52 protein-coding genes and 8 pseudogenes (1 of these 60 cut by a window edge) are annotated in these 56,002 nt (G+C 58.9%); 39 read left to right on the forward strand and 21 right to left on the reverse strand.

Translation table 11 applies throughout. The features are described 5' to 3' along the window. Window positions 1–151: 151 nt before the first annotated feature. From nahK to FQ187_RS18585, 4 genes are all read right to left on the reverse strand, one after another. On the reverse strand, window positions 152–2,746 hold the full coding sequence (gene nahK, locus FQ187_RS18570) for a hybrid sensor histidine kinase/response regulator NahK/ErcS' (protein WP_149630661.1): 2,595 nt from the start codon (window positions 2,744–2,746) through the stop codon (window positions 152–154). Further along, complete coding sequence (gene nosP, locus FQ187_RS18575; protein WP_149630591.1) at window positions 2,715–3,878, reverse strand: nitric oxide-sensing protein NosP; 1,164 nt, start codon at window positions 3,876–3,878, stop codon at window positions 2,715–2,717. Before nosP ends, nahK begins: the two co-directional genes overlap by 32 nt. A 155-nt stretch (window positions 3,879–4,033) precedes the next feature. Beyond that, window positions 4,034–5,218 (reverse strand): porin, encoded by a 1,185-nt coding sequence (locus FQ187_RS18580; RefSeq protein ID WP_149630592.1) that lies wholly within the window; start codon window positions 5,216–5,218, stop codon window positions 4,034–4,036. A gap of 209 nt (window positions 5,219–5,427) precedes the next feature. After that, a complete protein-coding gene (locus FQ187_RS18585; RefSeq protein ID WP_149630593.1) occupies window positions 5,428–6,234 on the reverse strand; it encodes a sulfite exporter TauE/SafE family protein in 807 nt (268 codons plus the stop codon). A gap of 160 nt (window positions 6,235–6,394) precedes the next feature. Between FQ187_RS18585 and FQ187_RS18590 the strand changes: the two genes are divergently transcribed. Beyond that, window positions 6,395–7,258: an MBL fold metallo-hydrolase gene (locus FQ187_RS18590; RefSeq protein ID WP_149630594.1), complete on the forward strand. Its 864-nt coding sequence runs from the start codon at window positions 6,395–6,397 to the stop codon at window positions 7,256–7,258. A 110-nt stretch (window positions 7,259–7,368) separates the two neighbouring features. Here the strand turns inward: FQ187_RS18590 and bkdR are convergent, their stop codons facing one another. Continuing rightward, the gene (gene bkdR, locus FQ187_RS18595; RefSeq protein WP_008005367.1) at window positions 7,369–7,857 is read right to left on the reverse strand and encodes a Bkd operon transcriptional regulator BkdR; all 489 of its coding nucleotides are present in this window, start codon (window positions 7,855–7,857) and stop codon (window positions 7,369–7,371) included. A 185-nt stretch (window positions 7,858–8,042) separates the two neighbouring features. Between bkdR and FQ187_RS18600 the strand changes: the two genes are divergently transcribed. From FQ187_RS18600 to FQ187_RS18625, 6 genes are all read left to right on the forward strand, one after another. Continuing rightward, entirely contained in the window at window positions 8,043–9,278 is a 1,236-nt protein-coding gene (locus FQ187_RS18600; RefSeq protein WP_149630595.1) for a 3-methyl-2-oxobutanoate dehydrogenase (2-methylpropanoyl-transferring) subunit alpha, read from the forward strand. Between the two features lies 1 nt (window position 9,279). Beyond that, window positions 9,280–10,338, forward strand: a complete 1,059-nt coding sequence (locus FQ187_RS18605; protein WP_033054499.1) for an alpha-ketoacid dehydrogenase subunit beta — start codon at window positions 9,280–9,282, stop codon at window positions 10,336–10,338. Then, window positions 10,339–11,610 carry a dihydrolipoamide acetyltransferase family protein gene (locus FQ187_RS18610; RefSeq protein WP_149630596.1) on the forward strand — a complete coding sequence of 424 codons (1,272 nt, stop codon included), beginning with the start codon at window positions 10,339–10,341 and terminating at the stop codon, window positions 11,608–11,610. It begins immediately after the preceding gene. 17 nt (window positions 11,611–11,627) lie between these two features. Then, window positions 11,628–13,010, forward strand: coding sequence for a dihydrolipoyl dehydrogenase (gene lpdA, locus FQ187_RS18615; RefSeq protein ID WP_149630597.1), 1,383 nt, complete (start codon window positions 11,628–11,630; stop codon window positions 13,008–13,010). A 159-nt stretch (window positions 13,011–13,169) separates the two neighbouring features. Then, entirely contained in the window at window positions 13,170–14,189 is a 1,020-nt protein-coding gene (locus FQ187_RS18620) for a branched-chain amino acid aminotransferase (protein ID WP_149630598.1), read from the forward strand. Between the two features lie 163 nt (window positions 14,190–14,352). Next, window positions 14,353–14,880: a serine acetyltransferase gene (locus tag FQ187_RS18625; protein ID WP_149630599.1), complete on the forward strand. Its 528-nt coding sequence runs from the start codon at window positions 14,353–14,355 to the stop codon at window positions 14,878–14,880. On the opposite strand, the gene FQ187_RS18630 is transcribed toward FQ187_RS18625, so the two are convergent. Then, window positions 14,865–15,809, reverse strand: coding sequence for a LysR substrate-binding domain-containing protein (locus tag FQ187_RS18630; protein WP_149630600.1), 945 nt, complete (start codon window positions 15,807–15,809; stop codon window positions 14,865–14,867). The genes FQ187_RS18625 and FQ187_RS18630 overlap by 16 nt on opposite strands. 105 nt (window positions 15,810–15,914) lie before the next feature. Between FQ187_RS18630 and FQ187_RS18635 the strand changes: the two genes are divergently transcribed. Further along, on the forward strand, window positions 15,915–16,523 hold the full coding sequence (locus tag FQ187_RS18635) for a LysE family translocator (RefSeq protein ID WP_149630601.1): 609 nt from the start codon (window positions 15,915–15,917) through the stop codon (window positions 16,521–16,523). Here FQ187_RS18635 and FQ187_RS18640 read toward each other — a convergent pair. Further along, entirely contained in the window at window positions 16,520–17,284 is a 765-nt protein-coding gene (locus FQ187_RS18640; RefSeq protein ID WP_149630602.1) for a helix-turn-helix transcriptional regulator, read from the reverse strand. The genes FQ187_RS18635 and FQ187_RS18640 overlap by 4 nt on opposite strands. Before the next feature lie 82 nt (window positions 17,285–17,366). Between FQ187_RS18640 and FQ187_RS18645 the strand changes: the two genes are divergently transcribed. After that, a complete protein-coding gene (locus FQ187_RS18645) occupies window positions 17,367–18,488 on the forward strand; it encodes a cytochrome P450 (protein ID WP_149630603.1) in 1,122 nt (373 codons plus the stop codon). A 135-nt stretch (window positions 18,489–18,623) separates the two neighbouring features. On the opposite strand, the pseudogene FQ187_RS18650 reads toward FQ187_RS18645, so the two are convergent. Then, a pseudogene (locus FQ187_RS18650) lies at window positions 18,624–18,995 on the reverse strand (MEKHLA domain-containing protein); the annotation flags it as partial. A 349-nt stretch (window positions 18,996–19,344) separates the two neighbouring features. On the opposite strand from FQ187_RS18650, the gene FQ187_RS29995 reads away from it, so the two are divergent. After that, on the forward strand, window positions 19,345–19,515 hold the full coding sequence (locus FQ187_RS29995; RefSeq protein WP_178122735.1) for a hypothetical protein: 171 nt from the start codon (window positions 19,345–19,347) through the stop codon (window positions 19,513–19,515). A 92-nt stretch (window positions 19,516–19,607) separates the two neighbouring features. On the opposite strand, the gene FQ187_RS18655 is transcribed toward FQ187_RS29995, so the two are convergent. Beyond that, the gene (locus FQ187_RS18655; protein ID WP_149630605.1) at window positions 19,608–19,946 is read right to left on the reverse strand and encodes an FKBP-type peptidyl-prolyl cis-trans isomerase; all 339 of its coding nucleotides are present in this window, start codon (window positions 19,944–19,946) and stop codon (window positions 19,608–19,610) included. Between the two features lie 185 nt (window positions 19,947–20,131). Here FQ187_RS18655 and FQ187_RS18660 point away from each other — a divergent pair, with 185 nt between their 5' ends. Continuing rightward, window positions 20,132–21,205: a sensor domain-containing diguanylate cyclase gene (locus FQ187_RS18660; RefSeq protein ID WP_149630606.1), complete on the forward strand. Its 1,074-nt coding sequence runs from the start codon at window positions 20,132–20,134 to the stop codon at window positions 21,203–21,205. A gap of 12 nt (window positions 21,206–21,217) precedes the next feature. Here FQ187_RS18660 and FQ187_RS30435 read toward each other — a convergent pair. Next, window positions 21,218–21,400: pseudogene (locus FQ187_RS30435) on the reverse strand (RcnB family protein); the annotation flags it as partial. Window positions 21,401–21,572: 172 nt separating this feature from the next. Between FQ187_RS30435 and FQ187_RS18670 the strand changes: the two are divergent. Beyond that, window positions 21,573–23,380, forward strand: a pseudogene (locus FQ187_RS18670) (monovalent cation:proton antiporter-2 (CPA2) family protein). 161 nt (window positions 23,381–23,541) lie between these two features. Beyond that, window positions 23,542–24,636, forward strand: a complete 1,095-nt coding sequence (locus tag FQ187_RS18675) for a DNA alkylation repair protein (protein WP_149630608.1) — start codon at window positions 23,542–23,544, stop codon at window positions 24,634–24,636. A 50-nt stretch (window positions 24,637–24,686) separates the two neighbouring features. On the opposite strand, the pseudogene FQ187_RS18680 reads toward FQ187_RS18675, so the two are convergent. Then, window positions 24,687–24,764: pseudogene (locus tag FQ187_RS18680) on the reverse strand (DUF4287 domain-containing protein); the annotation flags it as partial. Window positions 24,765–24,876: 112 nt separating this feature from the next. On the opposite strand from FQ187_RS18680, the gene FQ187_RS18685 reads away from it, so the two are divergent. Further along, entirely contained in the window at window positions 24,877–25,281 is a 405-nt protein-coding gene (locus FQ187_RS18685; protein ID WP_256667352.1) for a carbohydrate-binding module family 20 domain-containing protein, read from the forward strand. A gap of 39 nt (window positions 25,282–25,320) precedes the next feature. Here the strand turns inward: FQ187_RS18685 and FQ187_RS18690 are convergent, their stop codons facing one another. Further along, window positions 25,321–26,205: a LysR family transcriptional regulator gene (locus FQ187_RS18690; RefSeq protein WP_149630610.1), complete on the reverse strand. Its 885-nt coding sequence runs from the start codon at window positions 26,203–26,205 to the stop codon at window positions 25,321–25,323. A gap of 121 nt (window positions 26,206–26,326) precedes the next feature. On the opposite strand from FQ187_RS18690, the gene FQ187_RS18695 reads away from it, so the two are divergent. From FQ187_RS18695 to lldD, 3 genes are all read left to right on the forward strand, one after another. After that, the gene (locus FQ187_RS18695; protein WP_149630611.1) at window positions 26,327–27,976 is read left to right on the forward strand and encodes a GMC family oxidoreductase; all 1,650 of its coding nucleotides are present in this window, start codon (window positions 26,327–26,329) and stop codon (window positions 27,974–27,976) included. A gap of 155 nt (window positions 27,977–28,131) precedes the next feature. Further along, window positions 28,132–29,754: an MFS transporter gene (locus FQ187_RS18700; protein ID WP_149630612.1), complete on the forward strand. Its 1,623-nt coding sequence runs from the start codon at window positions 28,132–28,134 to the stop codon at window positions 29,752–29,754. Window positions 29,755–29,855: 101 nt separating this feature from the next. Beyond that, window positions 29,856–30,998, forward strand: coding sequence for an FMN-dependent L-lactate dehydrogenase LldD (lldD, locus tag FQ187_RS18705; RefSeq protein ID WP_149630613.1), 1,143 nt, complete (start codon window positions 29,856–29,858; stop codon window positions 30,996–30,998). A 518-nt stretch (window positions 30,999–31,516) separates the two neighbouring features. Here lldD and FQ187_RS18710 read toward each other — a convergent pair. Beyond that, window positions 31,517–31,885 (reverse strand): DUF427 domain-containing protein, encoded by a 369-nt coding sequence (locus FQ187_RS18710; protein WP_149630614.1) that lies wholly within the window; start codon window positions 31,883–31,885, stop codon window positions 31,517–31,519. Between the two features lie 347 nt (window positions 31,886–32,232). Here FQ187_RS18710 and FQ187_RS18715 point away from each other — a divergent pair, with 347 nt between their 5' ends. The 6 genes from FQ187_RS18715 to FQ187_RS18740 all read left to right on the forward strand — a co-directional run bounded on the left by FQ187_RS18715 (window position 32,233) and on the right by FQ187_RS18740 (window position 39,068). Beyond that, entirely contained in the window at window positions 32,233–34,464 is a 2,232-nt protein-coding gene (locus FQ187_RS18715; protein ID WP_149630615.1) for a C1 family peptidase, read from the forward strand. Window positions 34,465–34,582: 118 nt separating this feature from the next. Beyond that, a complete protein-coding gene (locus FQ187_RS18720) occupies window positions 34,583–36,532 on the forward strand; it encodes a DNA topoisomerase III (protein WP_149630616.1) in 1,950 nt (649 codons plus the stop codon). 78 nt (window positions 36,533–36,610) lie between these two features. Further along, window positions 36,611–37,240, forward strand: coding sequence for a glutathione S-transferase family protein (locus tag FQ187_RS18725; protein WP_149630617.1), 630 nt, complete (start codon window positions 36,611–36,613; stop codon window positions 37,238–37,240). Between the two features lie 48 nt (window positions 37,241–37,288). After that, entirely contained in the window at window positions 37,289–37,792 is a 504-nt protein-coding gene (locus tag FQ187_RS18730; protein WP_149630618.1) for a GNAT family N-acetyltransferase, read from the forward strand. A gap of 519 nt (window positions 37,793–38,311) precedes the next feature. Beyond that, a complete protein-coding gene (locus FQ187_RS18735) occupies window positions 38,312–38,641 on the forward strand; it encodes a hypothetical protein (RefSeq protein WP_149630619.1) in 330 nt (109 codons plus the stop codon). Between the two features lie 124 nt (window positions 38,642–38,765). After that, window positions 38,766–39,068 (forward strand): hypothetical protein, encoded by a 303-nt coding sequence (locus tag FQ187_RS18740; RefSeq protein ID WP_149630620.1) that lies wholly within the window; start codon window positions 38,766–38,768, stop codon window positions 39,066–39,068. Here FQ187_RS18740 and cynR read toward each other — a convergent pair. Next, window positions 39,054–39,959, reverse strand: a complete 906-nt coding sequence (gene cynR, locus FQ187_RS18745; protein ID WP_149630621.1) for a transcriptional regulator CynR — start codon at window positions 39,957–39,959, stop codon at window positions 39,054–39,056. The genes FQ187_RS18740 and cynR overlap by 15 nt on opposite strands. A 123-nt stretch (window positions 39,960–40,082) precedes the next feature. Between cynR and cynS the strand changes: the two genes are divergently transcribed. Both cynS and FQ187_RS18755 read left to right on the forward strand, forming a co-directional pair. Further along, window positions 40,083–40,550 carry a cyanase gene (gene cynS / locus FQ187_RS18750; protein WP_008043963.1) on the forward strand — a complete coding sequence of 156 codons (468 nt, stop codon included), beginning with the start codon at window positions 40,083–40,085 and terminating at the stop codon, window positions 40,548–40,550. Between the two features lie 60 nt (window positions 40,551–40,610). After that, window positions 40,611–41,273: a carbonic anhydrase gene (locus tag FQ187_RS18755; protein WP_149630622.1), complete on the forward strand. Its 663-nt coding sequence runs from the start codon at window positions 40,611–40,613 to the stop codon at window positions 41,271–41,273. A gap of 78 nt (window positions 41,274–41,351) precedes the next feature. On the opposite strand, the gene FQ187_RS18760 is transcribed toward FQ187_RS18755, so the two are convergent. From FQ187_RS18760 to glsB, 3 genes are all read right to left on the reverse strand, one after another. Next, window positions 41,352–41,702 (reverse strand): BON domain-containing protein, encoded by a 351-nt coding sequence (locus FQ187_RS18760; protein ID WP_149630623.1) that lies wholly within the window; start codon window positions 41,700–41,702, stop codon window positions 41,352–41,354. A gap of 167 nt (window positions 41,703–41,869) precedes the next feature. Continuing rightward, entirely contained in the window at window positions 41,870–43,372 is a 1,503-nt protein-coding gene (locus FQ187_RS18765; protein ID WP_149630624.1) for an aldehyde dehydrogenase family protein, read from the reverse strand. A 317-nt stretch (window positions 43,373–43,689) separates the two neighbouring features. Further along, window positions 43,690–44,598 (reverse strand): glutaminase B, encoded by a 909-nt coding sequence (glsB, locus tag FQ187_RS18775; RefSeq protein ID WP_149630625.1) that lies wholly within the window; start codon window positions 44,596–44,598, stop codon window positions 43,690–43,692. Window positions 44,599–44,884: 286 nt separating this feature from the next. On the opposite strand from glsB, the gene FQ187_RS18780 reads away from it, so the two are divergent. The 5 genes and pseudogenes from FQ187_RS18780 to FQ187_RS18795 all read left to right on the forward strand — a co-directional run bounded on the left by FQ187_RS18780 (window position 44,885) and on the right by FQ187_RS18795 (window position 46,804). Further along, window positions 44,885–45,088 (forward strand): hypothetical protein, encoded by a 204-nt coding sequence (locus FQ187_RS18780; RefSeq protein WP_149630626.1) that lies wholly within the window; start codon window positions 44,885–44,887, stop codon window positions 45,086–45,088. 53 nt (window positions 45,089–45,141) lie between these two features. Further along, window positions 45,142–45,444: pseudogene (locus FQ187_RS18785) on the forward strand (DoxX family protein); the annotation flags it as partial. Window positions 45,445–45,494: 50 nt separating this feature from the next. Continuing rightward, a complete protein-coding gene (locus tag FQ187_RS18790; protein WP_256667353.1) occupies window positions 45,495–45,878 on the forward strand; it encodes a glutathione S-transferase family protein in 384 nt (127 codons plus the stop codon). Continuing rightward, a complete protein-coding gene (locus FQ187_RS30440) occupies window positions 45,878–46,069 on the forward strand; it encodes a hypothetical protein (protein ID WP_256667354.1) in 192 nt (63 codons plus the stop codon). Before FQ187_RS18790 ends, FQ187_RS30440 begins: the two co-directional genes overlap by 1 nt. A 36-nt stretch (window positions 46,070–46,105) precedes the next feature. After that, the gene (locus FQ187_RS18795) at window positions 46,106–46,804 is read left to right on the forward strand and encodes a dienelactone hydrolase family protein (RefSeq protein ID WP_149630627.1); all 699 of its coding nucleotides are present in this window, start codon (window positions 46,106–46,108) and stop codon (window positions 46,802–46,804) included. 50 nt (window positions 46,805–46,854) lie between these two features. On the opposite strand, the pseudogene FQ187_RS18800 reads toward FQ187_RS18795, so the two are convergent. Further along, window positions 46,855–47,217: pseudogene (locus FQ187_RS18800) on the reverse strand (aliphatic nitrilase); the annotation flags it as partial. Between the two features lie 93 nt (window positions 47,218–47,310). Here FQ187_RS18800 and FQ187_RS18805 point away from each other — a divergent pair. Next, entirely contained in the window at window positions 47,311–47,796 is a 486-nt protein-coding gene (locus FQ187_RS18805; RefSeq protein ID WP_149630628.1) for an adenosine-specific kinase, read from the forward strand. A gap of 10 nt (window positions 47,797–47,806) precedes the next feature. Here the strand turns inward: FQ187_RS18805 and FQ187_RS18810 are convergent. Next, window positions 47,807–48,627, reverse strand: a pseudogene (locus FQ187_RS18810) (cation:dicarboxylate symporter family transporter). A gap of 2 nt (window positions 48,628–48,629) precedes the next feature. Between FQ187_RS18810 and FQ187_RS18815 the strand changes: the two are divergent. From FQ187_RS18815 to gfa, 3 genes and pseudogenes are all read left to right on the forward strand, one after another. Further along, window positions 48,630–48,788: pseudogene (locus FQ187_RS18815) on the forward strand (LysR family transcriptional regulator); the annotation flags it as partial. A 141-nt stretch (window positions 48,789–48,929) separates the two neighbouring features. Then, window positions 48,930–49,358: a hypothetical protein gene (locus tag FQ187_RS18820; RefSeq protein ID WP_149630629.1), complete on the forward strand. Its 429-nt coding sequence runs from the start codon at window positions 48,930–48,932 to the stop codon at window positions 49,356–49,358. 995 nt (window positions 49,359–50,353) lie between these two features. Then, the gene (gfa, locus tag FQ187_RS18835) at window positions 50,354–50,932 is read left to right on the forward strand and encodes an S-(hydroxymethyl)glutathione synthase (RefSeq protein WP_149630631.1); all 579 of its coding nucleotides are present in this window, start codon (window positions 50,354–50,356) and stop codon (window positions 50,930–50,932) included. Between the two features lie 281 nt (window positions 50,933–51,213). Here gfa and FQ187_RS18840 read toward each other — a convergent pair whose 3' ends face one another. Next, window positions 51,214–51,855 carry a DUF1109 domain-containing protein gene (locus FQ187_RS18840; protein WP_149630632.1) on the reverse strand — a complete coding sequence of 214 codons (642 nt, stop codon included), beginning with the start codon at window positions 51,853–51,855 and terminating at the stop codon, window positions 51,214–51,216. Next, the gene (locus FQ187_RS18845; protein WP_149630633.1) at window positions 51,852–52,424 is read right to left on the reverse strand and encodes a sigma-70 family RNA polymerase sigma factor; all 573 of its coding nucleotides are present in this window, start codon (window positions 52,422–52,424) and stop codon (window positions 51,852–51,854) included. The genes FQ187_RS18840 and FQ187_RS18845 overlap by 4 nt, the downstream gene beginning before the upstream one ends. 251 nt (window positions 52,425–52,675) lie before the next feature. Between FQ187_RS18845 and FQ187_RS18850 the strand changes: the two genes are divergently transcribed. The 5 genes from FQ187_RS18850 to FQ187_RS18870 all read left to right on the forward strand — a co-directional run. Beyond that, the gene (locus FQ187_RS18850) at window positions 52,676–52,948 is read left to right on the forward strand and encodes a DUF2282 domain-containing protein (RefSeq protein ID WP_149630634.1); all 273 of its coding nucleotides are present in this window, start codon (window positions 52,676–52,678) and stop codon (window positions 52,946–52,948) included. 28 nt (window positions 52,949–52,976) lie between these two features. Then, window positions 52,977–53,831 carry a DUF692 domain-containing protein gene (locus FQ187_RS18855; RefSeq protein WP_149630635.1) on the forward strand — a complete coding sequence of 285 codons (855 nt, stop codon included), beginning with the start codon at window positions 52,977–52,979 and terminating at the stop codon, window positions 53,829–53,831. Next, window positions 53,828–54,595: a DNA-binding domain-containing protein gene (locus FQ187_RS18860; protein WP_149630636.1), complete on the forward strand. Its 768-nt coding sequence runs from the start codon at window positions 53,828–53,830 to the stop codon at window positions 54,593–54,595. The genes FQ187_RS18855 and FQ187_RS18860 overlap by 4 nt, the downstream gene beginning before the upstream one ends. A gap of 20 nt (window positions 54,596–54,615) precedes the next feature. Beyond that, entirely contained in the window at window positions 54,616–55,089 is a 474-nt protein-coding gene (locus FQ187_RS18865; protein WP_149630637.1) for a DoxX family protein, read from the forward strand. Between the two features lie 309 nt (window positions 55,090–55,398). Further along, on the forward strand, window positions 55,399–56,002 hold the 5' portion of the coding sequence (locus tag FQ187_RS18870) for a YkgJ family cysteine cluster protein (RefSeq protein WP_149630638.1). 143 nt of this gene lie beyond the right edge of the window; the window shows 604 of its 747 coding nt (coding positions 1–604); the start codon lies at window positions 55,399–55,401; its stop codon lies off the right edge, out of view.

The following is a 56,002-nucleotide window of genomic DNA, read 5'->3' on the forward strand; positions in this document are numbered from 1 at the left end:
CATCGAGGCGCGGGGCTACAACCCCACTCAGACGCCGGATAGATGAAAGCAAGCCAAACACGACATCAAAAACAGTATTGCAGAAAAGGGGGTAACCATAGATGTGGGAGCGGGCTTGCTCGCGAAGGGGCCAGCACTGACACCAGTAGAATCAAGGTCTGCCGAGCAAATGGCTCATCGCCGTCTTGAGCTTCATCGGCCGCACCGGTTTGTGCATCAGTGTGTGCCCCAATTCACGAATCTGTTGCTTGAGTTCATTGCTGTAATTAGCGGTGATCATCATCGCCGGAATCGCCGAACCGCGACGGGCGTTGATCCGGGCCACGGCATCGACGCCGTTCTGATCGTCATTCAGGTGATAGTCGGCAATCAGCAAGTCTGCTTCTTCGTGATAATTGTCCACTTGCCGCGCAAGGTCCTGCTCCGACAGCGCGGTGACCACCAGACACCCCCACCCTTCGAGCAACGTGCGCATGCCGGCGCAAATGGCCGCGTCGTTGTCCAGCACCCACACCCTCGCCCCACGCAGACGTTCAAGCATCGGTTCACTCATCAGCAGACTCGGCAGCGTCTTGGGTGCCGTGGCGCTGAGCGGCACTTCGACCGAGAACATCGAGCCCTTGCCCGGCCACGAACGCACATGAATGCGGTGACCGAGAATCCCGGCAATCTTTTCCACGATCGCCAGACCCAGGCCTAACCCGCGATCCTGATCTGGACGCTGCACATCACCGCGTTTGAACTCCTGAAAAATCTCCTCGAGGCGGTTTTCGGCGATGCCCATGCCACTGTCCCAGACCTCGATCGACAGGCGCTGGTGATGACGCCGGCAACCGAGCACCACACGACCGGTGTAGGTGTAGCGAATGGCGTTACTCAACAGATTTCGAAGAATCCGCGCCAGCAACTGAATGTCGCTGCGCACCAGTGCGGAACAGGGAATGAAATGCAGCTCCAGACCTTCGCTGCGAGCCACTTGGGTGTACTCGGCAGCAAGGTTTTCCAGCAATTCGCTCAGGGCAAACGGCGCAATGTCGGCCTTGATCACCCCGGCATCCAGCTTGGAGATGTCGACCAGCGTACCCAGCAGGTTCTCCACGTCTTCCAGGGAGTTGCTGACATTGCGCACCAAAATCGCATTGGCCACCGGCTCCCGCCGTTCGAGCAACGCGCTGGTAAACAGCCGCGCGGCGTTGAGCGGTTGCAGCAGGTCATGACTGACGGCAGCAAGAAACTTGGTCTTCGACAGGTTGGCCTGTTCGGCTTCGAGCTTGGCTTCACGCAGGCGAGATTCCGCCCGCCGACGCTCGTCGATCTCGCGCAGCAACTGGTCATTGAGCGTGGTCAGCTCCGCCGTCCGTTCGCGCACCCGCAATTCTAGATTCTGATAGGCCTGGTGCAGCGCTTCGGCGGTGCGACGGCGTTCGGTGATGTCGCGGATCAACACGAAAATCCCCACCACTTCCCCGGTGGCCAGGCGATTGGGTACGTAGGAGCGCAGCATGTAGCGCTCCTGGTTGTTGATGTTGGTTTCGGCGAACTCGAACGTCACGCTCTCACCGGCCAAAGCCCGAGCCACATAGGCTTCCAGGCGCTGGTAATGCTGTTCGCTGTGGACTTCGCGCAGGCTCTGACCAAGCATCACGCCCCGAGGCCAGCAGTACCATTCTTCATACACCTTGTTGGTGAACTCGTAGACCAGATCGGCATTCAGGTAGGCAATCAGCGCTGGCACATGGTCGGTGATCAGGCGAATCCAGCGCTCGCTTTCGCTCAGCGCTTCGGCGTGTTGGTAGCGTTCGGTAATGTCGGTGAAGGTGTTGACGAAACCGCCGGTGGGCAATGGATGGGTGCGGATTTCCAGAACCCGGCCATCGTAGAGGCGCTGCTCGCATTCCTGCACGTGCCGCCCGTTTAGATCCCGACTGGCCGGGGTCAGCAGGTTCAACTCACTGTCGCCGATCACTTCGGCAAACGGTCGATGAGCCGCCACCGGCGCCAAGCCACTCAGTTCGAGGAAACGCCGGTTCCACAGCTCCAGAATGCCCTCGGCGTTAACCATGGCCACCCCTTGGGACAGGTTGTCGACCGCCCGTTGCAACAAATGGGATTTCTGTGCCACCGCTTGCTCGCGGCGCACGGTTTCGCTGAGTTTGACGTCGGTAATGTCGGTGAACAGGATCACCCGTCCGCCTTCTTGGGTGGGCCTTTCGCTGACTTGCAACCAGCGGCCGTCCTGCAGGCGATAGAGCAGGTTTTCGTCGGCATGCCCGCGCGGCTCTTCAGTGAACAGCCCGGTGGCGGACATCAGCCGCTTGACCTCGGCCAGGCGCATGCCGGCATTAATCCGCACCCGGCTGTTGCCCCAGAACGCCTTGAAACGGCTGTTGAACAAGACGATCCGCTGGTCCGCATCGAACAGCACAAACGCATCGGAAATGCTCTCGATCGCATCGATCAAATGCTGATGCGCGGTTTCCGCCCGCAGCCGTGCCTCGCTGAGCAAGTGATTGCCCGACTTGAGTTCGGCCATGGCCTGGTTCAAGGCATCGGTGCGCTCACGTACCTGCTCGGCCAGCACCACCGAATGCTGGAACGCCGCGTACGGGTCGTTGCCGCGGGTGATGCCGGACTCGATCCGCTCGATCAGCGCGCCATTGATGCGCTGCAGTTTGTGGTTGTCGCACTGCAGGCTGGCGATCTGTGCTTGAAGCTCAGCGGTGCCCAGGGGACCGGCCTCGGGCAATGGCAACCCCGGTGAAGGTCTGGTTGATGTGCATGCCATTGAACTGTTCTCCGTAGGTGTTGAAACCCATCACCCGTTGGTCACGCAAAAACGTTCCGATCTGCTCCAGACTGCCGCCGTCTTCCAGTTCCAGACGCCTGAGAAAGCAGTCGCAGCCGATGGTCAGCAACAGATCGCCGAGGCGCTCCTGCAAGCCTTCGAACAGGGTTTGCAGGTTCGGCAGCATCGGGCCGGGCGTCATGACCGTGAGGACGATGCCGTTTTCCACCGCGCAGTAGAAACTCAGGCTCAGGTCGGGATGAACCTGCTGGATCGCCCGTACGTAATACTGATCGTTGATCCGCACGGCCAAAGGGTGCGCGGCGAAGATCCGATGATCGAGCTCGGCCACCGGCACGCCGATGTGCCGGGCGTACTCCTCGGCGGCGGGTTCGGCGTTGAGTTCGAATACCCGGCGCGAGGCGCTATCGGCCCCGGTGACCACCAGTTTTTCCGCCCGAGGCAGGACGTGGTGGGTGGTGAAGACTTCGAAGTCGAGCCAGGTGTTGACCAGCACCACCACCGCCGCGCCGCTGTGGAACTCGCCATTAAAATAGACGTGGGTGTGGGTCAGGTAATTGTCGTCGCCGGCCGAACCGCCAAAATGCGGAATGTCGCCCAACGCCGCGCTCAGGGCCGCGAGGACCATTTCTTCACGACTGGACAAGCCATCGAGCAAGGTCAGGGCAAAACTGTTGCCTTTGATCGGCGCCAGGGTGTTGCTGCGACAGCCACCGACCAGTCGCTCGACCATTTGCTGGGCGTCGATCAGGCTGAAACGCTCCATTTCGGAGATCAGTTCGGCGTCGATGGAAAAATGCCGATGGTCGAAGCCCACCGCGGTCACGCAATTACGGCCGTAGCCCAAGGGCGTGATTTCCCCGGCGCTGGTGCAACCCACCAGGCGAATTCCGCCGAAGCTTTGTTGCAAGGCCTGGCCCAGCGCCTGCAAGTCGTACTCGGCGGAACAGAAGAACAGCACGAAGCCCAAGTGCGGGTGCAACAGTTGTCGCGCCAGCTCCTGGGCCACCTGCTGGGCATCGGTGGCCTGGGACATTGCACTGACCACACCTTCATTCTGGACCTGCTGCATCGTCACCTCCCGCAGGTGCGCATGTATGAGGCACGAGTGTACGAAGCCTGTGAGCTGCGACGTATGCTACTTGGGTAGCGGGTAGCCGCTTCGATGGGATGAGAGTGGTGGCGAATCTCGCCGCGATGCGCGCAGCCAGACTCGCCACCCAAGAGTTACCAGGTCAGTACCGCCCCCACCGCAAAGGTGTCGGTGTCTTCGTCCTGGGCATTGGTGTCGTGGCCGTTGATTGCGAACTGGTTGTACTCGGCCACCAGCTTGAGGTTGTCGTTGACATCATGGAACAGCGCAATGCCGCGTGTTTCGTAGTCCGCGCCGCTGCCGACCACGCCATTGCCGTCGTCGTTGGTCTTGCCGTAAGACAAGGCCAGCCGGTTCTTGCCCAGTTTGTAGGAGCCCTGCAGCAGGTAACCGTCACTGTCGACGTTGCGCAGGGTCGGTTCGCCGGCGTTGTTGGTGAAGAACGGGTTGATGCCCTTGGCCTGGAAGCCGGAGCCGGTGAGAGACAGCCCACCCATCTTCGCTTGCACACCGTAGCCGACGCCTTTGGAGGTGACGGACTGGACGGTGGAATCGGTATTGTCGGAGGTCTGGTAGCTGCCGTTGACCCAGCTGTAAATCTTCGCCCCGGCAACGTCGAACTGATAGGTGATCTCGCTCTCGGTACGCGGGTTCTCCTGGTAGGCCTTGCCTGTCGGACTGCTGTCGTTGGTGTCCACCGGGTCCATGATCCCCACGGCCACCCGCAAACCCTCCATCACCGGCGTGCGGTAGGTGATCTGCGACGTCGGGAACGGGTACGGATAACCCGTGCCGATGTTGCCGAGCGACACCCCGCCACCGTCCACCAGCCCCAGGGAATCGCTGACCTGGCCGTAACCGGCGAGCATTTCATCCAGCAGAATGTTGGAACGGGCGAACAGACCGAAGTCCTTGCCGATCAGCACTTCGCCCCACTCCGGGTTCGCCACGGTGCCGTAGAACTGCCGCACGTCGATGGCGGTATCGGTGCCGTTGGTTTCGCTGTCGTTGATGGTCACCCAGAAGGAGGACCGGGCGCCGAGCTTGAGGTCATCGACCTGCTTGCTCATGTTGAAGCCCAGGTAGTTGGGCAGAAAACCCATTTTGACTCGCGCTTGTTTCCGGTCGAATTGGTCACCGGCTCGGTCCACATCGCTGTTCACATAGAAGGCATTGATGTAGCCGTCAGTGGAGAACGTGGTCTGGTCCTTGTCGTACAGCACGATCTCGGCTTCGGCCATTGAGCTCAAACCGAGGGTCGACAGGCTGGCGATGAAGGCAGGCAAGAAACGATGCTTGATGTTCTTATTGTTGTGCATGACGCGCTCCGCAGCGGGGGACTGGATGTCGGAGGCGATTATCGAAAGCTGACCGGCGGCGTCATACGCTGCCTTGGAGGCGGTTTTAGAGTGCTTTGGAGTGGCAGGTGATGGGCGGCAAGTTCGGTGTAAGACCGTCCGTCGACGAGGCCCGGACCTTAGGGTGTACGCCTGTGGAACGGACTGGCATCCACAGGAACCGGTACTTGCTAGACGCCCGCTCTGAACAGCATGTAAGCGGCGACCACGACACAGATGCTGGCGAAGCCGATCTGCAATCCCCGGGCCGGTACTCGCGCGCAAAGTCTTCGGCCAATGATCATGCCCACAATGCTCGCAACGATAAACGCCACGCCCAAACCGTCGATTCGCACCCCGGCCTGAAACGCGCCGATCACGCCGATGGCGGAAATCAGGCTGATGACCATCAAGGAAGTGGCGACGATTCCGCGCATCTGCACATCGGTCAGCTGCTTGAACGCCGGAACGATCAGGAAGCCGCCGCCCACCCCGAGCAGCCCGGAGACCACACCGGTCACCGCGCCCAGTGCCGCGAGGGTCGCGGTGCACTTGGCGGTCCAGGAAAAGCGCCCGGTCTGCTGATCGAGCATGCAGTTCTTCTGGCCCCAGTTGGCGTGGCCGTGGTCGCTTGGACCTTCGTCCTGGCGCTCACGACGCAGCATCCGCCAAGCCACCATGACCATCAGCAGACTGAACAGGATCATCAGAATTTTTTCCGGCAACTGATGGGCGAAGTAGATGCCGATCGGCGAAAAAATCGCCCCCAGCAGGGCGATCAGCAACGCTGCGCGGTAGCGCACCAGGCCATGGCGCAACCCGTCAATGGCGCCGACAGCCGCCGCACTGCCCACCGCAAAAAGTGCGACCGGGGCAGCCTGGGTCATGGTCAAACCCAGCCCCAGCACCAAGGCCGGCACCGCAAGAATCCCGCCACCGGCCCCGGTCAAACCGAGGACCAACCCCATCACCACGCCAAAAAAACTCGCCAGCAACATAAAACACTCGTGATCTGCAAAAAAAGCCGGGAGCGCCCGGTATCGATGACTGACAGGATAGAGCCCGCGCAGCTTTTTTCATTAATTGAATTGATGCGGGCTGGTCAGCGCGGGGGAAATGAAACTACCCTCATGACTTGTCCAGAAAGAAACGGCCACCATGCCCGCCTTGATTGAAGCTTTTTTAGACCCTGCCTCGTCGACCTACAGCTACGTGATCTACGAACACGATGGCGGGCACTGCGCGATCGTCGACCCGGTGCTCGACTACGACCCCGCCGCCGGGCGAACCGGCACCACCCAGGCCGACAAGATCATCGCCTTCGTTCGCCAACATCAGTTGCAGGTGCAATGGCTGCTGGAAACCCACGCCCATGCCGATCACCTGTCCGCCGCACCGTATCTGCGTCGGGAACTGGGCGGGAAGATTGCTATCGGCAAATCCATCAGCAAGGTTCAGGACGTGTTCAAGTCCCTGTTCAATCTTGAGCCGGGATTTCGCAGTGACGGTTCGCAGTTCGACCATCTGTTCGCGCCGGACGAATCGTTCAGGATCGGCAACCTCAAGGCCACGGCCCTGCATGTTCCCGGCCACACGCCCGCGGACATGGCCTATCTGATCGACAGCGATGTGATTCTGGTGGGCGATACGCTGTTCATGCCGGACGTGGGCACTGCTCGCTGCGACTTTCCCGGCGGCAACGCCAACCAGATGTTTGCTTCGATTCGCAAGCTGCTTGCCTTCCCTGCCAGCGTTCGACTTTATGTCTGCCACGATTACCCGCCCGCAGACCGCGAACCTCAGTGCATGAGCACGGTGGGCGAGCAGCGCAAATGCAACATTCACATTCATGACGGCATCGACGAAGCCGCGTTCGTCGCCATGCGCACCCAGCGCGATGCGGGGCTGGGCATGCCGACGCTGTTGCTGCCGGCGATCCAGGTGAATGTGCGGGCGGGGAATTTGCCGCCGGCCGAGGGCAATGGCGTGACCTACCTCAAAATCCCCATTAACAAGCTGTAAACGCAAAACCTGTGGGAGCGAGCTTGCTCGCGATGACGGTGTGTCAGGTAACATCTATGTCGACTGGCCCGGCCCCATCGCGAGCAAGCTCGCTCCCACAGGGGTTTCGCTTAGTTGTTGAGGGTTAACCCATTCGCCGGCAACGGCAGCGCGGTTTTATAGCGCACCTGCTTGAGTGCAAAGCTCGAACGGATGTTGGCGACGCCGGGGACTTTGGTGAGGAAGTCCATCATGAAGCGCTCCAGCGACTGAATGGTCGGCACCAGCACCCGAATCAAATAGTCCGGGTCGCCGGCCATCAAATAGCACTCCATCACTTCCGGGCGATCCGAGATCGCCTCTTCAAAATGCTGCAGCGCTTCTTCCACCTGTTTCTCCAGGCTCACATGAATGAACACATTCACGTGCAGCCCCAACAGGTCGGCATCCAACAGCGTCACTTGCTCACGAATCAGGCCCAATTCTTCCATCGCCTTGACCCGGTTGAAGCACGGAGTTGGCGACAGATTGACCGAGCGTGCCAGGTCGGCGTTGGTGATGCGCGCGTTCTCCTGAAGGCTGTTCAAAATGCCGATATCGGTACGGTCCAGTTTGCGCATGAGACAAAACCACCTGTTTTTTATGTTTATGCAGATTTTTTATCCTCAAATGATCGCCAACGCAACGAAACAGAGAGAAATATTCTTCTTGGCCCGGCCTATGATTGTTGTAGGACAAGAATTCTTTTATCGAAGAATGACGGTCAGCTCACTACAAGAAATTCACAAGATCGAGCGTAGAAGCCATGAACCAAGCGTACGAACCGCTGCAACTGCACGTTCCCGAACCATCGGGCCGTCCTGGCTGCAAAACCGACTTCTCCTACCTGCGTCTGACCGACGCCGGCACGGTGCGCAAACCCCCAATCGACGTTGAACCGGCCGACACCGCCGACCTGGCCAAAGGCCTGATTCGCGTGCTCGATGACCAGGGCAATGCCCTCGGTCCATGGGCTGAAGGCGTGCCGGCCGAGATCCTGCGTAAAGGCATGCGCGCCATGCTCAAGACGCGGATCTATGACAACCGCATGGTGGTCGCCCAGCGTCAGAAAAAAATGTCGTTCTACATGCAGAGCCTTGGCGAAGAAGCCATCGGCAGCGGCCAGGCCCTGGCGCTGAACGTCGATGACATGTGCTTCCCGACGTACCGCCAGCAAAGCATCCTGATGGCGCGCGAAGTGCCGCTGGTGGACCTGATCTGCCAACTGCTGTCCAACGAGCGTGATCCGCTCAAGGGCCGCCAGTTGCCGATCATGTATTCGGTCAAAGACTTCGGCTTCTTCACTATTTCCGGCAACCTCGCCACCCAATTCGTACAAGGCGTGGGCTGGGGCATGGCCTCGGCGATCAAGGGCGACACCAAAATCGCCTCGGCCTGGATCGGCGACGGCGCTACTGCTGAATCCGACTTCCACACCGCCCTCACCTTCGCCCACGTTTACCGTGCGCCGGTGATCCTCAACGTGGTCAACAACCAGTGGGCGATCTCCACCTTCCAGGCAATTGCTGGCGGCGAAGCCACCACGTTTGCCGGTCGTGGCGTCGGCTGCGGCATTGCCTCCCTGCGGGTTGATGGCAACGATTTCGTCGCGGTCTACGCCGCCTCTGCCTGGGCCGCCGAACGCGCGCGCCGCAACCTCGGCCCGACCATGATCGAATGGGTCACCTACCGCGCCGGTCCGCACTCCACCTCCGATGATCCGTCCAAGTACCGTCCTGCCGATGACTGGAGCTACTTCCCGCTGGGCGACCCGATTGCGCGCCTCAAGCAGCACCTGATCAAGATCGGTCACTGGTCCGAAGAGGAACACACCGCCGTCAGCGCTGAACTGGAAGCCGAAGTCATCGCCGCGCAGAAAGAAGCCGAACAGTACGGCACCCTCGCCGGCGGCCAGATTCCGAGCGCCGCGACCATGTTCGAAGACGTCTACAAAGAGATGCCGGAGCACTTGAAGCGCCAGCGTCAAGAGTTGGGGATCTGACATGAACGACCACAACAACAAAATCGAGCTGGAAACCGCCATGACCACGACCACCATGACCATGATCCAGGCCCTGCGCTCGGCCATGGATGTGATGCTTGAGCGTGACGACAACGTCGTGGTGTTCGGCCAGGACGTCGGCTACTTCGGCGGCGTGTTCCGTTGCACCGAAGGCCTGCAGAACAAGTACGGCACCTCCCGGGTGTTCGATGCGCCGATCTCCGAAAGCGGCATCGTCGGCGTCGCCGTGGGCATGGGCGCTTACGGTCTGCGGCCGGTTGCCGAGATCCAGTTCGCCGATTACGTTTACCCGGCGTCGGACCAGATCATTTCCGAAGCCGCCCGCCTGCGTTATCGCTCGGCTGGCGAGTTCACCGCGCCGATGACCCTGCGCATGCCTTGCGGCGGCGGCATCTACGGCGGCCAGACCCACAGCCAGAGCATCGAAGCGATGTTCACCCAGGTCTGCGGTTTGCGCACGGTCATGCCGTCCAACCCTTACGACGCCAAAGGCTTGCTGATCGCCTCCATCGAAAACGATGACCCGGTGATCTTCCTCGAGCCAAAACGCCTGTACAACGGCCCGTTCGACGGTCACCACGAACGCCCGGTTACCCCGTGGTCGAAACACCCGGCCGCGCAAGTGCCGGACGGTTACTACACCGTGCCGCTGGACGTCGCCGCCATTACCCGTCCGGGCAAGGATGTGACCATCCTGACGTACGGCACCACCGTTTACGTGTCGCAAGTGGCGGCTGAAGAAACCGGCATCGACGCTGAAGTCATCGACCTGCGCAGCCTGTGGCCGCTGGACCTGGACACCATCGTCAAGTCGGTGAAGAAAACCGGCCGTTGCGTGATCGTTCACGAAGCGACCCGCACCTGCGGTTTCGGCGCTGAACTGGTCGCCCTGGTGCAAGAGCATTGCTTCCACTACCTGGAAGCGCCTATCGAACGCGTCACCGGTTGGGACACTCCCTACCCGCACGCACAAGAGTGGGCGTATTTCCCTGGTCCGTCCCGAGTGGGCGCGGCTTTGCATCGGGTTATGGAGGTCTGAATGGGCACGCACGTTATTAAAATGCCGGACATTGGTGAAGGCATTGCAGAAGTTGAATTGTCGGTATGGCACGTCAAAGTCGGCGACATGGTCGTCGAAGATCAGGTACTGGCCGATGTCATGACCGACAAGGCGATGGTCGACATCCCTTCGCCGGTGAACGGCAAGGTGATTGCGCTGGGCGGTGTGCCCGGCGAAGTCATGGCGGTTGGCAGCATCCTGATCAGCATTGAAGTCGAAGGCGCGGGCAACGTTAAAGAGTCGGCTCAGCCTGCACCTGTTAAAGAAGCGCCGGTTGCGGCACCGAAAGTTGCAGCCGCTGTTGAAAGCAAACCGGTTCCCGCTGCAGCGCCGCGAGCTGCCGTATGCCAAGGTCCGATGGTCGCTCGCGAAGCTGATGAGCGTCCGCTGGCCTCCCCGGCTGTACGCAAACATGCGTTGGACCTCGGCATCCAGTTGCGTCTGGTCCGTGGCTCCGGTCCTGCCGGTCGGGTGCTGCACGAAGACCTCGACGCCTATCTGGCCCAGGGTCAGCAGCCGCAATCCACCGCTGCCGCCGCTTACGCCCAGCGTAACGACGAAGAACAAATCCCGGTCATCGGCATGCGCCGCAAGATTGCCCAGCGCATGCAGGATGCCACTCAGCGCGCCGCTCACTTCAGTTACGTCGAAGAAATCGATGTCACCGCCGTGGAAGAACTGCGCGCTCATCTGAACGAAAAACACGGCGCGACCCGCGGCAAGCTGACCTTGCTGCCGTTTCTGGTCCGCGCTCTGGTTGTTGCCCTGCGCGACTTCCCGCAGATCAACGCCCGTTACGACGACGAAGCCCAGGTCATCACGCGTCTTGGCGCGGTGCATGTCGGCGTCGCCACACAAGCCGACATCGGTTTGATGGTGCCGGTAGTGCGTCACGCCGGAACCCGCAGCTTGTGGGACAGCGCTCAGGAAATTTCTCGCCTCGCTACCGCTGCCCGTAATGGCAAGGCCAGCCGCGATGAATTGTCCGGTTCGACCATCACCCTGACCAGCCTCGGCGCCTTGGGCGGCATCGTGAGCACCCCGGTGCTGAACCTGCCGGAAGTGGCGATCGTGGGCGTCAACAAAATCGTCGAACGCCCGATGGTCGTCAAAGGCCAGATCGTGATTCGCAAGATGATGAACCTCTCCAGTTCCTTCGATCACCGCGTGGTCGATGGCATGGACGCGGCGCAATTCATCCAGGCCATTCGTGGCTTGCTCGAACAACCCGCCACCCTGTTTGTGGACTGATTATTAGTGGAGCAGGCATGCAAACTTTGAACACCACGCTGCTGATCATCGGTGGCGGCCCTGGCGGCTATGTGACGGCGATCCGTGCCGGCCAGCTGGGCATCTCGACCATTCTGGTTGAAGGCGAATCCCTGGGCGGCACTTGCCTGAACATCGGCTGCATTCCGTCCAAGGCGTTGATCCACGTCGCCGAACAGTTTCACCAGACGCAACACCACAGCCAGCATTCGGCGCTGGGCATCAGCGTGTCGGCGCCGACGCTCGATATCAGCAAGAGTGTCGAGTGGAAGGACGGCATCGTTGATCGCCTGACCACGGGCGTTTCGGCGCTGCTGAAGAAGAACAAAATCCAGGTTATTCAAGGTTTTGCGAAAGTCATTGATGGTAAAACCGTAGAAGTCGGCGACACGCGTATTCAGTGCGAGCATCTGGTGCTGGCCACCGGTTCGAAAAGTGTGAACCTGCCAATGCTGCCGATTGGCGGGCCGATCATCTCCTCCACCGAAGCCCTGGCGCCGACCTCCGTGCCGAAACGGCTGATTGTGGTCGGTGGCGGTTACATCGGTCTCGAGTTGGGGATTGCCTATCGCAAGCTCGGCGCCGAGGTCAGCGTGGTCGAGGCTCAGGATCGCATCCTGCCGGCCTACGACGCCGAACTGACGCAGCCTGTGCATGACGAACTGAAAAAACTTGGCATAAAGCTTTACTTGAAGCACAGCGTCCAAGGCTTTGATTCTGTTAGCAATACACTGCACGTTCTTGACCCGAATGGCGACACCCTGAACATTGAGACCGATCAGGTACTGGTGGCCGTCGGCCGCAAACCGAACACTCAAGGCTGGAACCTCGAAGGTTTGAACCTGGACATGAACGGCTCGGCGATCAAGATCGACAACCGCTGCCAGACCAGCATGCGCAACGTGTACGCCATCGGCGACGTGAGCGGCGAACCGATGCTCGCGCACCGGGCCATGGCTCAAGGCGAGATGGTTGCCGAGCTGATCAGCGGTAAATCCCGTGAGTTCAACCCGACCGCCATCGCCGCCGTGTGCTTTACCGACCCGGAACTGGTGGTGGTCGGCAAGACCCCGGACGACGTCAAGGCGGCTGGTCTGGACTGCATCGTTTCCAGCTTCCCGTTTGCGGCCAATGGTCGGGCGATGACGCTGGAATCGAAAAGCGGCTTCGTGCGGGTCGTGGCGCGGCGTGACAATCATGTGATTGTCGGCTGGCAGGCGGTCGGTGTGGGCGTGTCGGAATTGTCGACGGCGTTCGGTCAGAGCCTGGAAATGGGCGCCCGACTGGAAGACATTGCCGGCACCATCCACGCGCACCCGACGCTCGGCGAAGCGGTACAGGAAGCGGCGTTGCGTGCGCTTGGTCACGCGCTGCACCTCTAACTGACTCACACTGATCGTTCCCATGCTCCGCGCGAGAACGATCAAAGGAACGCATTCCGGGCTGCGATTTAGGCCCGGAATGAAGTATTGTTGTCCCCATCCAGAAAAACGTCAGAAGCCTTGAACCGTTTCGGCGGTTGTTAAGTGATAGAGGGTGTCATGGGTAACGAAAGCATCAATTGGGACAAGTTGGGTTTTGACTACATCAAGACAGACAAGCGCTATCTGTCGCACTGGCGTAATGGCGAGTGGGACAAAGGCACCCTGACCGAAGACAATGTGCTGCACATCAGCGAAGGTTCCACTGCCCTTCACTATGGCCAGCAATGCTTCGAAGGCATGAAGGCCTATCGTTGCAAGGACGGCTCGATCAACCTGTTCCGCCCGGACCAGAACGCCCTGCGCATGCAGCGCAGCTGCGCACGCCTGCTGATGCCGTTCGTGGAAACCGAGCAGTTCATCGAAGCCTGCAAGGAAGTGGTCCGCGCCAACGAGCGTTTCATCCCGCCTTACGGCACCGGCGGCGCGCTGTACCTGCGTCCGTTCGTGATCGGCGTGGGTGACAACATCGGCGTGCGTACCGCCCCCGAGTTCATCTTCTCGATATTCGCCATTCCGGTCGGTGCCTACTTCAAGGGCGGCCTGACCCCGCACAACTTCCTGATCTCCAGCTACGACCGCGCCGCCCCACAAGGCACCGGTGCAGCCAAGGTCGGTGGTAACTACGCGGCCAGCCTGATGCCAGGTTCCCAGGCCAAGAAAGCCCACTTCGCCGACTGCATCTACCTGGACCCGATGACCCACACGAAAATCGAAGAAGTCGGTTCGGCCAACTTCTTCGGCATCACCCACGACAACAAGTTCGTGACCCCGAACTCGCCGTCGGTCCTGCCGGGCATCACCCGTCTGTCGTTGATCGAGCTGGCAAAATCGCGTCTGGGCCTTGAAGTGGTCGAAGGCGACGTATTCATCGACAAGCTGTCCGACTTCAAGGAAGCCGGCGCTTGCGGTACTGCTGCGGTGATCACACCGATCGGCGGCATCAGCTACAACGACAAACTGCACGTGTTCCACAGCGAAACCGAAGTCGGCCCGGTCACCCAGAAGCTCTACAAAGAGCTGACGGGCGTACAGACCGGCGACATCGAAGCGCCAGCGGGCTGGATCGTCAAGGTTTGATTTGACGGGGCCTGACCCCAAGCGGCACATAGCCCATCCATCGCTTTGCCGGTGGGTGGGTTTTTTATTGCAAAAAGAATGGCTATTCAGGGTTCGTACCCATTCCATAGCTCACTTGTTAAACTAGCCCATTTTTCAGAGCCGTAAGGCTAGGGGCTGCGCCGTGAATTTAGAAACTTTGACGACGCATTGGAAATCGGAAGTTTCAAACAAGAAAAAACCCGGAAGTCACATCGGCCTGATAACCAACATTCTTAAACGAACCAGAAAGAACAACACGCTTAGGTACTTGTTTTTATTTAGACTTGCGCAGTATTTAAATGCTCGAAAAGGTTTGTTCCGCGTTTATGCGAAACGATTGGAAAGGAAGATCAATCTAAAGTACGGGGTTGAAATAAGTATTGATGCGAAGATAGGGCCCGGCTTTCGTATCGGCCATTTGCCTGGGGTCGTCATCACTGGCCATGTTCAGATCGGCCGAAATTTCTTTATCCGTCAAAATACCACCATTGGCATAAAAACCATGGGGTTACCTGAATATGACCTCAAGATCGGCGATAACGTAAGTGTTGGGGCAAATAGTTGCATCATCGCGGACACCCTCTCAATTGGTGATAACGTTACTATCGGGGCCATGTCCTTCGTTAATAAAAACATCCCTGAAGGCGCAACTTTTTATAACGCCAGATAATCGTGAGGTCTCTGGAGGGTGTCCCGGTCTTGCCCTGGTGTGTGCTCATCCTGAGCAATGCGGGCAAACAACCACTCCACAAACACCCGTGTCTGCACCGTCACGTCCGGCGCAACACCGTAGTAATAACGCGGCAACGGCATTCGCAATTCGGGCAACGGGCAGATCAGGCGACCGCTCGAGAGGTGGGTGCCCAGCAAAGAGGTCGGGCACAAGGCAATGCCCTGTCCATCCACGGTGGCCTCAAGCACCAAGTGCATGTGATCAAACTGCCGGGTGACCTGAGTGGCTGACTGGCCTTGATCAAAATGCAGGGCCCAGTTGTGCCAATCTTCGCGACGCGCCTTGGCGGTCAGTAACGTGTGCTGGCTCAGGGACGCGAGGTCTTCAAGGGCCAGACGCTCGATCAGCGAGGGTGCCGCGACCAGCAACAGTTCGTCTTCGAAGAGGGCTCGCGCCTCAATCGCCGGCGCCCAGTCGTCACGACCACGGCGAATGACGATGTCGAACCCGTCGCGCGCATGATCGGGTGCCTGGGTTTGGGTAATCACTTGCGGTTTGATGTCCGGTTGCTGCGCAATGAAATCCGCCAGTCTGGGCGCTAGCCAAAGCATGGCAAAGGATGGACGGACATTGATCTTCACGGTCGGCAGCGAGGCATGTTGCTTGAGCACAGCCGCGGCGTTGGCGATCTGTTCCAGCCCGGCGCTGACCTGCTCATAAAAGCGCTGGCCGGCCGGCGTCAGCACCGATTGACGGATACGCCGCTCGAACAGCAGCACACCCAGGTGCTCCTCAAGCAATTTGATATGCCGGCTGACGGCACTGTGACTGACATGCAGCTCCTCGGCCGCCAGGCTGAAACTCTGATGGCGAGCAGCAACGGCGAAGGCGCGAACAGCATTAAGCGGCGGTAGTGGATTTATCATGCGTCTAATTTAGTCACATATGCACCGCAATTAAAGCGTTTGTCACGCTCACGGCGCCCCGCCACTCTGCCCGCACGCAGCCAACGCCACCTGACGGAGCAAGACATGAACAGCTACGGACTTTTTCTACTGTTTGCCACCCTGACCATTTTGAGTCCAGGGCCTGGCGTGGTGCTGACCCTGTCCAACGCGGTGCGCCACGGCTGGACGGGGGCCGTGCCGGGCATTCTGGGGATCGCGTCGGGTGCGTTTATCGTCGCCGCCATCAGCGCCACCAGTGTCGGCCTGATCCTCAGCACCTCCGCCAACGCCTTTACGGCGTTGAAATACGCAGGGGCCGCCTATTTGTTGTACCTGGGTTACAAAAGCTGGCGTTCGGATGGTTTCAGCACGCGGCTTGAAACGCGCCCATCAAGTCCGGGCTACCGCTTCCTTGAGGCGGCTTCGATCCAGTTTTTGAACCCCAAGGCAGTGTTTTTCTTTCTGGCGGTGTTCCCGCAATTCATCGACACCTCAGCGCACTTCTCCACCCAGTTTTTCAAACTGGTCGCCTCCTATGGCGTACTGGTGATCCTCGTGCATGGCAGCTATGCGTTGCTCGCCAATGTTGCCAAAGGCTGGTTATCCAGCCCGAAGGGTTCCTGGCTGGCGGCGAAAGTCTCGGGCGTGACCTTCGCCGGTTTCGGCGTGCTGATGGCCTCGGCCAGTCGCTAAGGCGCAGAACTGGCGTTCGCGCGACGCCGGGTCTCGGTGAATGCGGATTGTGCTGTCGATACCTGAACCGGCAGTTCAACGGCAAACCGGCTGCTGAGTTCCTTTCGCCCGTTCGCGGTCAACGCCAGCGCGCGACTGTCCAGGTCCTGAGTCACCCATTTGCGCTTGATCGCCGTTTGCAACAACGCCGCCCCCAACGAACCGCCCAGATGCGGCCGACGCATGCTCCAGTCCAGGCATGGGCAGGCGAAGCGGCGGCGCTGCGTGCTCAAGTCCTTGACCTCGATACCCAACCCTTCAAACAGCGCCTCGCCGCTGTCGCTCAGCTGATAGACCTGTTCATCGGTTTCCAGCAGCCACCCCGCTTCGATCATCCGGTCATGCAGCAACACTGCCAACGTGCCGGCCATGTGGTCGTAGCACGTGCGGGCGAATTGCAGGCGATCCGGGGTGCGCGGGTTGAAGGTCGGCGCAGCGTTCTGGCCGATCACCATCAACGCTTCCAGCGCTTGGGCGACGCGCTTGTCCGTCAGGCTGTAATAGCGATGCCGGCCCTGCACGTGCAGCCGCACCAGCGCCAATTCCTTGAGTTTGGCCAGGTGCGCGCTGGCGGTGGAGGCGCTGACTTCGGCAATCGCCGCCAACTCGGTGCTGGTGCGGGCGTGGCCGTCCATTAGCGAACAGAGGATTTTCGTCCGGGCCGGTTCCGCGATCGCCGCGGCCACCTGAGAAACACCGATGTCGTGCTGTTCTACGTTCATATTTCGTTCCCGGACGAATCAAGGCCCTTTCGGACTGGAGATAGTAGCAACACTTTTCCAACCACGAACAAGGCTGCGACCCATGGACCCGATCATCGCTGCGACTCACGCCGATCCTTATCCCTATTACGCGCAACTGCGCGCGGAGGGCGGGCTGGTTTTCCACCAAGAACTGAAAGTGTGGGTGGCGAGTAGCGCCCGAGCCGTTGCGGCCGTGCTGGCGCATCCTGACTGTCATGTCCGGCCGTCCCACGAACCGGTGCCCAAGGCGATTGTTGGCGGGATGGCCGGCAAGGTCTTTGGTCAGTTGATGCGGATGAATGAGGGCGAACGGCAGCGTTGCCCGAGGTCGGCGATTCAACCGGAGCTGGCGTTGATTGATGTCGATGAAGTCAATGTGCTGGTTGGCGCTCGTCTGATCACTCCCGGCGCCGATGGATTGTACAACGCGATGTTTCGCGGGCCGGTGTGCGTGGTAGCTGCGCTGCTCGGGTTTTCCCCTGCTCAGGGCCGGGCAATCAGCGAGCTAACGGAGGACTTCGTCGCGTGCCTGTCGGCCCTTGGCGATCAGGCGCAACGGGATGCAGCGCACGTTGCGGCGGAACACTTGAGCGGCTATTTCGTTGAGTTGCTGGATGACCCGAACAATCAGAGCACCCTGCTCGCCGGGATACGCCAGCGCTTCGCGGCAACCTCTGGCGACTCTGAGACGTTGATCGCCAACCTGATCGGGCTGTTCTCCCAGACCTATGAAGCCACCGCCGGGCTGATCGGCAATGCGCTGTTGGCGTTGATTCGAAACCCGTCGGTGCACAGCGAATCGGCACCCGTTGACGACTTGATCGCTGAAGTTCAGCGCTTCGACCCGTCGGTGCAGAACACCCGCCGGTTTGTCGCGGCGCCTTGTGTAATCGACGGTGTAAACCTCAATCCCGGCGACGTGATTCTAGTGCTGTTGGCTTCGGCCAATCGTGATCCGCAGCTCAATGACCATCCCGACGTCTTTCTTCTTGATCGTCCAGACCGGCGCAGCTTCACCTTTGGTGCGGGTCGGCATCAATGTCCGGGGCAGACATTCGCCCTGAGCATTGCCAGCGCTACGTTGAGGGAGATTCTCGCTATGCAACCTGCTTTGGATCACCTGACCTGGCACTACCGACCCTCCCTGAACGGGCGGATTCCGCTCTTTAGCGATTTGCCATAAGAGCGCGTCATCATTCTTCGCGGGCAAGCCTCGCTCAGAGGAGAACGCGACCGAATGTAGGAGCGAGGCTTGCCCGCGAAGGCGGCCTGACAAACGATGCTTCATTTCCTTTGTGCCCAGCAGGCTACATCCAAATCAATCAACCCGACCAACACGCGCTGCATCCGGCCAGAACAGTGCCGCCTGTCCCCGATGCTCACCGTGCTGATCGATCAGCGTCCAGACTTTGCCTTCATGAATCATGAAGGCATTGCCATTCCGATCCACCCGATAACCGCTGTAGCCATGAGCAATCCCGTTGGCCGTGACCTGCTCCAGCAACGTCTGGCGAATGGCTCGGTCCAGTGGCGAAGCGCTGAACCGTGATGGCATGCCGAGGAATTGCGAGCGAGGGTATTTGAAACAGGCCAGCGTTTGTTCGTTGGCGTAGAAGAAGCAAGGATCGGCTTCAGGGCCGTGGGCCAGCAGGCTGTAATGCGCGTGCGCGTGCAACCAGTGCAAGCGCTCAGGTCGGGCCGATCTCAGACAAGGACGCTACCGTTCCGGGGACGACGTGCTGTTCGATGACCGGTGGAACACCGGGCCTCTATGCCTATCGGGAGACCTTTCAGCCCTAGCGGTTAATCGTCGCGGGTCAGTACTTCCAGCCACTCACTTCTCTCGATTGATTTTCCTATTGAGAGAAACACGTGCATTTGTAACAACAGGACGAGTTTCAGACTCGTCCTACAGCCATAGGATGCAATCCTGAGTTTTCACCAAGATATGAAAAACGCTCTGATTAAAGCTAAAAAAGTCGATAACAAGGGCAATGTTCCAGGATAAAAAAGTGGGCCTTCTCTACCAGGATCCATCAATGAGCCACGAGGAAGCGACGAGGCTTCTTGCTAGCAATGAAGAAGCGGACGTTATTGCCGCATTGGTTTCCATCGGCCTGAATGAACAGGACAGAACCTGGGCTCAGAACACCTGCCTCAAGTACCTCGCAAGTGAGACCTTGACGACATCGACGCATTCACCTGAATGACCGTGGCGTGGTGACCTGATCAATGCTCCAAAAAAAATCGCCCTCTCTGAGAGCAGGTAGGGCGGTTTTTGTCATTTCAGCTCATACACTAATCAATCATCACGTGTCAGCACTTCCAGCAATTCAATCTCAAAAATCAAATTCGAATGGGGGGGAATGCCCCCCATCGTCCGCTCGCCATAGGCCAAATGCGCAGGCACCCACAGCTTGCGCTTGCCACCGACCTGCATGCCCATAATCCCCTGATCCCACCCTTTGATCACCCGACCAGTGCCGATCACGCACTGAAAAGGCTTACCACGGCTGTAGGAAGAATCGAACTCGGTACCGTCTTCCAGCCAGCCACGGTACTGCGTGGTGATCAGTGCGCCTTTGACGGCGGCTTTGCCGTCGCCCACCTGGATGTCGATTACCTGAAGCTCGTCATTCATTGCATGCACTCGTGTGTTCGTTCGCCCGAAAGGCCTGATGGGCGCCGTTTTCCCAGATTTGCAGTCGATTGGCAACCATTCCGATCGCCTGGCGAGGGGTTTAAACCTGTTTCCCTCAGTGGCCGTGAACTAAGATATGCAACACCTACCCGTACGGATCAACCCGCCATGACGGCAACACCTGAATGAGTCTGGTATGGACCAGCGCAACCATCGGCTCAGTGATGCTTGCCCTGATCATCGCGTTGATCTGTCGAGAGCGCTCGCTGCAAAAGCAGCTGGCCGAGTATCGCGTGCTGATCACCAGCCTGACTGACGGACAAAACATCCGTCAGGACGGTGACGTCGAACGCTTCAAGCGCAGCCAGTACTTCGCCCGTATCGGCACGTGGGACTGGGATGTCGACACTGACAAGCTCTACTGGTCGGACGCGATCTACGGCATGTTTGGCTTCAAGATCGACGAAGTAACGCCCTCCTACGCGCTGTTTTGCTCATGTGTTCATCCGGATGACCGGGCCAAAGTCCGGGCCGGGGAATTGCGTTGCCTGGAAACCGGCGACAACCATGACGAGGAATACCGGGTGGTCTGGCCCGATGGCACGATCCGCTGGCTTCGGGAAACCGGCAATGTGGTCAAGAACGACCACGATGCAACGATCAAGATGATGGGCGTGGTACGCGATATCACCGAGGAAAAAGCCTCCGCCAGCTACCTGCAACACCTGGCGCACTTCGACCCGCTGACCGGTCTGCCCAATCGCCTGGTGCTCGAGGAGCGTCTGTCCGAGGCGTTGGAACAGGCGCGCATCAGCGCCACCAGGGTTGCGCTGGTGTTTGTCGACCTCAATGGTTTCAAGGCAATCAACGACCATTACGGCCATGCCGCCGGCGACCGGGTACTGATCACCACCGCCACGCGCCTGAAGAAAATCCTGCGTTCAACCGATACCGTCGCCCGGATCGGTGGCGACGAGTTTGTGGTCATCCTTCAAGGCCTGTCCCAGGGCAACAGCCTGCAAGACGAAGCCCGCAGCATCTGCCAGAAAATCTTCGTCGAACTGTCGCCACCGGTGACCATCGGTAATGATCAACGACACATCGGCACCAGCCTGGGGGTCGCGGTGTTCCCGGACCATGCGCCGAGCATGGACCGGTTGATTCATATTGCGGATCTGGCGATGTATGAGGCGAAGCGCAGTGGGAATAATCAGTATCGGTTGGGCACTGAAAGCCCCGTACGCGCTCACAGCGAATAGCCCTTCGACGGTTTAACGCTCCACTGGCGTGATATCCACAATCGTCCCGTTGGTGATCATCACCATCATGTACTTGTCATTGATCTGCACCCACTGCGCCTGAGCCTTCGGGGCTTTCAGGCCTTTCTGCTTCCAGTTGGTCAGGGCTTTTTCACTGCGCTGGTAGACGTCGGGGGCACGATCACCCATTACCAGTTGGCGGGAGTTGTTAACCCCCCCTCGAGTGATGTCTTGGTACCTGAAATCCGACTGCGCTGGCGCTGAATCATTCCTTATTGTTTTGATTATTGCGATTGCATTGGCATGACGCTTTCTTCTCAAGCCTTTATCCTGAGCGCCCCCGCCGTACCGAGTTGTGGAGTAAGCCATGCCCCATGAAGGCAACCTGTTGCAAGCCGCTGTCGTGTTTCTGTTCGCGGCCGTGCTCACCGTTCCCTTGGCCAAGCGCCTGCAACTGGGGGCAGTGCTGGGTTATCTGTTTGCCGGCGTGATCATCGGGCCGTCGGTGCTGGGCTTGATTGGCAATCCGCAAAGCGTCAGCCACATTTCCGAACTGGGGGTGGTGTTGCTGCTGTTCATCATTGGTCTTGAACTGTCGCCGCGACGTTTGTGGGTGATGCGCAAATCGGTGTTCGGCGTCGGCCTGGCGCAAGTGCTGCTGACGGGCTCAGTGATTGGTGTGCTGGCGTTGTTCGTGTGCGGCCAGCCGTTGAACAGCGCGATCGTGCTGGGCTTGGGCCTGGCGCTGTCGTCCACGGCGTTCGGTTTGCAAAGCCTGGCCGAGCGCAAGGAACTGACCAGTCCCCACGGGCGCTTGGCATTCGCGATTCTGTTGTTCCAGGACATCGCCGCCATCCCGTTGATCGCCATGGTGCCGTTGCTGGCGGGCGGCGATCACAGCAGCAGCGCTGGCGAAGGCCTCAATCACGGCTTGCGTGTGCTGGGTAGCATCGCGGTGGTGGTGATCGGTGGACGGTATCTGCTGCGCCCAGTGTTCCGGGTGGTGGCCAAGACCGGTTTGCCGGAAGTCTCGACCGCCACCGCGTTGCTGGTGGTGATCGGCACGGCGTGGTTGATGGACCTGGTCGGCGTGTCCATGGCGTTGGGGGCGTTTCTCGCCGGGTTGCTGCTGGCTGACTCCGAATACCGTCACGAACTGGAAGCGCAAATCGAGCCGTTCAAGGGATTGCTGCTGGGGCTGTTTTTTATCAGTGTCGGCTGGGCGCCAACCTGAGTCTGCTCCTGAGCGCGCCGATCACGGTGCTGGGCCTGACCCTGTTGCTGATCGCAATCAAACTGCCGCTGCTGTTTGTTGTCGGTCGGCTGGGGGGTGGTCTGGGCAAGGTCAGTGCGATTCGCCTCGGCATCGTGCTCGCGGCCGGTGGTGAATTTGCGTTTGTGGTGTTCAAGATCGGCCGCGACCAGGGACTGTTCGAGCCGCGCCTGTACGACTTGCTGGTGCTGACCATCACCTTGTCCATGGCGGTGACGCCGCTGCTATTGCTGTTGTGCGCGCGACTGGTCAGCCCCAGGGTTCAACCGGTGGTGGTGCCGGAAAAATTCCGCGAGATCAATACCGACACGCCACGCGTGGTGATCGCCGGCATGGGCCGTATGGGGCAGATCGTTGCGCGGATTTTGCGCGCGCAGAACATCAAGTTCGTCGCCCTCGACACCTCGGTGGAAACCATCGAACTGTCGCGCAGCTTCGGCGGTGTACCGGTGTTCTACGGCGACCCGATGCGCCCGGAGATCCTCAGCGCGGCCAAGGTCGAGCAAGCGGAATACTTTGTCATCGCCACCGACGACCCGGACACCAACATCAAGACCGCCGAGTTGGTGCACAAACTCTACCCGCACATCAAAATCATCGCCCGGGCCCGCAACCGTCAGCATGTGCATCGGCTGGTGGACCTTGGCGCCGAGGCCATTCGGGAGACCTATTATTCGAGTCTGGAAATGAGCCGACGCACGCTGGTCGGCCTCGGGCTGACCCAGGCCCAGGCCGATGCGCGAATCAAGCGCTTCAAGCATCACGACGAGCAGGTGCTGGAGGCCCAGCATGCGATTTATGACGATGCGGCGAAGGTATTGCAGACGGCGCAGGAAGCCCGGGCAGAACTGGCGAGGTTGTTTGAGGCGGATCAGTTGGAAGAAGAATCAGGTAAGCGTTGAGGCGACTGTTAGGGCCTCTTCGCGAGCAAGCCCGCTCCCACATTGGTTCTTTAGTAAACACAGAATGTGTGTACGACTGAGATCAAGTGTGGGAGCGGGCTTGCTCGCGAAGAACGATAACGCGGTATTTCAGGCAAACCAGAATTTCCAAGGAACTCACTATGGCTGACCAACCCCCCGCCCTAAAAGAAATCTTCAACGCCGAGCGCCTCAAGCACATCGCCACCGAAATGACCGCCGTCTACCCCGCGTTCAACGCCAAGGCCTTCCTGAAACTGGCCAACGACGGGCTTGCGCAATTGTCGATCATGCAGCGCATGGCCCGGGTCGGCGAGTGCCTGCACGCGGTCCTGCCGTTGAGCTATGAAGAGACGCTTGAAGTGCTGCGCGCCCTCGCTCCGCGGCTGAACAGCGGCTTCGTCAGCATCTCATTACCGCATTACGTCGCGACGTACGGCGGACATGCCTTCGAACAATCCATGGACGCCCTCAAGTACTTCACTGCGTTCGGCTCCTCGGAGTTCGCGATCCGCCATTTCCTGCGCAGCGACATCGAACGCTCCCTGGCGGTCATGCACGAGTGGTCCCTGGACGAAAACGAACACGTCCGCCGCCTGGCCAGCGAAGGCAGCCGACCGCGCCTGCCATGGTCGTTTCGACTGGAACAGACTCAGGCTGACCCAACATTGGCGGCGGCGATCCTCGACAACCTCAAGGCCGACAACAGCCTCTACGTGCGCAAGTCCGTGGCCAACCACCTCAACGACATCACCAAGGATCATCCCGAATGGGTGCTGGACTTGATCGAAGGCTGGTCGCTGGACAACAAACACACCGCATGGATCGCCAAACACGCCCTGCGCAGCCTGATCAAACAGGGCAACCAACGAGCGTTGGCGATCATTGGCGCGGGCGGCAAGCCTGAGGTCGAGATCATCGATGTGAAGGTGCAACCGGCGGTGATTCGTCTGGGTGAAAAAATCACCCTGTCCTTCGCCGTGAAATCCACGGTCCAGGACAGTCAGCGACTGGTGATCGACTACGCGATCGATTACGTCAAAGCCAACGGCAGCACGTCGGCGAAGGTGTTCAAGCTCAAGGCGCTGACGCTTCCCGGCAAGGCTACTGAATCCATCGCCCGTAGCCAGCAGATCAAGGAACTCACCACCCGAAAGCACTACGTGGGCAAACACGCCGTGCATGTGCTGGTGAATGGGGAACGCCTGGCCAGTACCGCATTCGAAATTATCCCTTGAAACACGAACCCTTGTAGGAGCAAAAGCTTGCTCGCGATGGCGTCAGGTCTCTAGGTGGGTGAACTCGCCAAATAATACGCAACCAAAGCATTCGCATGGCCATGCCCCATACCATGCTCAGTCTTCAAGCAACGATTGAAGCTATCGCGAAGCGCTCTAAAGAACTGTCATTTCTAACAGGTCACTTTCAGTTTGGCCGGGGCTAAGCTGCGCCCACTGGAGTGAATTGAGGTGTTCATCATGTCCCGCAATCGTTACCTATTGCCGCTGGGCGTTTGCTTGTTGGTGATGCTGCCCGTATTCCGCGATGCCCTGGGTGTCACGTGGGTACCCTTAAAAGACGAAGTGGAATTTCAATGCGATAACGGCAACACGGTGCCGGGCTACAGCGTGTATGTTGTCGGCAATCATCCGGAGCTAGGGAGTTGGGATCCGGCCAAGGCCGTAAAGCTCGACCCTAAACCCGCCCCTAACAACTCTACATGGACCGGCAAGGTACTTTTCCCAGGTACGGACGACGGCAAAGATGTGGAATGGAAGTGTATCGTGCGCAAAGAGAACGACCCGACCGACGTAAAGTGGCAGACCGGTTCCAACAACACGGTGAAGTTGGCTTTCACCACAAAGAGTATCGGCACGTTCTGAGGCATAAGTGACCGCGTCCGGACAATCTTTTGATCTTTGTTATCCCATCAACAGCCCCTGCTCCGCCTCACACAACTCCACCACGTAATCCCACAACACCCGCAAGCGCACGGATTTGTGCAGTTCACGCCGCGTGCTGATCCAATAGCTGCGCTGAATACTCTCATCCGGCAACAACGGCACCAGGCCAGGGTCGGCGCTGGCCATGTAACACGGCAGCACAGCGATCCCCAACCCGGAACGCGCGGCCTGTTGCTGGGCGATGACGCTGGTGCTGTGGAAGACCACCTGCGGATTGCGGCAGAAGCTGTTGAGAAACATCAACTCCTGGCTGAACAGCAAGTCGTCGACGTAACCGATCCAGGCGTGGCGACCGAGGTCTTCGCGGCTGCGCAGCGGTGGCGAACGGTCGAGATACTCCTGGCTGGCGTACAGCGCCAATCGATAGTCAGTCAGTTTGCGGGTGACTAGCATGTCGGCGGCCGGGCGCTCCAGGTGGATGCTGATTTCGGCCTCGCGATTGAGAATGCTGACAAAGCGCGGCACCGCCACCAGTTCCACTTCCAGCCCCGGATAACGTTCGAACAGGCCGTTCATGCGGCTGGCGAGGAACATGATGCCAAGCCCTTCCGTCACCCCAACACGGATTTTGCCCAACGGTGCACTCGACTGAGTGATTTCTTCCTGAGCCAGCAGCGCGACGTTTTCCATGGCTTCGGCGTGTTTGAGCAGCGCTTCGCCGGCCGGGGTCAGCTCATAACCCTGGGCGTGCTGGACAAATAACGCCGTGCCGAGGCTCTTTTCAATGGCCTCGATGTGCCGGGCCACGGTGGCGTGGGTGGTGTTCAAACGGCGGGCAGCGGTGAGCAAACGCCCGCCGCGCTGCAACTCGAGAAAAAACCGCAGGTCATTCCAGTCGAACATGAACCGTCCTTGAAGTGAGGCTGTTTAAAAACGCACAGCGGCTGCGCAAAAACTAACATTCTTTTGACGAAAGCTAACAACTAGGATGACCGACAACAAGAACAACAACATGAGGTCACGGATGCAGACTTCCCTGGATGAATACGACTACATCGTGGTCGGGGCCGGCCCGGCCGGTTGTTTGCTGGCCAATCGGCTGTCGGCCGACCCGCGACATCGCGTGTTGCTGCTCGAAGCCGGCGGCCGCGACAACTATGCGTGGATTCACATCCCCGTGGGTTACCTGTTCTGCATCGGCAACCCGCGCACCGACTGGTGCTTCAAGACCGAAGCGCAACCCGGCCTGCAAGGCCGCGCCCTGAGTTATCCGCGTGGCAAAGTTCTCGGCGGCTGTTCCTCTATCAACGGCATGATCTACATGCGCGGCCAGGCCGGCGACTACGACGGCTGGGCCGCCGAGGGCAATCCCGGCTGGAGCTGGCAAGACGTGCTGCCGTTGTTCAAAAAGAGCGAAAACCATTTTGCTGGCGATTCGGAATTTCACGGGGCCGCCGGGGAATGGCGGATCGAACGTCAGCGGCTGTCGTGGCCGATTCTCGATGCCTTCCGCAGCGCCGCCGAGCAAAGCGGCATCGCCAGCATCGATGACTTCAACCAGGGCGACAACGAAGGCTGCGGCTACTTTCAGGTCAATCAGAAGGCCGGGATCCGCTGGAACGCGGCCAAGGCGTTTCTCAAACCGATCCGCAACCGCCCCAATCTCACCGTGCTGACCGACGTCGAAGTGGATCGTGTGCTGCTGGAAAACGGCCGTGCGTCAGCAGTCAGCACGCGTTGGCACGGTCAGGCGAAAACCTTTAAAGCGCGCAAAGAGATTGTGCTGTGCGCCGGTTCCGTAGGCTCACCGAGCATCCTGCAACGTTCCGGAATCGGCCCTCGCCCGCTGCTGCAAAAACTGGGGATTGGCGTTGCCCATGAACTGCCCGGCGTGGGTGGCAATCTGCAGGATCACCTGCAACTGCGCCTGATCTATAAACTGGAAAACGCCCGCACGCTGAATCAAATCGCCGGAAGCCTGTGGGGCAAGATGGGCATGGGCCTGCGTTACCTGTATGACCGCAGCGGTCCGTTGTCCATGGCGCCGAGCCAACTCGGAGCCTTCGCCCGTTCGGGACCGGAGCAGACGTCGGCGAATCTCGAGTACCACGTTCAGCCACTGTCGCTGGAGCGTTTCGGCGAGCCGTTGCATGCGTTCCCCGCCTTCACGGCGTCGGTGTGCGATCTGCGCCCGCAAAGCCGTGGTCGGATAGAGATTCGCTCCATCGATCCGCAGGAAGCGCCACTGATTCAGCCCAATTACTTGAGCCATCCGGAAGACTTGCGGGTGGCAGCAGACGCGATTCGCCTGACCCGGCGCATCGTCGCGGCACCGGCCCTGCAAGCATTCAAACCGGTGGAGTACTTGCCCGGCGACAGCTTGCAGAGTGAAGAACAACTGCACGAAGCCGCCGCCCGCATCGGCACCACCATCTTCCATCCGGTCGGCACCTGCCGCATGGGCAACGACGCGGACGCCGTGGTCGATGCCGAGTTGCGCGTTCACGGCATCCCCGGCCTGCGCATCGCCGACGCCTCGATCATGCCGCGCATCACCTCGGGCAACACCTGTTCGCCTACGCTGATGATTGCGGAAAAAGCTGCACAGTTGATGCTTGCCGCTACTGCCGACAGTTCCCCTGTGGGAGCGAGCTTGCTCGCGATGACGGTATGACTTCCAGCATCAATGTTGACTGATACACCGCTATCGCGAGCAAGCCCGCTCCCACAGGGGATTTGTATTTGATTCACGGACATTGAGCTTTAACCCTGCAAGGAACACGCAACACCAGTGGAACAAAAAAAACAATCACTGTGAGGGATACCGATATGTCAGAACATGTTCAGCCTCTGGAAGCCGTGCGCAGCGCGGGCACCAGCAAGGAAACCCAAAAAGTCATCTTCGCCTCGTCGCTCGGGACGGTCTTCGAGTGGTACGACTTTTTCCTCTATGGCGCCCTCGCGGCGGTGATCAGCAAACAGTTTTTTGCCGGGGTCAACGACACCACGGCGTTCATCTTTGCGCTGATGGCCTTCGCTGCCGGCTTCATCGTGCGGCCGTTCGGCGCCTTGGTGTTCGGCCGGTTGGGGGACATGATCGGGCGTAAATACACGTTCCTTGCGACCATCATCCTCATGGGCCTGGCGACCTTCTGCGTCGGGCTGCTGCCGACCTACTCGAGCATCGGCATTGCCGCGCCGATCATCCTGGTGCTGCTGCGCATGCTTCAGGGCCTGGCCCTGGGCGGTGAATACGGCGGCGCTGCGACCTATGTCGCGGAACACGCACCGATGGGAAAACGCGGCTTCCACACCAGCTGGATTCAGTCCACCGCAACCCTCGGCTTGCTGCTGTCGTTGCTGGTGGTGCTCGGTTGCCGTTACTTCACCGGTGACCAGTTCGAAGTCTGGGGCTGGCGGATTCCGTTCCTGTTTTCGATCATTCTGCTGGGCATCTCGACCTGGATTCGCATGAGCCTGCACGAGTCGCCAGCGTTCGTGAAAATGAAAGAAGAAGGCAAGCTCTGCAAGTCGCCTCTGCGCGATTCCTTCGGCAAATGGGAAAACCTTAAAGTCGTCCTGATCGCCCTGTTTAGCATCAACGCCGGGCAAGCCGTGACCTTCTACGCGGCGCAGTTCTACGTGCTGTTCTTCCTCACTCAGTTCCTGAAAATGGACCCGGCGCTCGCCAACAGTCTGTTGATCGTCAGCGTGATCATCGGTGCACCGTTCTTTATTTTCTTCGGCTGGCTGTCGGATAAAGTCGGGCGCAAACCGGTGCTGATGATCGGCCTGCTGCTGGCGACTGCACTGTACTTCCCGATCTTCAAGTCCATCGCCCACTACGCCAACCCGGCCATCGACCAGGCCAGCCGTCAAGCACCGATCACCGTACTGGCGGACCCGGCCACCTGCACCTTCCAGTTCGACCCGGTGGGCAAGGCGAAATTTGATAGCCCTTGCGACAAGGTCAAAACCTTCCTGGTGAAACAGGGCCTTCCCTACAACAGCGAAGCTCTACCTGCCGGCAGCGCCGTGCAGGTCAGCGTTGGTGAAGTGAAACTCGATGGCTACGATGAAGCAGCCCTGCGTGGCGCCGTGACCCTGGCCGGGTATCCATCAAAAGCCGATGTCCAGCTGATCAACAAACCGATGATCGTGGCGCTAATCGTCGCGCTGATCATCATTTCCGCCATGTGCTACGGCCCGCTGGCAGCGCTGATGGTCGAACTGTTCCCGACCCGAATCCGCTACACCTCGATGTCCCTGCCTTACCACATCGGTAATGGCTGGTTCGGCGGTTTCCTGCCAACGGTGTCGTTTGCCTTGGTGGTGTACACCGGGGACATCTTCTACGGGCTGTGGTACCCGGTGCTGATTACCGGGGTGAGCCTGGTCGTCGGGATGATCTGTCTGCGTGAGACCAAGAACGTGGATCTGGATACCAACTGACAGCACGAGCAAAAAAACGCCCCGCAATGCGGGGCGTTTTCGTTAATCTGACCCGACGCTCGACGCAACCATCGCCCCGCCACTGACCAGACCGAGGCACCATGATCATTTCATCCGCATCCGACTATCGCGAGGCAGCACGTCGCAAACTTCCGCGTTTTTTGTTTGATTACATTGATGGCGGGGCTTATGCAGAGCATACGCTGAGGGCCAATAGCGCTGATCTGACTGGCATCAGCCTGCGTCAGCGCATTCTGAAAAACGTCGAAACCTTGAGTCTCGAAACCACTCTCTTCGACCAACCGCTTTCAATGCCAATCATATTGGCCCCGGTCGGCCTGACGGGTATGTTCGCCCGTCGTGGTGAAGTGCAGGCGGTTAAAGCGGCGGAAAATAAAGGCATCCCGCTTTGCCTATCAACGGTTTCGGTGTGCTCGATCGAAGAGGTCTCGGCACAAAGCCAACAGTCCATCTGGTTTCAGTTGTATGTGTTGAAGGACAGAGGCTTCATGAGAAATGCACTGGAACGGGCGAAGGCCGCCGGTGTGAAAAACCTGGTGTTTACCGTGGACATGCCCACGCCCGGCGCCCGTTACAGGGACGCACACTCAGGCATGTCAGGTCCTTTTGCATCATCGCGGCGAATGCTTCAGGCCATGACCAAACCCGACTGGGCATTCAACGTCGGCGTCATGGGACGTCCACACGACCTGGGCAATATCTCGAAGTACCTTGGCAAAGCCGTCACGCTCGAAGACTACATGGGCTGGTTGGCCAATAACTTCGACCCTTCGATCAGCTGGAGCGATCTGGAGTGGATTCGTGAGTTCTGGAAAGGCCCGATGATCATCAAAGGCATTCTCGACCCTCAGGATGCCAGAGACGCGGTCAGCTTTGGCGCGGACGGCATTGTCGTGTCGAACCACGGCGGGAGACAGCTGGACGGCGTGCTCTCCACCACCAAGGCATTGCCGCCCATCATGCAAGCCATCGGTAATGATTTGACGGTGCTGGTCGACTCGGGAATCCGCTCGGGGCTTGATGTCGTACGGATGTTGGCGCTGGGCGCAAAAGGCGTATTGCTGGGGCGTTCCATGGCTTATGCACTGGCCGCCGATGGTCAACGCGGGGTGGAGAATATGCTGGATATCTTCGCCAAGGAAATGCGCGTCGCCATGACCTTGACCGGGGTGACCTCGATTAGTCAGATTGATGAATCCACACTGGTGGATGCTGTTCGATGAGCTGAACACCTGCTCTTAAAAACGCCCCGCCCCTGCGCAGGGCTCGAGTCGTGTGTCGACAACGGAACGCGGAGCGTCCCCGGCGGCATTCCCACGCAGAGCGAGGGAACGATCAATACGCGCAGGCGTTGAGAAAACAGGCCGGCCGGTAGGCCGCCTCGCTTTGGCTTTTGCGGTGCACGCCCCCTCGAGAGGCCGAGTGGAGGTTCTGCGCAGTGGGCAACCCGGCATGGATGCCGGGTTAGCCGCCCCAGGCCATGGATGGCCGATGGCGGCGGGCCCACGGAGCAGGACCGGAACGAGGGCACCCTGAGCCTAGGCGAAGGGCCGAACGAAAGGGGCAAGAGCCTTTGGTTACTTGGGGCTTTTCCAAGTGACCCGCCGTAAGGGCGGAACCCTAAGCCGCCGTGACCGCAGAAACGGATATGCACACGATCAACAAAAGACAGATCGGCCGCCTCGCTCTTGCTCTTGATCCTCCGCCCTCTCGCTACGCATGTGTGCCTGGAAAGCGACCCTCACTCAACGTCTTTGAGAACTTCATAGGTCACTTGATCGGGATAGAACGCCATGTAGCCGCGAATCTGATCAACCGACACTTTAGGGTCTTCATAGCTCCACACCGCGTTAGCGCCCTCATGTCCCGGGACTTGCAGACTGAAATAGCTGGCATCGCCCTTATAGGGGCAATAACTCGTGTGATCGGTGCGGGCAAAGTACTTTTCATCAATGTCCTCCCGCGGTACGTAATACACCGGAGGATAGTTGGCCTCGAGCAACACCAGCGCCCGTGAGGACGCGGCCACCTGAATACCGTGAAACTTTACCAGCAGGCAGCCCGGCTGCTCTGCGATGGTGATGACAGGACTAGGACCGGAGGTTTTCATGGAATACGTTTCTCCTGACGCTGATGGACCTGTGAGAGCGAGGCTTGCCCGCGGTGGGCGCAGCAGCAGCCCCAAAACCTGAGACCACGACTTTCAGGTATAACCCAGATTTTGCACACATGACGGCTTCGCAGCCGAACGGGACGGTGCGGCGTTCCGACGAGCCTCCTCGACGGCATAGGTAATGCCAAGTCCCTGCACGGCGAGGTCCTTGGGCCTTCCACCGAATTGAATATTCGAAGTCGGCGAAACATCGTCTACGATCAATAGCACCGTTGTCACCCCTACTGCGCAGTCAGGCAGTCGTGGCGTGGGGGTTCGAGTCTCAGAAACTTGAGGATCTCCACATGCCCGCCACGAAGTTTTCTCTCAATCAGAAAATCATCACCCTGGATGCCCGTCCTGATCGCCTCGACCTGCGCGATCGGATCTTCACCCCACGGGTCCAGTCACTGCCGCCCTCCTGGCCCGCCGACAAAGACATCGCCACCGAACTCTCTGCATACCTGGGTAAAGGCCTGGTGCTCTACCAAGGCAACGAAGGTGCTTGCACAGGGTTCGGGCTGGCGGCGGTGGTCAACTATCTGTTGTGGCTGCGGGACCGGGCGTCCATCAAGACGAGCCCGCGTCAGCTTTATCATTTGGCCAAACTCTATGACGAATGGCCAGGAGAGGACTACACCGGTTCCAGTTGTCGCGGCGCCTTGAAGGGATGGCATAAGCACGGTGTCTGCGCCGAGGAACTGTGGCCGTATACGGTCAAGGCCAATGGGTCGGTTCCGGCGTTTGAAGCGCCCGCCGAGAATTGGGCCATGGACGCCGTAACCCGGCCGCTGGGGGTTTACTACCGCGTCGAGAAAGACGACATCACCGCCATGATGGCGGCGCTGTACGAGGCGGGTGCGCTTTACGTTTCCGCCAATGTGCATCAGGGCTGGGCACTGATGCAGCCCAAAGGCAAAAAACGTCCGCCGGCGGTGTTTCAGAGCATGTCTCAGCTGCCTGTCATCAAATGGCCGACAACCAGCCAGGGCGGTCACGCCTTTGCCTTGATCGGCTACACCCGTCAGGGGTTCATCGTGCAGAATTCCTGGTCAACCGACTGGGGATACTCGGGCTTCGCCACCCTGACGTTCGAGGACTGGCTGGCCAACGGCACCGACGCCTGGACCGTGGCCCTCGGGGTGCCAATCGAACACGGCGCGTTATCGCACAACGCGCGGCCTTCACGTTCCCGGGCCGATGTTCAATCAGCGTTTCGCAACGCGCTGTCGAGCTCCAGCGCCAAGCGCGAAGGTTTCTCGCTGTTCACTGCCGGTGCCCGCGATACCGGTCGCAAAGGGCCTCCCCTGTTGACCATGGATCAGGCGTACGGCCTGACCATCGTGATGGAAAACAACGGCACCATCGGCCCCCGACTCACCGACGTCGAAAACGTCCGCGCGGGCGTCAAGCGAATCGTCTACGAGTCGCCTCGTGCCTGGTACGACAAGCTGCCGGCGGCAAACAAACCCGCCGTGCTGCGCATCGCCATCATTGCCCACGGCGGGCTCAATTCCGAGCAAGACTCGATCAATCGAATTTGTGCGATGGCGCCCTACTTTCTTGAAAACGGCGTCTATCCCCTGTTTGTCACCTGGCGCACCGGGGCGCTGGAGACGTTTGCCGACATCGTCAAGGACGCCCTTCCGGGTCTCTTTCCCGAGGGGGGTGGCATCAGCGATGTGTTGAAAGCCATCAAGGACAAGGCCCTGGAAGGTTTTGATCGCACGGTGGAACTGGCGACCAAAAAACTCGGCGGCGATCAGTGGAGCCAGATGAAGCAGAACGCCGAAGCCGCCTCAGTGGCAGGCTTTACCCCACGCGGGCTGGTGGAAATGGCGGAGAACCTGAAAAAACTGGTCGCCGACATGGGCAAGAAGAACGTCGAGCTTCATCTGATCGGTCATTCCGCCGGGGCCCTGATCAATGGCCACTTGATTCAACTGCTGTGGGCCAGAGGCCTGGCCATCGAAACGTCGACGCTGATGGCCCCGGCCTGCACCCTCGATTTTGCCAACCAGACTTATCGCAAAGTCATCGAAGGTGGAGGACTCAAACGCAAGGATTTCCACCTCTACATGATGTCGGACAACCGCGAACAGGATGACAACGTCATCGGCGTGTACCACAAATCGCTGCTGTACCTCGTCTCCCGTGCCTATGAAGAACTGCAACGCATGCCGCTGCTGGGCATGGCCAAGAGCCTGGACAAGAACTTCCAGGACTTCAGCGATCCCGATCTGGCGGAGTGGAACATTGCTGCCAAAAACATGACCGAACAGTGGAACCAGTTTTACTGGGGAAAAACCATTCCGGCCGGTTTTGCCGCCACGGGCCGTGGGCTTCCCGAGGCGTTCGCGAAAACCCTGCATATCTTTAACGATCCGAAAATGAACTACGGCGCGGGCACCAAAGCGGATACCTCCCACGGCGGGTTCGACCATGATGTGAACGTCATTACGGCAGCCTTGCTGACCATTCTCAGACGTGAGCCCGACGGGAAGCTGGACCAGCCGGTGGTTAACCTGAACTACTGAGGCGTCTGCGCAATGAATCGCAACGCACCGACTGTACATCCATACAGATAAAGATTGCCCCATCGCTCATCAGCCGCCATTCTGTGCGCCTCTCGACAGTTGATGAGCGATGGTGGTTATGCGGCTGTACCTCTGTGAAAAACCTTCCCAGGCTAAAGACATTGCGGCCGTCCTCGGCGCCCGGCGTCGTGGCGACGGCTGCTGGCTGGGAACGGACGTCACGGTGACCTGGTGCATCGGCCATCTGCTGGAAACCGCGCCGCCGGACGCCTATGACGCGCGTTACAAGCGTTGGGTGCTGGCGGATCTGCCGATCATTCCAGAGAAGTGGAAGATGACCGTCAAACCGCGCACGGCCAACCAGTACAAAGCGGTCAAGCGGCTGCTCGGCGAGGCCGATGAATTGGTGATTGCCACCGATGCCGACCGTGAAGGCGAGATGATCGCCAGGGAACTGGTGGAGCATTGCCGTTATCGCGGGCCGATCCAGCGGCTATGGCTGTCGGCACTGGACGATGCGTCGATCCGCAAGGCGTTGGCGGCCCTGAAGCCGGGGGCCGAAACCTTTAGCCTTTACCATTCGGCACTCGGGCGCTCGCGGGCCGACTGGTTGATCGGGATGAACATGAGTCGGCTGTTCACGCTGTTGGGGCGTCAGTCCGGTTATCAGGGCGTATTGCCGGTCGGTCGGGTGCAGACGCCGACCCTGCGCCTGGTGGTGGATCGCGACCGCAGCATCGCCGATTTCGTGCCGGTCGCCTATTGGGCCATCGATGTGCAACTGCTGCACGACGGCACCACGTTTACCGCCCAGTGGCGTGCGGCCCCCGAGGTTTGCGACGATCAGGATCGCTGCCTCAATCAAGCGTTGGCGCAAAATGCAGCGGCGGCAATTGGCAGAGCGGCGAGTGCCCGGGTGATCAAACTGCGTACCGAGCGAATGCGCGAAGTGGCCCCCTTGCCATTCGATCTGGGCACCTTGCAGGAAGTCTGCTCGAAGAAGCTCGGGCTCGGTGCCCAGGAAACTCTCGACATCGCCCAGGCCCTGTACGAAACCCACAAACTCATTACCTATCCGCGCAGCGACTGCGGTTATCTACCCGTGAGTCAGCACAGCGAAGCACCGGGCATTCTGGCCGCGCTGAGGCAGGCTGATCCGGCACTGAATGCCTTGAACGATTTCCTGGAGCCTCAGCGCCGCTCACGGGCCTGGAACGACGCCAAAGTCAGCGCTCACCACGGCATCATCCCCACGGCTGCGGCGAAAAACCTCGAGCGACTGGTGGGCAAGCAGCGGGCGGTCTATACCCTGATTCGCGCGCGTTACCTGGCGCAGTTTCTGCCCAACCATGAATACGACCGGACCCAGGCCGACTTCGACTGCGCCGGTGAAGCCTTGCGTGCCGTCGGCAAGCAGATTGTCGAGCCCGGCTGGAAGCGCGCCTTGCCCGAGGCCCTAGCCCCGGCCAAGGGCCGCGAAGCACCGGCGCCGCAAACGCTGCCGGCATTGGCCGAAGGGCGTGACTGCGCGGTGGCCGACGTGAAGCTCAAGGACCTCTGGACGCAACCGCCCAAACCGTTCACCGAAGGCGATCTGATCAAGGCGATGAAGAACGTCGCCAAACTGGTGGAAGATCCCCTGCTCAAGCAGAAACTCAAGGACACCACCGGCATCGGCACTGAAGCGACCCGCGCCTCGATCATCCAGGGCCTGCTCGACCGTGGTTATCTAATCAAGAACGGCAAGGCCCTGGCCGCCACCCCGGCCGCGTTCAGCCTGATCGATGCGGTACCGCGTGCCATCGCCGACCCGGGGACCACGGCGATCTGGGAGCAGGCGCTGGACATGGTGCAGAGTGGCGAGATGAGCCTGGAAGAATTCGTCACCAAACAGGCCGCGTGGATGAGCAAACAGGTCGCCCGTTGCGCAGGCCTGAGCCTGACCATCAGCGGACCGGCAAGCCCCGCCGGGCGCGGTGCCACGCCATGGAAAAACAAACGCAAGCCCGCCAAACGCAAGCCCTCGACGGGCACCAAACGCGCGGCAAAACCGACGAGCAAGGCTTAAGGGCACTTCGACCGAGCCAAAAGGGTCTAGTGTTCTTCAAGCCCAGCGACAGCCCCATTTTCTAAGAAGGCATCGACCATGATTATCGTGCATCACCTCAACAACTCCCGTTCCCAGAGGATTCTCTGGTTGCTGGAAGAACTGGCCATCCCTTACGAGCTGAAACGCTATCAGCGCGACCCGAAGACCAACCTGGCACCGCCCGAATTGAAAGCGATCAATGCCCTGGGTAAATCACCGGTCATTGAAGACGGCGCTCAGAAGCTGATCGAGTCCTCGGCGATCATCGACTACCTGATTCGCCGCCATGGCGACGGTCGCCTGCAACCCGATCCGTCCACCCCCGCCTATGACGAATACGTGCAGTGGCTGCATTTCGCCGAAGGTTCAGCGATGTTGCCGCTGATGTTGAACCTGTACGTGGGCCGTCTCGGTGAGGCCGGCGCGCCGTTGCATCCGCGGATCAATTCGGAGGTGGCCAACTACCTGGCTTACCTCGACACAGCTCTGAGCCAATCCGATTACCTGCTGGGCGATGAGTTCAGCGCCGCCGACATCCAGATGAGTTTTATCGGTGAGATCGCCAGAGCCCAAGGCAAGCTCGGCAACTATCCTCATATAGCGGCCTGGATTGAACGCTTTCAGGCTCGCCCGGCCTATCAAGCCGCACTGAAAAAAGGCGGGAAATACGATTTCGCCCCCCACTGAGTGATCACGCCCGGGCCAGGGATGGCCTGCACCTCAGGAGCTAACAACATGCCCTTGATCGAACTGCACGCCGCCCAGCGCGACGAACTGGAAACGCTTGAAAACCTGATGCAGTTCTACATGTATGACTTCAGCGAGTGGCTGCCGCTGAAGCTCGGGGAGCACGGTTTCTTCAACGCCCAGCCCAAACCGGGTTACTGGCAAAAACCTGCAACCAGGCCGTTTCTGATCATGGTCGACGGGGAATTGGCCGGATTCGTGACTGTGGATGATGAAATCCAACTTCACGGCGCCGAGTACAACATCGGCTACTTCTTTGTCAGTCGACGCTTTCGTGGCCAAGGCGTCGCGAAGTTTGTCGTTTCCAGCCTCTTGAGCCGGTTCCCCGGTCAATGGCAAATTTTCCACCTCGACGCGAATCAGCCTGCGCGGCGATTCTGGGCCCGGGTCCTGGCTGATCACACCCATGGCGAGTTCACCCTGCATCAGCTGCCGGTAGACGGTTATCCCTGCACCTTTTACCGATTCCAGACATCGCTGCCATCGTCCTGACTGGCGCTTTCCCATTTCGATTTTTAATTCCAAACGACTTTGTCCGACAATATGTAGTGACCAAAAATAATCACTACAAAACCGTTGACGACTCCGATTTGCCCTTGCATGATGCAGACGTCTCCCCGATCGGGAGAACAGCAACACGTTTGAGCAAGCTCGTCTGACCGCCGAGCTGTTTTTCCCGGATACACGCTGCCCACAAGGCAGATTGAAGAAGCTGACCTGGCCTGAACGTCCAGTACAAGGACGAGAAGCGCTGGCGATCAATCCTCATGAAGCTTGTGACCGACCCTGAAAATGTCGGCAGTGGCCAGAAGGTTTTCGCCGCTTCTCCTCGTTGTGACGCTATTGCGTAGCAGTTATTCAACACGACTACATGCAACAGACGCGGGACCCCGTCAATTTGGCGGCCGACCGCTGACGTCCTGGTTTCGGTGCCAGGGATCAACTAACCGATGGGCTACCTGTATTAGCGAATCAACTTTGAAAGATCACCAAATGGTCAAGGGGCTTACTATGAATCTGAACAATCAACCCACTATCGATGAACTGGCTTATCTGTTCGCTGCACAAAAAGACAGCCATGACAGCCATATTCTGTGGATCAGCAAATCGGGCCAGGTGCATATCGACTGCCTGTCGCCTCACGCCCATGAAGCGGAGTTCGACAAGAACAACCAGAACCTGCTCGCTCGACTGAAGATGTACCGTCGCGGCCAAGGCTATGTCGGCAAGAAAGCCGCGGCAGACAAGGACTTCATCGGTAATGTTCTGCAAACGCTGAAACAGGCATGGGCCTCGATGCAGAACCAGAACGAAGTTCGGGTGATTGACCGGTTCTCCTGATGCCTCCACACCCCATCCATAAAAAGGCCCCGCTCGTCACATCGAGCGGGGCCTTTTTGTTTGTCTCGTGCGCACCAAACAACGCTATCGTTAACCGTGTGCACTGGATCATTGGAGGTTTGTGATGAACATACAACTGACAGGCTTGCTGTTGCTCGTAATGGCCAGTGCTGCTCATGCAAACAGCATCACCGGCGTTCCGTTGTTCGATGCGGACTGCCCCGGCAAAATCATCGTCCACGCGGATCAGGACGGACCGGTGTTGATCAACAGCAAGGAAGCCGAGACCAAAGCCATTGACGATCGCCGTTTCGAAGCCAAGGGTTCGGGCGTCGTCATCTCGATCCTCCTCGCCGATGACGACTCGGTCACGGTGTCCTCCACGGGGAAGGCGCCCAATGGTGTGTGCCAATTAGTGGAAGATTGACGTCGTCGACTCACCCACAGCCGCACTCAACACCAGCTCCATAAAAGCCACCGACGCCGCACTGTGATAGTTGTTTTTACGTCGAAGTAGCGCGGCCGCTCTTTTCGGTGCCTCCCCCAACAACGGGATTTTGCGCAACGCCCGGTCCTCGGTGGCAATGGGCTCCGGAAGGATGGTGGCGATGGCCGTGTGCCGAATGACTTCCAGCAAGGTGCTCACCGAGTTGACCTCGATCACCACCTTCGGCGTGATCTGCTCCTGAGCAAAGTACTCATCAATGCGGGTGCGGGTAACGAAGTCAGGGGCCAGCAGCGCAAATTCCAGTTGCGCGACCTCTTGCGCGGACAACTCGACCTGGCTTTCGTATAACGGGTGATCGCGCCCCACCATGACGCCCAACGTCTCGGTAAACGCCGGGATCGACTCGATGTCGGCATTTCTGACCTGGGTAAACGCGATGGCGATGTCCAGTGAGTCATCCACCAGCCCGGCCTCGATGTCATCCATCGACAGCTCAAAAATCTGTAGATGGATGTTCGGATACCGCGCCACGTAATCGCGCACCAGCGGCCCCACCAGGTACGCCATGAACGTTGGGGTCATGGCCAGCCGCAAGGTGCCGCGGGACAAGTCCTTTACGTCATGCAGCGCACGTTTGCCTGCCTCCAGTTCCACCAGCACCCGACGAGCACATTCGATGTAGGCCTCTCCCGCATCGGTGGGTTTCACCGTGCGCGAGGTTCGGTCGAACAGGCTCACGCCCAGGGTTTCTTCCAGTTGCCGGATCTGTTGGGACAGGGTCGGCTGCGAAACATGAAGCGCCTCGGCGGCGCGGGTGAAACCGCCGTGGTCGGCGACCGCCAGCAAGTAACGAAGGTGTCGGAGCAGCATCGCAATCCCCATCTATAGGCTGTGCTTATGCGCTGCATTGTATATCGGTCTTGGACGCTATTGATCGATCAGCAGAAGATTGCTTCACACCCAAGCAACATCACTCCCGTCAGGAGAAACACCATGCAACAGTCCCACGCTTACAACGACCCAAGCCTGGCCCTGACCACGTCGATCCTCGATGCGAAAGCGCGCAAAAACCTGTCCTGGCAGGACCTGACCGACGGCACCGGCCTCGGTCTGGCCTACGTCACTGCCGCCCTGCTCGGTCAGCACCCGTTGCCGGAAAGCGCCGCCAAAGTGATTGGAGAGAAACTGGACCTGGACGCCGACACCGTGGCCCGCCTGCAAATCATCCCGTTGCGCGGCAGCCTCTCGGGTGTCCCGACCGACCCGACCATCTACCGCTTCTACGAAATGATCCAGATTTACGGCACCACCTTGAAAGCCCTGGTTCATGAGCAATTCGGCGACGGCATCATCAGTGCGATCAACTTCAAGCTCGACATGAAGAAAGTCGAAGACCCGGAAGGCGGCTCCCGCGCAGTGATCACACTCGACGGCAAGTTTCTGCCACTGCGTCCTTTTTAAGTGGATACCGGCCCGCACAAATGTGCGGGCCAAACCCGACTCACCCATGAGGACATCACCATGAAAGCGCTCATCGAAGGTTTTTTGAAGTTCCAGAAAGACGCCTTTCCGCAACGGACCGACCTGTTCAAGCACCTGGCCACTACCCAGCATCCGGGCACGCTGTTCATCACCTGTTCCGACAGCCGTGTCGTGCCGGAACTGCTCACCCAACAAGAACCCGGTGAACTGTTTGTGATCCGCAATGCCGGCAACATCGTGCCCTCCTACAGCCCTCACCCCGGCGGTGTGTCGGCCACGGTCGAATATGCGGTCGCAGTGCTCGGCGTCACCGATATTGTGATCTGCGGGCATTCGGACTGCGGCGCCATGACCGCTGTCGCCAAGTGCACATGCATGGACCACCTGCCCGCCGTCAGCGGCTGGTTACAACACGCCGAGTCAGCGAAAGTCATCAACGAATCCCGCCCTCACGCCAATGACGCGGCGAAGGTGAGTTCAATGGTTCGGGAGAATGTCATCGCGCAACTGGCCAATATCCAGACGCATCCGAGCGTGCGCCTGGCTCAGGAGAAAGGCCTGCTGAATTTGCATGGTTGGGTTTACGACATCGAGACCGGTTCGGTCGACGCCCTGGATGCCAACAGCCACCGTTTTGTGGCGCTCGCCGAGTATCCGGACACCTGCGCCCTTCAAGCCCGATCCATAGAAGCAGCAGCCTGAAGTGTGTATCCACTGGCAGAGACGATCGACGCAGCGCTCCCGGCTCTCGGGCGCGCTGCACTGACACGATCGACCGGGTTATTTATCGTCCATCTTTGCTGAAGATTGTGGCCGAATTTCAGCGCTCTCTTCGGCGTTCGGGGGTTGTGGAATACTGCCGGGCGTGAACACGTGAGTCAGCAAGTCTTTGGCATCGATGTCGACGACGCCCTGAACCGAACGGGTCAGAGCAACAGCCTGCTCACACTGTTTGTGGGTGTTGACACGACCGCTCAATGCCACCGTGCCCCCGTGGGTTTTGACATGGATTTGCAGGCCAAGGCTTGGTTCAGCCATTGCCAGGGCTGACTTCACCCTCGCGGTAATCCACGTGTCGTGAACGCCCCTTTCCAGATCATGAGAGTATTGTTGAAAGGAATGAAGTTTCATGGTGTAACCCTCTCTCCGTCATCAGATGCACGGCCCGTCCATTGGCTGTGCAGCCTTGACTCTCAGGCGAGCGTTATGGACATCTGATTCGTTTTGGAGTGCTCGCCACGCCCATACGGACGCACATTAAGTATAGTGCGGCCGTTGACTGGGGTAGTGTTGCTGGATCAGCGTTTGACCGACAGATCCGTCTGGGTCATGCGACTGCGGATCGTGAACACCCCATCTCCCGAGAGAATCGCGCTGCGAGCAAACAGGCGACCGCTCTCCCAGTTCGAAAGACCCAGTTCCGGCTTGTTCAGCGCGTACTGTCCGTCGACCCAGCGGGTAATCCCGTTACCGACAAAGGGTGCGTTGACCGCGTTGTAGAAGCGTTCCTGAGCCTCGGCATCTTCACTGATCAATGACACGGTGAACTGCGGGCTATGGCGATTGAACAACGCGATGGCGCTGTCCAGGTCATCAACAATCTTCAGGCTGACTTCCGGGGTTTCTTCCCATTCCCACTCGCGGCCCAACTGATCCTCGGGCAGCGGTTCGGCGAACGCTTCGGTTTGATAGCCTTCGGCGCGGTACACCTCAACGCTGGCGGTCTGCCAATCGGTCGGCAAGTACTGCTCGCTGCCTTCGACGATGTGCAATTTGCAGGCCTGCCCCCGTGCGGTGCCGGCCTGTTTCAGTGCGTCGAGGAACAGCGGCAGCAATTGCGCGACACGGTCACGGTGAATCAGGCAGACGTTCATCGTGTTGCAGACTTTGCGATCCAGCGAGTTGCGCACTACAGCGGCAAAGCGTTTGGCATCGGCGTCCTTGTCGGCGATCAGCCAGGCACCACCGGTGCCGTGCAGGCTGACGGCGGTACCGGCCTGTTGGGCGATGCTACCCAATTGACTGACGGCGCGACCCGAACCACGGGCCACCGCCAGCGACAGGCGCCGGTCGGCGAACATCGCCCAACCGGCGGCGTGATTGACGCTTTCCACCAGCGATACCGCGCCGGTCGGCAACCCGGCGTCGCTCAGTGCCGGATTCAGTGCGTGGGTGACGATGGCTTGCGCCGTGCCCAACGCATCGCTGCCAATGCGCAGCACCGCTGTGTTACCCGTGCGCAACACACCGGCGGCGTCGGCGAAGACGTTCGGTCGACCTTCGAAGACGAACGCGACGATGCCCAGCGGCGAGACCACTTGCTCGACTTTCCAACCGTCATGCTCGATGCAACTGACCACTTTGCCGCGGGTGGCCGACGCATCGCGCCAGGCCCTGAGGCCGGCGATCATGTCACGGCGCATGCGATCATCCGCCAGAAGCCGCGTGGTGGAGCGTCCGCGGGCCTTGGCCCGCTCGATGTCGGCCAGGTTGGCGGCCTCGATCAAGGCCCAGCAGTCAGGGTTTTCCAGGCGTTGGGCGAAGCGATCAAAGAACTCGCTGATGGCTTGATCGGAGATCGCGGACATTGCGCTGAAGGCCGCTTCGGCACGCTCGATTGCGATGGCCGCCGCTTGCTGGTCAGCCACCGGAATCAGCAACAATTCGCCACTGACCTGCTCCACCAGCAAATGGTCCCCGGGCTGAAAGCGCGCGGCCAATTCGGGGCTGACCACAGAGACACGATTCCCTGCGAAAGGGATAGGCGTGCCAGCGACTAGACGTTCGAGCGCAAGAGACATGAAGCGGTTTCACCATGCAGTGGGCGGCCGGAAAATGTATAGGAAAATCCCTGGAGCGTCATTAACCGCACGCCTGTGCACCATTGGCACGTTGATCGAGGGCGGGGCAGTCGCGGCATTACGGGCCATGGACTGGGCCAACTTTGCACGCCGCTACAACGGCCTCAATACGCGATCAACAACTACGCCATGAGGCTCAGTGCGGCGTATCAGACGTTCTGCTATGGAGGGACGCCGGACCTCACCACAGTGCTGGACAATGAAACGCAGGCGTGTATGCGCAGCCGAGTCGAGGCGTTGCCGCTCTGACCCGGCTCCTAGAACACCGACCAGCCAATCCGCTGACTCAGCAACTCCAGCGCGGCCATGCCCGCGAGGGAGTTGCCGGCGGTGTTCAACTCCGGAGACCAGACGCACACCGTGAATTGCCCCGGCACCACCGCGACAATCCCCCCGCCCACGCCGCTCTTGCCGGGCAAACCGACGCGATAGGCAAAGTTGCCGGCTTCATCGTAGAGGCCGCTGGTGGCCATGATCGAGTTGACTTGCTGGGTCTGGCGGGCGGTTAGAATCTGTTCGCCGCTGTGCTTGCAGAAACCGTCATTGGCCAGAAAACAGAACGCCCGCGCCAGATCCACGCAGCTCATGCGCAGCGCGCAATGGCTGAAGTAACTGCGCAGCACCGCTTCGACGTCGTTGTGGAAATTGCCGAAAGACTGCATCAGATAAGCCATCGCAGCGTTGCGTGCGCGGTGCTGGTATTCGGACTCGGCGACCTTGCCGTCCACCATGACTTGCGGGTTGCCGGACAGCCGACGGACAAAATCGCGCATCGACAGTGCCGGCGCGGCAAAGCGTGACTGGTTGATGTCGCAGATCACCAGCGCACCGGCGTTGATGAAGGGATTGCGCGGGCGCCCGCGCTCGAATTCCAGTTGCACCAGCGAATTGAACGGTTGGCCGGAAGGCTCGTGACCCAGGCGTTCCCAAATGGCTTCGCCGGAGTGTCCGATGGCCTGCACCAGGCTGAACACCTTGGAAATACTCTGCACCGAGAACAGCGTATGGGCGTCGCCGGCGCAATACAGTTCGCCGTCATTGCCGTACACCGCGATTCCCAGCTGATCGGCCGGCACCGTGCCGAGGGCGGGAATGTAGTCAGCCACCTTGCCCTGGCCAATCAGGGGACGTACTGCGTCAAGGATCTCGTTCAACAGCGCTTGCATGCCGGGTTCCGAAGTCACGCCCCATGGGATTGCGGGGACACAGACGCTAGACGCCACTGGTCGGTAGCGAATCACAGTTTTGTAGAAACCGTGGCACTGCATGAACCCAATCTCAAATACACCACTGCTCCAACATTGGTTTTGTGTTGGCTGTGTATCTGAGCGTGTACAGCCCCGCCCCCGACACACCCCACCCCTAAAACCCCACGCCAAAGACACATCGCAGATACACCTGCTTGATGAACTGGGCCTGCGCTCAACTCACTCAATGCTACGGAGTATCACCATGTTCAAGCTCTCGACTTCTTCCTTGACCCTCGGCCTGATCATCGCTGGCGGCCTGGCCCTGTCCAGCGCGGCTTCAGCCTCCGAGTCGGAAGCATTCAGCATGAAGCAACTGGCCCACGGCTACAGCCAGGTCCAGGCCGACACGGCAGAAAAGCCGGCGGAAGGTAAATGTGGCGAAGGCAAGTGCGGCGCCGGCGAGTAACCCTTTGCGCGGGGCATCGCGTTGCCCCACTTCCCTGACTGAATGGAGATCACCTGTCGATGTGGGTCGAACTGATCTGCGCCCTGGCCATACTGGTCGGCCTGGGAACGCGGATCTCAGCAATCATTTTGATTGTGGTCACGGTCGTCGCGACCGCCGCCGTTCACTGGCTGGCCGATTGGTCTACATTGAGTGAGCTTGCACAGGGTTACGCCATCAGCAACAAAGGTCATGGCAACTTCAAACTGCCGCTGATCTACCTCGCGGCCTTTATGCCGCTGTTGCTCTCGGGTGCCGGCAAGTTCAGCCTCGATGCGCTGCTGGCTCGAGTCTTCTGGCGTCGCGATAACCGCTGAAGCGCCAGGGACTCGATAACGTCCCTCGGTTCAATAGTGGAGCAATCGTCATGAGTCTCACCCTCTATGGTTTTGACGGCAGTACTTATGTGCGCACGGTGAAGATGCTGCTGGTGGAAAAAAACGCGGACTTCGACCAGATGCATGTCAACGTGATCAAAGGTGAGCCGCACCTGCCAGAGCATTTGGTGCGTCACCCTTCCGGCAAGGTGCCCGTCATTGACCATGACGGGTTCCGGGTGATCGAAACCGGCGCGATCATGGCCTATCTGGACGAAGTGCTGCCAGGCCCATCCATCCCCCCTGACAACGCCCACGACCGTGCTCGCACCCACATGGCCCAGGGCATTTACGATTCCTATGGCTACGGCAACCTTGTGCAGATTCGCGCCGCAAAGGCATCGAGAACTCGAAACGGGTGCTGCGCGAACTGATGAAAATAAAAGGCACCGATCCGTTCATCGCAGGTCAAGAACCCAGCATCGGCGACTTTTACCTGGCGCCGGGCTGCGCCTACATCGCCATGACCCCGGATGCGCCGCAGATGTTTTCGGTGGACGGTTTCGACGGATGGTGGAAACGTATGCAGTCTCTGCCAAGCTTCAAGGCTGCGCAGCCGAAATAAGCTTCACCCCACTCACTTGTGTAGACAGGAGCCACCATGAGCGTGACCACCCAATGGATCGAGATCGACAGCGCCGACGGTAAATTCGGCGCTTACCTGGCGATTCCGCACACCCGCAAAGGCCCGGGGATCGTGTTGATCCAGGAAATCTTCGGCGTGAATGAACACATCCGTTCGGTCGCCGAACAATACGCTGCCGACGGTTACCTGGTGATTGCACCAGACCTGTTCTGGCGCAGCGGCGAGCGTATAGAACTGACCTACGACGAGGCCGGCTGGAAACGCGCCGTCGAGTTGATGAACGCCACTGACATCGGCAAGGCACAGACCGACATCGAACTGGCCATCGACGCCTTGAAAGCCCAGCCGGGCCTGGACGGCGGGATCGCCTCGATTGGTTACTGCTTCGGTGGTTTGCTCTCGTATCACACCGCCGCCAATGGGCTGGTGGACGTGGCAATCGCCTATTACGGCGGCGGGATTCAGAACCAACTGGACCGGGCCGATGAAATCGAAGTGCCGCTGCTAATGCACTTCGGTGAACAGGACAGCCACATCCCACTGGAAGCCGTGGAGAAAATCGCCGAACGTTTCGATACTAACGATAACGTCGAAATTGTCGTGTACCCGGAGGCCGAACATGGCTTCAACTGCTCGCATCGCGACAGCTACAACCAGCGCGCAGCGGCTGAGGCTCATGGCAATACGTTGATCTTTTTGGGTATGGAACTGTAAGGCCATACGAGCAAAAGGGGACTTCCAAAGTCCCTTTTTGTGTCTGCCGTTTAACGACTGATTTCTTCCACGGTATCGGTCACCGCCAGCTTCGGATGTGCACTGCGTTCATGCACATGGCTCGTCGGTATATGGTCGATCAGCAAGCTCAGCAGTTCCAGGCGGCTGTAGTGACCGCGCGAATCCATCATGCGTTTGTGCTTGTCGATCAGGCCCATGTCGAGGTCGACGATCACCTCGCCTTCGCCTTCGGTCAGCGAGCCTAGCACTACGCCGTCCGGGCTGATGATCGCGGTAAAGCAACCACCGGAAATCGGGCCGATGGGGCAACCGGTGTCGGCCATGATCTGTGCCTGTTACGCAGGGTTCAGCCAGGCCGTGGAGTTGACCACGAAGCACGCTGGCGCGCAGGCCGGAGCCGTCGCCCATGCCCCGCGATGCGCAACGCCCGGCTCGTTTTCACGCTAGGCTGAAGAGTAACGACATCGTGAAAGGAGGCGTTCGAGATGCAACTCATCACGCTGAAAATCGATAAACCGGAAGCGACGAACTTCATTTTGGGTCAGACGCACTTCATCAAGTCCGTCGAGGACATCCACGAAGCGTTGGTCAATGCCGTGCCAGGAATCCGCTTTGGCGTGGCCTTTTGCGAAGCCTCCGGCAAATGCCTGGTGCGCTGGTCTGGCACCGATGCCGCCATGATCGAGCTGGCCCAGAAAAATGCGCAAGCCATCGGCGCAGGCCATAGCTTCATCATTTTCCTCGACGATGGCTTCTATCCGCTGAACGTGTTGAATACCGTGAAAATGGTCCCAGAGGTGTGCCGTATTTTTTGTGCAACGGCCAATCCGACTGAAGTGATCCTCGCTGAGACGGACCAAGGGCGAGCGATTCTGGGCGTGGTGGATGGCTTCTTTGCCCGTGACATTGAAGGCGAAGAAGACATCCTGTGGCGCAAGAACCTGTTGCGGCAGATCGGCTACAAACTTTGAGCACACTCCGTTAACCAGGCGCTGAATGAGCAGAGATAACCTCTGCCTGAGCCGTCGCGGGTTTCTCCCCTTCGACCTCACCATTCAACGCCTTGTGCATCTTCACGGTGTCCAGGTGCCAAGGGACGATAACGTCGCCGCCAGAATGATGAATCCCGAGCCAGTGACAGCGGCAGATCCCTTGGAGGTAAACATCAGCACGGCCAGGACGATCAGCTGGTCCGTCAGGGTCAGCGGTGTGTTCGTGGCCTGCGCGATGAAGATCGCGGCGATGGTGTAGTAGATCGCCTGGCCATCCGGGTTGAACGTCAGGCCCGAGGGGATGATCAGGCCGGCGACGGGTTTGGAAACACCAGCCTTTTCCATCTTGGAAATCATCTGCGGCAGTACCGATTCCGAAGAGCTGGTGCCGAGGACAGTGAACAGTTCTTCCTTGATGAATTTCAGAAGCTTCCACAGGCTGAATCCGCTGTAGCGGCAGATCGGGCCCAGTATAAAAATCACGAACACAGCACAGATCAGTTAGACACAAGCCATCAGCTTGCCAAGTGAGAGCAGCGAACCAAAGGTGGCCAGGCTGGACACCACTTCGAAATAGATCAGCGCACGAAAGCCGACGCGACCCAGCTCTTTCATGTTCTCCATACGTGCAATGCCCGTGACCACCGTCAGGAAGATCACCAGGGCAAGGTGCATTTTGATCAGTTTGATGAACGCGTCGCCCAAGGGTTTGAGCGCTGTTCCGGTTTCGGGCACGAATACCCCGACGATGGCACCGAGGATCACGGCGATGAACACTTGTACGTAAAGTTTGCCGAATATTCTTTTCATGACTGGTCCTGGAGGACCAGACCCCAACCCGCGCCGATGTCTACGCCGTGTATCCGCAACAGTTCCACCTGTCGGCGCGAGTACGCAGCCTGATCGATTTCCTGGTCGAGCGCTTCAAGCACATCGATCACTTGGAAGAACCGGAATCTACGCGCGAATGAGCGGGGTTGGTGGGCGTCAACTCACGGCCAAAAGCAGACACTCTTAGTAGTACTTGGCGATGGTGTTTTTGGCGAATGGCTTTATGAAGCAAAGCAGTATGACGCTCTGAAACATTCGCCCTTTTTGAGGAGGGAAAAATTATGCGCAGGATTATCGCAACGGGGGCGCTCTTGCTGGCCTTGGGCGGTTGCGCAATATCACCTATGCGGGTTTCTGAAGCGCGGCCAGTGCCGGCCAATGCGATGTACGCGTTCAAAAGCCAGGGTACGAAAGATCCGGGACGCCTGACCATTCTCCGTGATGACGGGTTTGTCGGTTCGGGATGTGACGTCGTGTTCTACATTGATGGTCAGCGCGCAGCCAAGATAGGTCCCGGTCAGAAGGCATCTTTCGTTTTGCCTGCCGGTAAAGTGAACCTCGGCACCGGGCTCGCCGAGTCTGGATTATGTGCTGGTGTCGCGATCAAAACTGTCGCGGCCAACATCAAGCCAGGGAAAGAAGTGATTTATCGAATCAACTGGGATACGCAAAATTTCTACTTGGGCCCCTACGTTGAATATGGACGTTGAGCCCAGACAGTTCCGGCCTGTTTCGCACGCCACATCACCTATAGTGAGTGATCGCAAACACCAAAGCGCACCCTGAATGCAGAACGGGTGGCTCGCAACGACTCATCCCAAAACCGGGCAATCCCTCTGTCATTACGGTGGATGAAGTCACTATTTTGCCGGAGAAATAAAAAGTGCTAACAGACCAGCAGACTCGTTTATCGCTCAAAGAACTAATCGAAAAATACCTCAAGGGAAGAGATCCCGATTACGAACGCCTGATCGAAATCGTTCAGGATCCATCGCGGCAAGCTCCCATCAGAAGCGTGCTCGAAGACATTAGGCGATTTAACAACGTGCAATTCACTCAACAGGAACTGGAACTGATCGATGGCCTTTTATACATGTACGGGTAAGTCGGCTATCGGCCGATTCTGTTGAAAAAGTCTGGATTGCTTTCCACGGCAGAAAAGTACGCGCCTGAGATTGAAATCCTTGCTTTCAGCAAAGGCTTCCGGGCTCTGATTTCACGTAGCAGCGTGCAATAGAGGTGTTTTCATCCATCAATTCGAGTGGTTTGGGCAAACCGACTTTTTCAACAGAGTCGGCCAAGAGCAGACCATGAACACGCTGCTAATGACTCCGTAATGTGTGCACAAACCGTGTCGCATTGCCTTCTCATATCCGGCCCTACAAACGATCCGCTGCGGACCATTGATGCGTCAAGTGGGATACCGCGCCTGGTTCACGCCAGCGTTGAATTCGGCACACTCGCCCGTGCGCTGGCCCCCAGCCGCGCTCGAGGCGTCATAGCAGACTATTCTTGATCTGGGTAACCGACCGGTCGCACCGAGGGAGGTCACTCGTTTATACACTGTGTCCTTTTCGCAATCCGCCGCGGTTCGATCTGATGCATGAAGGCAAATCGATCCGCGCCGTCATCGAGTTCCGATGAACTACCGGTCTGCGACACGGCCCAGGCACTTTTGTCTGCCCCCTGAAACGGAGACGCCAGCATGAGCACCTTGCAACTTCACCCTGCACTGGACAATGGTATCCAACCCGCCGCCGCGAATTTCGCAGGTGGCACCCTGCAATGCCTGTGTGCGACCGACAAGGTTGAGGTCAAGATCGACGCACAAACTCTGCATAACCACGCGTGCGGCTGCAGCAAATGCTGGAAACCACAAAACGCGACATTCGCCGTCACCGCCGTGGTGCCTCGAGATAAGGTCAGCGTCATTGCCCACGGCGAAAAACTGGCGATCGTCGACGAAACCACCACCATCCGGCGCCACGCCTGCAAGCAATGTAAAGCCCATCTCTTTGGGCGCATCGAGAACAAGGACCATGCGTTTTATGGCCTGGACTTCGTCCACACCGAGCTTTCGCCACAGAGCGGATGGGCTGCGCCGGGATTCGCGGCGTTCGTGTCCTCCATCATCGAAACCGGCACACCGCCAGCGCAAATGAAGGCTATCCGCGAGCGCCTGCGCTCGATCGGCCTGGAACCCTATGACTGCCTGTCCCCGGACTTGATGGACGCACTGGCGACTCATGTCGCCAAACAGAAAGGCCTGCTCCCCGCCGCCTGATTGATCGGTCGCCGCGGTTTCTTTTTCGGACCGCGGCTCCGATTCACCTTTGATGTTGTGCGCCCCACATAATTAACTGGGGGGCTGTGGGACATCTCGGCAACTGGATCAATTCGGCGTCGGCGCCAACAACCACCCATTTGCACAGGTACTGACCACCTGTTTGCATTCAACCTGACCAGTCATTTGCATTGGATTTGGTCAGGGTAGCTGTACTGTTCACCCACTTGCGACGATAGTCAGTGGTGGAGTGGCTGGATAACTAGCGATTTTTAACCACACTACCATTGAAGCCAGCGCGGTCCGAGCAGCGCACCGATAACGGTCGGTATCAACATACCAAGCAAGTACCAGATGCCCCAGAACGGCACTTCCATTTCAGGGCAATGCAGGCAGTAGGCAATGGTAGCTATCGCCCCTGCGAGCAGCCCGCCGCAGGCGCCGGCCAGTCTCAGGCGAGTGGGCGCCAACCCGCGCAAAGCCCAAAAAACTGAAATGAACCCCGGTATCGAAAGCAAGCTGATGTTCAGTGTGCACACCCGCCAGGTTTTACCAAGAATCATCGAAACACGCACGTCCGGGGTTGCGGTCATCAGGACGTAGAGGGCTCCGGTCCACACCAGTGCGAGCACTGCAATGACCAGGATTTGTCCGACCCCCGGAGTGACGCCAGGTCTCGCCAGGCGCACGACCAAGCTCAACGCACCGAGCATCAGGGACAGGGGAAAGGCAATCTTCGCCCAGAAAATCGGGGTTGCCACCACTTCGGCCAGATCTGGACGAGCACCAAATATGATCAACACCAGCAAGAAGGCTGCAATCAGACCGACCAGCACCGCGACGCCGAAACGCTTGGCGAGTGCATTCGGGTCAACCGGCGTTACCCCGGACGCGAGCATGGAAATAAAATCAGCAGTTTTCATCGTGTACCTCTAATCCTCTCGGCCAGCGCTTTAAGCCCGCGATGGATGCCTATCTTCACGGCCGACTCCGAAAGTCCGGTCATTTGCGCGGTTTCGGTTACCGACAATCCTTCAAGCTTCACATGCTGGATGGGTAGACGCTGCCGCTCAGGTAGTTGCTCAAGTAACTTGCCCAAGTCGCGACTGGCCTGCGCCGGTTCCAGATAGGGCTCGGCAAACAGCTCCGTCACATCGTCGAGGGAGTCGTTGAGTACCTCATGGCGCGACCTGCCGCGAAAAAAATCCGTGAGTTTGTAGCGGGTGATGGCAAACACCCATGCCGTCAACGGCTGGTCCGCCCGGTACGTTTGTCGACCGTTATGAACGGCCAGCAAAACCTCTTGCAGCAAATCCTCGACTTCACCCGGTTGGCGTTGAAGCCGAGTTCGCACAAAGCCGCGTATATGACCACTCAGTTCCGAGAGGAAGGTGCGATAAGCCCGCTCGTCTCCACCCAAACCCGCGAGGAACAAGGCCTGAAGATGGATCTCCCGACTGCGCAGTGCATCGTTATGTGTAGTTCGTTCCATCGCTCACTCTGGTTACACGGAGGCAAAAATATTATGTACCTACATAACGCCAGCCCCCTAACGGGCAACGGATGATGCTTGCGGCCAAGGACATAAGGCAACCAGGGGATTCATTCTGCGGTACTAAAAAAAATATTTCGCGATGGCTGTAACCGGATTGGAAAACCCAGCGAACTACCTTTCGGATCTGAAGCACAGCGCACTCCCGAATTGATGCGACGGTCCATCCTCATGAAACCGGAGAAACAGTCATGAACAATCTGAAACTCGCCGCCCTCGCCGTTGCCTTTTCCTCCTTCGCTGCCGGTGCCATCGCTGCAGAGACCCCGGCCGCCGCAGGCGCCATGGAAAAATGTTACGGCGTCGCCATGGCCGGCAAAAACGACTGCAAGGCCGGCGCCGGCACCACCTGCGCAGGCACCGCCAAAATGGATTACCAGCCGAACGCCTGGAAAAACGTTCCAGTCGGTACTTGCACTACCATCAAGACGCCAAAAGGCACCGGCAGCCTCACACCTATGTAACGTCAACACCACGGGGCACACGCCAATCATGAACAAACCATTCCAGATCGGGGCCGGACTCGGCCTCAAACCGAACCATTATCAAGAGGCCCACGACTGCACGGTCGAAGGTCTCTGGTTCGAAGTTCATCCGGAAAATTACATGGTCGGTGGTGGCCCCCGTTTGGCGTGGCTGGAGGCCATTGGTGACCGGCACCCATTGTCGTTGCACGGTGTATCACTCTCGCTGGCGGCCGATTGCCCGCCGGACCCGGAGCACTTGAAACGCCTGAAGCTGCTCGCTGATCGCGTTCAACCGGCATTGATTTCCGAGCACCTGGCCTGGTCAGCCTGGCGCGACCAGTATCATCCCGACCTGCTGCCATTTCCCCGTACAGGCGAAGCCTTGCAGCGCATCGCAGGCAATATCCAGCGCACCCAGGATGCCCTTGGACGCCGGATTGCCATCGAAAACCCGACCCATTACTTGCACCTTGATGGGCATGACTACAGCGAACTCGATTTCCTCACCGAGTTGAGCAGGACCACGGGCTGTGGCTTGTTACTGGACGTCAATAACGTACACATCAGCGCCCACAACCTCGGCTTCGATGCAGCTACTTACCTGGACGCCTTTCCCGCCGAGGCGATCATGGAGATTCATCTGGCCGGATTCACCAAAGACCCTGGCCATTCAACGTTGCTGATTGATAGCCACGACGCCCCTGTCGCAGAAAACGTTTGGACATTGTTTCAGCGCTTGATCGAACGGATCGGCCCGCGTCCAACACTGATCGAACGGGATGACAATATCCCCGGCTTCGAAGTTTTGCTGGCCGAGCGCTACCGAGCGCAGACGTTATTGAACCTTGGGCAAAACCAGCGATTGAAGGTGGCGATATGAAGCCATCTCTTGCAGGTTTTCAGGATGCATTCGTCGATGCGTTATACGGCACTGAATCATCCATGATGGAAACGCTGACCCAACAACCGGGCTTTGCGGTCTATCGCAATACCGTACTCAAAGGCACGACGGATGCGTTGCTAGCCAACTTCCCTACCGTAGAGCGCCTGGTGGGAACTGACTGGCTTAAAAGCGCCGCCGCCATACATGCCCGGCTTTCACCGCCAACAGATGCCCGTTTACTGAATTACGGAGCGGGCTTCCCCGACTTTCTCGACAAATTCGAGCACGCGCAAGACATGCCGTATCTGGGCGACGTCGCCCGTCTGGACCTGCTCTGGACACAGGTCCATTGCGCCGCTGATGAGCCTGGCCTTGAGCTGATCGACTTGGCGCAGTTTCCCGCAACGGAACTGGGCAACCTGCGGCTGACGCCACGGGATACCGCCCGTTGGATTTGGTTGCCGGACTGTCCCGCCTACACGATCTGGCGCGTCAATCGTGAACAACGGGAAATGCCTGAAAAACTCGAATGGCAAGGTGAAGGTGTACTACTGACACGCAAGGCCGGCCGCGTGCATTGGCAGACTGCCAGTGCCGCCGACTGTGCCTTTCTCGACGCCTGCGCGGCACACCTGACTCTCGATGTCGCCGCCGACTTGGCCAGTGATGCGGAGCCTGGCCTGAACTTGGAAAACCTGATTATTCGCCTGGTGAGTGCTGATGCGTTCGCAACGGCGGAACTCCTGACAACCCGCTACTGAAGCCATCAACGGAGCACAGCATGGATACCATCCACACCCGCTCACCTGCCGCCGACAATTCCCTGCGTGGCCTCTGGAATCGCGCTGCAACCCGATTGGGCAATCTGATCAGCGATTCGTTTCTGGTGTTGGTGGCGCGCATCGCCATCGCCGCCATTTTTTTCATGTCCGGGCGCACCAAAGTCATTGACGTTCTGACGATTACGCCGAGTACCTACGAACTGTTCCGTACGGAATACGCCTTGCCTCTAATCTCTCCAGAACTGGCGGCACACCTTTCGACCTACAGCGAGCACCTGTTTCCACTGCTGCTGGTGCTCGGTCTGTTCACCCGTTTATCCGCCTTGGCATTGCTGGGTATGACCTTTGTCATCGAGGTTTTCGTTTACCCCGATGCCTGGCCGACGCACCTGTCCTGGGCGGGCTTGCTGCTGATCATCATCGCGCGCGGTGCAGGAGCACTTTCACTGGATCGCCGTCTGGGCATCCGGTGATCCATTCAGGAATGAAGAAACTCTCGAGCAGGAGTATGCGAGTAGTTATCGGCACCCCGATGGCACGCATCCAGCGTGAAGTTTGTCGTCATTCCAAGAGCAAAGCCCTTGTACAAGTTAACAATCCAGGGCGGCTCCCTCATATGGGCGAGTGCCGAGTCTATCTGCGCATTGCGCCCGCAATGAGCAACTAAACAAGCGAATCCAGCACCCGGTTTATCGCCAGCCAATTCATCCTTAGCGCGATCCAAATCATGCAAATACAACACCCAACTTCCGTCAGGTTGTCGTTACGTACAGGTGAATAATATGCAAAGCGACACCGTCCGATTCTCCTGCGTAGGCTGCGGTGTCTGCTGCAAGGGCAGACTGATACCGCTGACGTTGGCTGAAGCGCAACAATGGTTGATCCGCGGGCATGACATCGCGGTGATTCTCGAAGCCTTCGATGAATCGAGTTGGCCTCGTTCATCAGAGGAGTTTGCCCACGCCAGAGGCCGATCAGTAAGTGTGCATTGTGGTCAGACCCAGATACAGGTCATCGCCGTGTTTGCTGGCAGAGCCCTCGAACAATGCCCTAATCTCAGAGAGGACAATCTTTGCGGCATCTACGAAGAACGCCCACTGGTTTGCCGCATTTACCCGATGGAAATCAACCCATTCATCGCGTTACGTCAAGACAACAAAGCGTGTCCGCCACAGGCGTGGGAGAGCAACGACATTCTCTGCACAGATGGACGTGCCGATCCAGCTCTGGAAGCACTCGTGAACCAATCTCGACATGCAGACAGAGCCGATGCATCAAGAAAAATCGCGATCTGCGCGCAACTGGGCCTGAATGTGGCGAGTTGGAAAGACAACGCGCTGGCCGTTTACTTTCCACCACGGGAAAAACTGCTCGAAGCGATACACA

It is taken from the genome of Pseudomonas sp. ANT_J28, from assembly GCF_008370005.1.
GTDB classification, from domain to species: Bacteria; Pseudomonadota; Gammaproteobacteria; order Pseudomonadales; family Pseudomonadaceae; genus Aquipseudomonas; species Aquipseudomonas frigoris.

Excerpts from the sequence above, each read along its gene's own strand:
- nosP (WP_149630591.1), bottom strand. The coding sequence starts at position 3,878 with ATGCAGCAGGTCCAGAATGAAGGTGTGGTCAGTGCAATGTCCCAGGCC.
- FQ187_RS18580 (WP_149630592.1), bottom strand. The coding sequence starts at position 5,218 with ATGCACAACAATAAGAACATCAAGCATCGTTTCTTGCCTGCCTTCATC.
- FQ187_RS18585 (WP_149630593.1), bottom strand. The coding sequence starts at position 6,234 with ATGTTGCTGGCGAGTTTTTTTGGCGTGGTGATGGGGTTGGTCCTCGGT.
- FQ187_RS18590 (WP_149630594.1), top strand. The coding sequence starts at position 6,395 with ATGCCCGCCTTGATTGAAGCTTTTTTAGACCCTGCCTCGTCGACCTAC.
- bkdR (WP_008005367.1), bottom strand. The coding sequence starts at position 7,857 with ATGCGCAAACTGGACCGTACCGATATCGGCATTTTGAACAGCCTTCAG.
- FQ187_RS18600 (WP_149630595.1), top strand. The coding sequence starts at position 8,043 with ATGAACCAAGCGTACGAACCGCTGCAACTGCACGTTCCCGAACCATCG.
- FQ187_RS18605 (WP_033054499.1), top strand. The coding sequence starts at position 9,280 with ATGAACGACCACAACAACAAAATCGAGCTGGAAACCGCCATGACCACG.
- FQ187_RS18610 (WP_149630596.1), top strand. The coding sequence starts at position 10,339 with ATGGGCACGCACGTTATTAAAATGCCGGACATTGGTGAAGGCATTGCA.
- lpdA (WP_149630597.1), top strand. The coding sequence starts at position 11,628 with ATGCAAACTTTGAACACCACGCTGCTGATCATCGGTGGCGGCCCTGGC.
- FQ187_RS18620 (WP_149630598.1), top strand. The coding sequence starts at position 13,170 with ATGGGTAACGAAAGCATCAATTGGGACAAGTTGGGTTTTGACTACATC.
- FQ187_RS18630 (WP_149630600.1), bottom strand. The coding sequence starts at position 15,809 with ATGATAAATCCACTACCGCCGCTTAATGCTGTTCGCGCCTTCGCCGTT.
- FQ187_RS18635 (WP_149630601.1), top strand. The coding sequence starts at position 15,915 with ATGAACAGCTACGGACTTTTTCTACTGTTTGCCACCCTGACCATTTTG.
- FQ187_RS18640 (WP_149630602.1), bottom strand. The coding sequence starts at position 17,284 with ATGAACGTAGAACAGCACGACATCGGTGTTTCTCAGGTGGCCGCGGCG.
- FQ187_RS18645 (WP_149630603.1), top strand. The coding sequence starts at position 17,367 with ATGGACCCGATCATCGCTGCGACTCACGCCGATCCTTATCCCTATTAC.
- FQ187_RS29995 (WP_178122735.1), top strand. The coding sequence starts at position 19,345 with ATGAGCCACGAGGAAGCGACGAGGCTTCTTGCTAGCAATGAAGAAGCG.
- FQ187_RS18655 (WP_149630605.1), bottom strand. The coding sequence starts at position 19,946 with ATGAATGACGAGCTTCAGGTAATCGACATCCAGGTGGGCGACGGCAAA.
- FQ187_RS18660 (WP_149630606.1), top strand. The coding sequence starts at position 20,132 with ATGAGTCTGGTATGGACCAGCGCAACCATCGGCTCAGTGATGCTTGCC.
- FQ187_RS18675 (WP_149630608.1), top strand. The coding sequence starts at position 23,542 with ATGGCTGACCAACCCCCCGCCCTAAAAGAAATCTTCAACGCCGAGCGC.
- FQ187_RS18685 (WP_256667352.1), top strand. The coding sequence starts at position 24,877 with ATGTCCCGCAATCGTTACCTATTGCCGCTGGGCGTTTGCTTGTTGGTG.
- FQ187_RS18690 (WP_149630610.1), bottom strand. The coding sequence starts at position 26,205 with ATGTTCGACTGGAATGACCTGCGGTTTTTTCTCGAGTTGCAGCGCGGC.
- FQ187_RS18695 (WP_149630611.1), top strand. The coding sequence starts at position 26,327 with ATGCAGACTTCCCTGGATGAATACGACTACATCGTGGTCGGGGCCGGC.
- FQ187_RS18700 (WP_149630612.1), top strand. The coding sequence starts at position 28,132 with ATGTCAGAACATGTTCAGCCTCTGGAAGCCGTGCGCAGCGCGGGCACC.
- lldD (WP_149630613.1), top strand. The coding sequence starts at position 29,856 with ATGATCATTTCATCCGCATCCGACTATCGCGAGGCAGCACGTCGCAAA.
- FQ187_RS18710 (WP_149630614.1), bottom strand. The coding sequence starts at position 31,885 with ATGAAAACCTCCGGTCCTAGTCCTGTCATCACCATCGCAGAGCAGCCG.
- FQ187_RS18715 (WP_149630615.1), top strand. The coding sequence starts at position 32,233 with ATGCCCGCCACGAAGTTTTCTCTCAATCAGAAAATCATCACCCTGGAT.
- FQ187_RS18720 (WP_149630616.1), top strand. The coding sequence starts at position 34,583 with ATGCGGCTGTACCTCTGTGAAAAACCTTCCCAGGCTAAAGACATTGCG.
- FQ187_RS18725 (WP_149630617.1), top strand. The coding sequence starts at position 36,611 with ATGATTATCGTGCATCACCTCAACAACTCCCGTTCCCAGAGGATTCTC.
- FQ187_RS18730 (WP_149630618.1), top strand. The coding sequence starts at position 37,289 with ATGCCCTTGATCGAACTGCACGCCGCCCAGCGCGACGAACTGGAAACG.
- FQ187_RS18735 (WP_149630619.1), top strand. The coding sequence starts at position 38,312 with ATGAATCTGAACAATCAACCCACTATCGATGAACTGGCTTATCTGTTC.
- FQ187_RS18740 (WP_149630620.1), top strand. The coding sequence starts at position 38,766 with ATGAACATACAACTGACAGGCTTGCTGTTGCTCGTAATGGCCAGTGCT.
- cynR (WP_149630621.1), bottom strand. The coding sequence starts at position 39,959 with ATGCTGCTCCGACACCTTCGTTACTTGCTGGCGGTCGCCGACCACGGC.
- cynS (WP_008043963.1), top strand. The coding sequence starts at position 40,083 with ATGCAACAGTCCCACGCTTACAACGACCCAAGCCTGGCCCTGACCACG.
- FQ187_RS18755 (WP_149630622.1), top strand. The coding sequence starts at position 40,611 with ATGAAAGCGCTCATCGAAGGTTTTTTGAAGTTCCAGAAAGACGCCTTT.
- FQ187_RS18760 (WP_149630623.1), bottom strand. The coding sequence starts at position 41,702 with ATGAAACTTCATTCCTTTCAACAATACTCTCATGATCTGGAAAGGGGC.
- FQ187_RS18765 (WP_149630624.1), bottom strand. The coding sequence starts at position 43,372 with ATGTCTCTTGCGCTCGAACGTCTAGTCGCTGGCACGCCTATCCCTTTC.
- glsB (WP_149630625.1), bottom strand. The coding sequence starts at position 44,598 with ATGCAAGCGCTGTTGAACGAGATCCTTGACGCAGTACGTCCCCTGATT.
- FQ187_RS18780 (WP_149630626.1), top strand. The coding sequence starts at position 44,885 with ATGTTCAAGCTCTCGACTTCTTCCTTGACCCTCGGCCTGATCATCGCT.
- FQ187_RS18790 (WP_256667353.1), top strand. The coding sequence starts at position 45,495 with ATGAGTCTCACCCTCTATGGTTTTGACGGCAGTACTTATGTGCGCACG.
- FQ187_RS30440 (WP_256667354.1), top strand. The coding sequence starts at position 45,878 with ATGAAAATAAAAGGCACCGATCCGTTCATCGCAGGTCAAGAACCCAGC.
- FQ187_RS18795 (WP_149630627.1), top strand. The coding sequence starts at position 46,106 with ATGAGCGTGACCACCCAATGGATCGAGATCGACAGCGCCGACGGTAAA.
- FQ187_RS18805 (WP_149630628.1), top strand. The coding sequence starts at position 47,311 with ATGCAACTCATCACGCTGAAAATCGATAAACCGGAAGCGACGAACTTC.
- FQ187_RS18820 (WP_149630629.1), top strand. The coding sequence starts at position 48,930 with ATGCGCAGGATTATCGCAACGGGGGCGCTCTTGCTGGCCTTGGGCGGT.
- gfa (WP_149630631.1), top strand. The coding sequence starts at position 50,354 with ATGAGCACCTTGCAACTTCACCCTGCACTGGACAATGGTATCCAACCC.
- FQ187_RS18840 (WP_149630632.1), bottom strand. The coding sequence starts at position 51,855 with ATGAAAACTGCTGATTTTATTTCCATGCTCGCGTCCGGGGTAACGCCG.
- FQ187_RS18845 (WP_149630633.1), bottom strand. The coding sequence starts at position 52,424 with ATGGAACGAACTACACATAACGATGCACTGCGCAGTCGGGAGATCCAT.
- FQ187_RS18850 (WP_149630634.1), top strand. The coding sequence starts at position 52,676 with ATGAACAATCTGAAACTCGCCGCCCTCGCCGTTGCCTTTTCCTCCTTC.
- FQ187_RS18855 (WP_149630635.1), top strand. The coding sequence starts at position 52,977 with ATGAACAAACCATTCCAGATCGGGGCCGGACTCGGCCTCAAACCGAAC.
- FQ187_RS18860 (WP_149630636.1), top strand. The coding sequence starts at position 53,828 with ATGAAGCCATCTCTTGCAGGTTTTCAGGATGCATTCGTCGATGCGTTA.
- FQ187_RS18865 (WP_149630637.1), top strand. The coding sequence starts at position 54,616 with ATGGATACCATCCACACCCGCTCACCTGCCGCCGACAATTCCCTGCGT.